The sequence below is a fragment of the Halodesulfovibrio aestuarii DSM 17919 = ATCC 29578 genome, from assembly GCF_000384815.1.
GTDB lineage: Bacteria > Desulfobacterota > Desulfovibrionia > Desulfovibrionales > Desulfovibrionaceae > Halodesulfovibrio > Halodesulfovibrio aestuarii.
On sequence record NZ_ARQF01000021.1, the window covers coordinates 403701 to 460374 of the forward strand.

A 56674-nucleotide genomic window follows, 5' to 3' on the forward strand; every position below is an offset into this window, starting at 1 on the left:
AGATTGCCACAGCCACAGTAAAAGCTGGTGCTGAAGAAGGAGTTCATACTCTGGATGTAAAGGAACTTGCATCTGCTGCTACAGTGACCTCTAATGATCTAGATGAAGTTGCATATACTGCAGCCGACACTACGATGACCTTTGATTATGATGGCAAGACTTATTCTGTTGGCGTGAAGTCAGGAATGACAACTAAGGAATTAGCTAACGCTATTTCACTTGCCTCTGATAATAAAGTTAAGGCTTCTGTTGTTGATCTTGGGTATGATTCTAAGTTCAAACTTCAGATGCGAGGTATGGATTTAGGTGCCGGGCATGATATTACACTGTCTCCTGAACTTCAGGCTGTTCTTGAGGGGCAACAAGATCCTGCAGTCGCTTTACCTGCTGGAACCCCCGCCGTAACAGCTGTTGCATCTAAGAACGCACGATTTGTGATTGACGGGATTGAACTACAACGTGATTCAAACTCCATTAGTGATGTAACAGAAGGCGTTACGTATAACCTGAATGCCATAGAAGATGGTGTGGTTATCAAAATCGATACTGATTACGACGCCATTGTGAGTAATGTTGAAAAATTTGTTGAGCTTACAAACCAACTGCGTACGGGTTTTGATTTAGTTAAGAACTATGAAAATGAAGAGTTAGATAAGAAGGGTGTACATTACAGTCTGAAAAGTAACTCACAGATTAAAGCCGTTGAGAACACCTTAAAAAATATTCTTACAACGCAGGGGGATGGTTTTATTCAAGGTAGTGGGGCAGGTGATGATCTATACGCTACACTTGGTACACTTGGGGTTAAAACTATTGCTCGTACAGATGATAAGAACTTTGGTAAACTAGAGTTCAATAAAGATGCTACTGTAATTAGCGATGGTAAGCAGACCTTTATGGATCTTCTTAAGGCTGACCCTGAAGCTGTTGCAAACGTGTTTGCTGCTGCTGGACAGGGTGGAAGCAGTGATGATTCTACGTTAGAATTTAACAATAGTATGTATGCCCTTGGATTAACTTCTGCTGGAACATATGCCATTGAATATGATGGTGTCGCGCTTCCAACTACTGGTGATTCCAACACTATTACGATGAAGGTCAATGGTGTTGATAAGCAGGTCGGCTATGATGCAACAACCCAACTTGCTACAATTAAAGAAGGTAATGCAAAGGGCTTGAGTTTTAAGGTTGTTGATACCTCTACAGGCACGCATTCAGCAACGATTGCGATAAAAGAAGGTAAAGTAAAAGAGACAATCAACGCGTTAAATGAGATTACTGCTGCGGGAACGGGTACTTTTAATGTAATGATTAAAGGTTATACGGATCAAATTGATCATCCTATCTATGGTCTTAAAAAGAAGATGGAGGATGAGCTAGCCCGTGTTGATGCTTTAGAGAAGCAACTCATTGCAAAATACGCGAAAACGGAAAAAACTTTGTCGCAATATCAGAATATTCAGTCAATGCTGGAGTTCCAACTGAAGAGCCAGTTGTCAGACAAGTAAGCATAATAGAAGTAGAAAAGGTGGTATCCAAAGGATGCCACCTTTTTTTTGTGATGTGTCCTGAATAAACGACTAGCAGTGGGCAATCATAACAAAGTGTAAGTGATTTTTAAGGGGTATCTTTCTGGTGTCATCGGCAGTGTAATAATGCGAAACAGTGGATGAGAGTGTCAGTTGTTTTGTACTGTTTTGTGCTGTACCTTAAGGATGTTAGAAGTAATCCGCGTGAATATACATATTGCTTTTGAGAAATACGGCTTTAATAACGTACCATGGTAATGACTATGTTTATTCGTCGGTACTAATTTGGTGTTTAACGTAATGATGGTTATCAACATTCATCTGTTTGTATTCAAACTACCAATTAAGTCGAAACTCTTATACATTAACACATTACTTCTTTTTTAAACTGCGAAATATTACACCTGTGAGATGTTATGGACAGTAGGTGACTTGCCAATGCTCAGCAAAAGAAAACCCCTGCCTCATATGAGGCAGGGGTAGTAACTAGCGAATAAGAGCTTATGTTCTTACTAGCCGAGGAGTTTCTGAGCCATCTGAGGCAGGTTGTTTGCCTGAGAAAGCATGGAAACTGCTGCGTTAGCAAGGATCTGCTGTTTGTTGAATTCAGTCATTTCAGTTGCTACGTCTACGTCAGAGATGCGGGACTCAGCAGCCTGAAGGTTTTCTTTCTGAACAGAGATGTTGTCAATAGTAGCAGAAAGACGGTTCTGTGTAGCACCAAGGCCTGCACGAGTAGCATCTTTCATTTTGATTGCTTCATTGATGTTTTCAAGAGCTTGTTTTGCTGAGCCAGCAGTGAGTACGTGGTCTCCTGCATTCGCTCCAATGCCAAGGTAGTCTGCATCAGATCTGCCAAGTTCTACATTGTAGCTATCTGTAGATGCGCTGCTTGAACCAAAATGAACATTAACGCTAGTAGTTTCAGAGCTTGATGCCGTAATTGTACCTGCAGATGCGTTAGACGCTGCAGATGTTGCCAGTCCGCCTGTAGCTGCAGTAAGTGTTAAAACGGCAGCAGAGTCATTGTTCGTAATTGTATCGACTCGTTTATTCACGCCGTCATCAATGGTGATGCGAATGCTCTGTCCAGCAGTACCGGCAGCGGTAGCCCCGATTGCTTGAGATGTCCAGTTAATGTCATCACTTGAAACTTCAAATGTAGCGTTATTGTTAGCAATTGCATTTGCATAAAACGCCATGAGCTCAGCGCTGGCGGTAATGTCAGTAGTGTTGTTGCCACCATAACCGTTATCAGAAACGACAACTTGACTGGAATCAACTTGGGTGTATGTCATCGTCTCAGATGCGGCACTAGAAGTGTAAGTGTCTACAACTGTAAAGCCAAATCTATCATTGTTGGTTGCTGTAAAAGTATCACCAGTATTAGCAGCAGTTAAGACGCTCGTTGAGTCTGTAGTAAGTACAGAACCAGCAGAAGCGACTGCAGTACCAGAAGCTTTTTTGACATCAAGACCTGTGCCATCAAGTAATTTTTTACCGTTGAAATCGGTATCGCTTGCGATACGATTGATTTCATCTGCCATTGCCTGATATTCTTGGTTGATAAGTACACGCTGGTCAGCTGTGTAGGTGTCAGTGGCTGCCTGTTCTGCAAGCTCTTTCATACGGATGAGCTTGGAGTCGATAACGCCAAGTGCGCCGTCAGCAGTCTGGATCATGGAGATACCGTCGTTAGCGTTACGAACACCTTGATTAAGGGCTGCAATGTCTGAACGCATAAGTTCGCGAATTGCGAGACCAGCTGCGTCATCTGCTGCTGAGCTAACGCGGAGACCGGAAGATAAACGCTGAGTGGAACTACTAAGTTTGCCGTAATGGTTAGAAAGGTTACGGGTAACGTTGTTTGCCATCAGGTTGTTGTTGATTGCTAATGCCATAATAACTTCCTCCGTGAAGATATTGAATAATGATTTGTAGTTGGCTCTCATCCATGAGTGCCGTGTTACATATCTAATCGTCTCCACGGGAAAAAGGTTTACAAAATAAATAGATTATTTTGCTTTTTTTATGTTTTATTTAGTTCTTAAAAATATAGTCTTTATAATCAGCTAGTTGTGCGATGTGTCTCAAAAGAGAAAAAGCTCCCATTTTGCTAAATGGGAGCTGATGAAGTCTAATTCTGTACTAACGATTAAAAAAAATCTTAATGGAACATTGCTGCGCGAAGCTTTTGCAAGGCTGTGTGATGGATACTGCGCACTGTCTGCGGATGGATATCAAGCTGCCTTGCTGCTTCTACTGCGGTGAGGTCTTCACCGTATAAGCATTGAAGCACGCTTTTTTGTCTGGTTGAAAGAACGTGCAATGGCAGTTCCGGCATGTCCAGAAGGTGAGCTGCTTCTGCTTTGATGTTTTCGTGTTCATCAATTGCATCATATAAATAGGTACGGTCTGTGCGAATAAAGTCGATTGCTGCACTGCGGGATACAACAGCCAGCCATGTTTTCAATGTTCCGCGAGAGCTGTCCCAAGCTTCAAGTAAACGATATTCGGATTTGATGAGGCGGAAGAAGATATCCTGTACGATATCATCTGATGCGACAGTTGCTACACCATGATGGTTGAGCGTCCATGAAACAGCATGACGGATAATAGCGCCGAAGTCAGAAACAAAGCGATTCCATGCGACCTGATTGCCTTCCAGACATAATGCAACAAGGTGTTTTTCGTCAGAGTTGATTTTTGTTGGTGCAGGGCACTGAGTAGAATCAATAGCTCTTTCAATAATGATAGTCGGTTCCATGTAAGCCTCCAAGTGTGTTCTTTCCTGAAGAAGGCGGACGGAAAAAATTGCCACACAGAGAGGTAAAACTTTTAGTTACTGTAACTGAAGCATAGACTGTGCCAATGGGGGTACTATCTTTCCCTTTCCTTGCTGTTAATATTTCTTTAGAACGTGCATGTGGCTAATGACGGTGTTTTTCAGCTATTATTAAGTAAGTGTTGAGCGAATCTTTAGAGTGTTTGTTGTTTGGCACTGATCTTGTAGTATCTATGCATAGAAGGCGGGCATCGGAAAAAAATGCCCACAAGGACATTATATATGAACTCCCTGTTGTTGGTTGATTCAGACAAAGAAGCGAGCCGTGCCTATGCAACGGCATTGAGAGAAGAACGTTTCTCGTGCACAGAGTGTAATAGCGCGGCAGAAGTTGCTGCGTTGGAACTGACTGGTGCCTATGATCTGCTGATAATGGAGATGAATTTGCCGGATATGAACGGGTTTGATTTTCTTGCTTCATTGCGGAGTCAGTCTCAAATACCCATTGTGGTGTTATCTTCCCGTCCGGATAGTATTGATAAGATTGTCGCGCTGGAGATGGGGGCGGATGATTATCTGTGTAAGCCGATACTCGAACGGGAATTAATTGCCCGTGTACGAAGTATCCTGCGACGAAGCCGCACAAATTATGTTGGCTCTGTTTCACGTAGCCGTACATATATGTTTGATGGTGTAGAGATTGATACCAGCGCCAGACTTGTGCGCCGCAATGGCGTTAGCCTTGGGTTAACTCAGGTGGAATATGCTATTCTTGAGATGCTGATTGACGCTGCTGGGCAAACTGTTCCGCGTGAATTAATTTCTCTGAAAGCACTGGGGAAAGAGCTTGCCCCCTATGATCGTAGTATTGATGTGCATATTAGCAAACTGCGTAAGAAGCTTGGGGACGTGAGCGACAGAATGGAACGCATTGTAACCGTTCGTGGAATTGGATATTTTTATAGTATGCCGTCGGAAGAGAAGAAGGCAGAATAGTATAGAGAAATAATAAGCACGTTATATCCAGAGTGATGCTCTTATATATAATGTTACAATAACGCTTGTACGCTGAGGATTTTTGTCCTCAGCTTTTTTTATTTGAACCGGCTGAAAATAATTGGTGTGAAACAAGTAGTAAGGAACATGTGTGGAAGACTTTTTTGATTATTTGTTACACGTTGGGTATGTTCAGTCTTTGATGGAAGACAAAGGATGATTGAATCGTTACCCACTAGAAAAAAGTGTTTTCTGTATAATGCCATATTATTACTGACAAAAAACCTAAATTGTCTTGCAGTAAGCGAAAGCAGCATGTAACAGCCTAGGTAAGTATTTTGTTCGGGTAGCTACAAGGTATTTTATCTGAGCTTAAGGTTCCTCTCTTCTTGCTTCGGTTAAGTGGGGAGTTTGATTTCATCGGTGGCTATGCCACCACAAGCTACAGGTGTCCGGTGCGGCAATGCCAAAGAAGAAAAAAGGCCAAACTCTTGTGTGTGTATACCCCGATTGGTGTAAAGGATGCGGTTTATGTGTTGCATTCTGTCCCGGGAAGGTTCTTCAACTCAATGCGTTAGGTAAGGCAGAGGTGGTTCAGCCGGAAGAGTGTATTAATTGTGGTTTTTGTGAACTTCATTGCCCTGATTTTGCGATTGCGGTCAGGCCGAAAGTTTCTGAAAACGGTATGCATATTAGAGCTAGTTGTGAACCGGGTGAAACTGGCGGAGCTGGAAAAACAAGCGGATCAGACGTAACTCCTCAAAAAGCAGTTGTAGAGGGCTAGATATGGCTCACAGAAGACGTAGGAAAAGAACGGAATTATTTGCTCAGGGCAACGAAGCTGTTGCTCAAGGAGCATTATTGGCAGGATGCTCGTTTTATTCGGGGTACCCAATTACACCGTCCACAGAGATTATGGAGATTATGGCGCAACGCCTGCCCCGTACTGAGGACGGTGTTTTTTTACAAATGGAAGATGAAATAGCCAGTATGGGGGCGGCAATCGGCGCTTCGTTAACTGGCCGTAAGGCCATGACAGCTACTTCCGGCCCGGGTTTCTCTTTGAAACAGGAACTTATCGGGTATGCGTGTATGGTTGAAGCACCACTTGTTATTGTAAACGTTATGCGTGGAGGGCCAAGTACCGGCTTACCAACGTCTCCAGCGCAGGGTGATGTGCAGATGGCCCGATGGGGAACGCATGGGGATCATCCTATTATTGTTCTTTCGGCGTCCACTGTTCCAGAATGTCTGGAGATGACTGTTGTGGCTTTTAACATGGCAGAAAAATATCGCACACCGGTCATCCTGTTGATTGATGAAGTTACAGCGCATACCAGAGAAAAAATTACTATTCCACATGCGGACGAACTGGAAGTGCTCTCCCGTATGCAGCCTGCTGTACCACCTGAATGGTTTAAGCCGTATGCGGAAGCTGCGCGCGGTGTACCGGCAATGGCTCCAATCGGACAGGGGTATCGGTGTCATGTAACAGGGCTTACCCATGACCAGATGGGATACCCTACTTCTCGGCCGGACGAGGTCAGCGAGTTTATGACCCGGCTATTTAGAAAAATAGACAATTATTACCATGATGTTGTGTTGGTAGATGAATATTGTCTTGAAGACGCCGACTATGCGATTGTTGCGTATGGTTGTGTTGCACGTTCTGCCCACCATGCAGTGGATCAGGCCCGGGAGCGTGGGCATAAGGTTGGCCTGCTTACTTTGAAAACATTGTTCCCGTTTGCCCGGCCTGCAGTAGAAAGGCTGTGTATGCAATGTGAGCATGTTCTTGTGCCGGAAATGAATATGGGACAAATTTCCCGTGAGGTAAAACGAGTTAACAACGGGCGTTCCCGTATTCGTACATTGAACCGTGTGGATGGGCAGATTATTACTCCGTCTGAAATTCTTAAAGCTATATTGTAGGTGTGACATGTCTGACGTTACAAAACTTATCCATGAATATCTGCGGCATAATAAAAAGTTTCCGCATGTGTTCTGCGCTGGGTGCGGGCATGGCATCGTTCTGGGCTCTCTTGTGCGTAGTGTGCATGCCTTACAGCTTCCCAAAGACAACGTAGTGATTGTTGCAGGTATTGGCTGCTCCGGCCGTATGGCTGTGTATGTCGATTTTAATACAGTACACACTGCACATGGACGGGCTTTGACATTCGCCACCGGCATAAAAATGGCGAATCCTGAACTTCATGTAATCTGTGTCATGGGTGACGGTGATGCCCTGTCTATTGGCGGTAACCATCTTATTCATGCTGCGCGTAGAAACATCGGCGTTACCGCTCTTATTTTGAATAACCAGATTTACGGAATGACAGGTGGGCAATGTTCTCCAGCAACTCCGCAAGGTGATTTGTCTATGACATCGCCATACGGTTCACTGGAACAGCCCTTTGATACTGTAGAATTGGCAAAAGCAGCCGGAGCGAACTTTGTGGCGCGAAGTACTTCTTTTCATGCTAATCAGCTTGATTCTTTGATGCAGCAGGCGATTATGCATCCTGGATTTTCTGTTCTGGAAGCTCTAACTCCATGTCCTACGCAATATGGTCGTAAGAATAAATTCCGTAATGTTGTTGATATGTATACCTGGTTGAAGAAAAACACTGTTAAAGTTGAAAAGCTAAAGGAAGGTGATACCAGAATTCCTACAGGCGTTTTCCAGATGCTTGATCGACCGGGGCTTGAAGAGCGTTATAGTGAACTGCGTCGTTCCTTGCGGCCAGAGGAGTAAGTCACATGAAAGAGCTACAGCAGATAGAGCGTTTTGAGATTCGTCTGTCTGGCACTGGTGGGCAGGGGCTTATCACGCTTGGCCGTGTGCTTGGTCATTCTTTGGCGCTTGGACATGGGTATAATGTTACGCAAACGCAAAGTTACGGGCCGGAAGCCCGTGGTGGTTCGAGTAGAGCGGATGTTGTTGTAAGCAGTTCCGAAATTAGTTTTCCTAAAACTGAGAATCTTGATTTGCTTGTGGCATTGTCACAGCCTGCGTGTAATGCATATTACCGTTTCCTGAAACGTGGTGGTGTGTTGTTGGTTGATTCGGAGCTCGTGCAGCATGCACCGACAAACCAGTTTGTCGGTTTGCCTTTTACAAAACTTGCCAAAGAGAAAATTGGTAACGAACTGACATTAAACACAATAGTTCTCGGTACTGTAACACACTTGCTTTCGTTTGCAGAACCGAGGATTGTTCGAAAGTCTTTGGAGGAAACGTTACCTCCAAAAATTTTAGGACTAAATTTAAAGGCATTTAACCTTGGACTACGTGAGGCAAAACGTCAGTTGGGGGAAGCGCCTCAGATATGGCAGACGGCGGCAGAAAAGAGTGCAGAGGAAGAGATGGAAGGGTTTGAGGATTAGATCCGTTGTATTTCCTTGCACCGGATCCGATAGCGTAGTACCCAAGCTCAATATTTCTAGATTACGAGGAGTAGCATGAGCAGTACAATTGAAGAACTCACGATTAACTATGAAGAGGGTGACCTCCTTGTTGTAAAAGAACTGGATAAAGAGGTTCTTACAAAAGGTGCATGGACTACCATCATTTTCCGTTATCAGCAGTGGGACAATAAGAAAGAGGACTATGGACCAGAGAAATATACAATTCGTCGTTACCGTAAAATGAACGGTGAATATCGCGCTCAGTCCAAGTTTAATATTTCCAGCCCGGATCAGGCTAGAAAGATTATCGCGGCATTGACAAAATGGGTTGACGACGTTGAATAGTCCCGAGTCGTTCAATGTAAATAAAAAGTCCCTGTAGATTATTAAATCTACAGGGACTTTTTATTTACATTGAAGTTCCTGAAGATTTATGAAAAAAAAGAGTTGTTTTAAAAAATGAATACTAATTCATAGAATGAATGAGGAATATATGAGTACGAGTTCCCCCCCGTTGTCCCGTAAAGAACGTGAGAAAGAGCGACATAGAAAAGAAATTATGAATGCGGCCATGCGTCTGTTTGCAGAACAGGGGTATCATTCTGTTTCTATGCAGGAAATAGCGTCAGAGGCAGAGTTCGCAATAGGTACTCTCTATAAGTTTTTTTCGAGTAAGCGGGAATTATTCAGGGAAATTATGATCGGTGTAATTGACGATATTACAAGCGAGTTACGTCCGATTTTTCAAAGTGACGCGGAACCGTTGACTGTTATTGGAAGTTTTTTACAGGCACGGCGCGCAGCTTTTAAGAAGCGGTACGAGTATATCAGGCTGTACAATATTGTCGGAAATGGATTTGGCTCATCAGGCGATGAGGTTGTAGACGCTATGATTGCTGAGCGTAGCAAAGAGGTTGAGGAAAATTTAAAAATTCAGTTCAGTAGAGGGATAGAATCGGGACTATTTAAGCCGGTAAATGTGGAAGTGCTTGCGCGACTGTTTGAAGATTTTTGTCAGACTATCGTCCGTAGTGAAGCTAGAAGGGGAGAGCTTGACGACGAGACGATTGCTTCTATCAAGGATCTATTTCTTAATGGTATATTAGCTTAGTAGGGTGTTCTTATGGTTCGAAAAATTGTGCTTATTGCTTTGTGTCTGCTGCCGCTTCTGGTGGGATGTAAGGAAGAGAAGGTTGCCAACGTTATTCGCCCCGTAAAAGCAATGAAGGTTGAACCTGCAGGTCAAGTTGCAACTCGAGTTTTTCCGGGCAAAGTGGAGGCGACTTCAGAAGTTGCCTTGGCATTTCGCGTGGGCGGTCAACTCATAAATTACCCTGTAGCTATGGGGCAGTATGTAAAAAAAGGTGATTTAATTGCTGCTCTTGATACGGTAGATTTCAAAATTCAGGTTCGCGGACTCGAGGCTCAGCTGTTTGGTGCGAAAGCAGCACTTAAAGAAGCGCAGCTTGGTTACCAGCGTTATCATACTCTTTTTGCAGAAGATAACGCCGCGAAGGCCTCTTTTGATCAGGCAGAGGCGGCGTTCAAGACTGCACAAGCTAAGGTGAAATCTCTTAAGGAACAGTTGAATAAGGCAAAGACAGACCTTGGCTATGCTTCGCTTAAAGCCCCGTTTAGCGGATACATTTCAGCGAAATACATGGATAATTATCAAACCATAACAGCTGGACAACCTGTCGTAAAATTACAGGATATTGAAAAACTTGAGGTTACCGTAGGGCTTCCGGACAACCTTATTATTCGTCAGAAAGATTTACAGAACATAACTGTGGAACTTGAAGCGTTTCCTGGTAAGCAGATAAAAGCCAATGTGAAAGAACTTGGATTTGATGTAGAACCGGAGACTCGAACTTATCCGTTGACTGTTCAATTCAGCCGCCCGAAAGACATAAGCTTTTACCCTGGAATGGCTGCAAATGTAACGTTGCATTTTGCTGGGACTAAAGTCACCGCTCATTACATTCTTCCAGAAACTGCAGTTGTGGCAAATGCAGAAGGACAGTCTGCAGTATGGGTGTATGATGACGTGTCCTCATCAGTTGAACGCCGTTCAGTCGCAATCGGTCAGATGTTTTCTAACGGTGTGGAAGTTGTTGACGGACTTAAGCAAGGTGAATGGGTTGTTATTGCCGGTGCCCATTACTTGTCCGCTGGTCAGAAAGTTCGTTTGCTTAACTCCGGTAAGTAGGTAAGAAGCAATGAACTTAGCAGAATTATCTATCAAAAAGCGTGCAATAACTCAGTTTATTGTTTTGCTTCTTTTTGCTGCCGGTGCGTTTTCCTATTTTAAAATGGGAAAACTTGAAGATCCGGAATTTACGCTTAAAACAGCCATTGTTGTCACCCAGTATGCCGGTGCCAGTACTATTCAGGTTGAAGAAGAAGTTACTGATGTGCTTGAAACCGCAATCCAGCAGATGGAAAGTTTGAAGCATGTCCGCTCTATGTCGCGTCCGGGACTATCCGTTGTATGGGTGGATATTCAGGAGAGTAAGCACGCTCAAGAGCTGCCCCAAATTTGGGACGACTTGCGTAAAAAAATGCGTGATGTCGCTCCGTCGCTTCCTCCAGGGGTAAACCCTTCTATTATCCGTGATGATTTTGGCGATGTGTATGGTGTCTTTCTTACTGTTACCAGTGACGGTTTTTCGTACGCAGAACTGAAAGATCAGGTCGATGAGCTTCGTAAAGAACTTTTGTTGGTAAAGAATGTCGCAAAAGTTGAAATTTGGGGAGCGCAGCAGGAATGCATTTATGTTGATATTTCAAACAGTTCTCTTTCAGAACGTGGCATACCTCCCGCAGCAGTGTTTAATGCTCTGGACAAGCAGAACATTGTTGTTGATTCGGGTAATATAAACCTAGGACGAGAGCGGGTACGCCTTGCTGTAAACGGTGAGTTTAATAGCGTAGAGGCTGTTGGAAACTTGATCGTCAGTCACGGTGCTTCAGATAAGATGGTGTTTCTGCGTGACATCGCAAATATACGCAAGGGATACGTGGAACCTGTTTCCAAGCAGATGCGCTTTAACGGGAAACCTTCTTTAGGCATTGCTGCTTCAACAGTTTCAGGCGGTAATGTTATTGAAATGGGTGAGGCTGTTAAGGCGCGCATCGAAGAGCTTAAAGAGTTCTTGCCAATCGGTATGGAAATTTCTGTCGTAGCAATGCAGTCAGACCTTGTGCAAAAATCCATTGATGAGTTCATGCTTAATCTCGGTGCTGCACTGCTTATTGTTGTCGCGTTATTGTTCGCCTTCATGGGGATGCGAAGTGGTCTGCTTATCGGGCTGGGATTGTTGCTGACCATTGCAACAACTTTTCTCATTATGCGGGGGCTTCATGTTGACTTGCAGCGTATTTCGTTAGGTGCGTTGATTATTGCACTGGGGATGCTTGTCGATAACGCGATTGTTGTGACTGAGAGTATGTTGATTAAGTTACAGCTTGGTAAAGACAGAATGCAGGCTGCAAAAGAGACGTATTCAGAAACTGCATGGCCTTTGCTTGGTGCAACAATAGTTGCTGCGCTGGCGTTTTTGCCGGTTTATCTTGCAGACAATAATACGGGTGAGTTCTGTGAATCTCTGTTCGTTGTAGTTGGAGTTTCATTGCTGGTAAGCTGGGTGCTTGCCATGACTGTATCTGTATTGTGGTGCTATATTGGTCTTAAAGTACCTGCAAACATGCAAGGAAAAGATCCGTATGCCGGTGTTTTCTTTACTATTTATAAGAAGATTCTTGATTTTTGTATTCGTTTTCGATGGGTTACGCTTGCGGTTATGGGAATCTTGCTTGTCACCGCAATTGTTAACTTTAAGTACGTGGATAAAACATTTTTTCCAGAATCTCGTCGTCCTCAGCTTATTGTAGACTACTGGTTGCCGGAAGGGACAAATGTTGAAGTGGTTTCCGATGACTTGCGAAAGTTGGAGAAAACACTTTTGGATTATCCGACAATTAACGATGTGGCTTCCTTTATTGGTGGAGGTGGAACACGTTTCTATCTTTCACTGGAACCGGAATTCATGAACTCGTCCTATGGTCAGTTGATTCTCAACGTAAACCATGCAGAAAATCTTGATGAAACTATAGATTTTGTTCAAAAACAACTTGATGAAAAATTCTTGTATGCCGAGCCGCGAGTGCGCAGGTTTCCACTCGGTGCTGCCGCTAAGTTTAAAGTTGAAGCACGGTTCAGAGGCCCGGATAGAACAGTGTTGCACACGCTTGCAGAGCAGGCAAAATCTATTATGCGGGCTGAACCTACAGCGAAATATGTGCGGGATGATTGGCGCCAGCCTGTAAAAGTTATTGAGGCTGAATACTCGCAGGCTCGTGGGTTGCGTGTCGGTGTTACCCGGGAAGATGTTGCGTTGGCTATGAAGCGTGGCTATGACGGTGTGCCGATGGGCGTCTTTCGTGAAGGAAACAAGTTACTTCCGATTATTTTACGTCCACCGGAAAATGAACGTCACCGTGTGGAAGATATGCGCATGCTTCAGGTGTACAATATGAATTCCACGCAAGGGGTTCCTATGGGACAGCTTGTGTCTGACGTGACGACGAAGTGGGAAGAATCCACCATCCGCAGAAGGGATCATCAACGCACAATTACTGTGCAATGTGATCCGCGGGTTGGAACTGCGGAAACCTTACGGCGTAAAATAAAACCGGCGATCGAATCCCTTACCTTGCCTGCAGGCTATACGCTTGAATGGGGCGGCGACTGGGACAAATCGAATGAGTCTCGTTTCTATGTTGCAAAGGGACTGCCTGTTACGTTTCTTGCCATGGCTCTTGTGGTTGTTATGCTGTTTAATGCATACCGTCAGCCGCTGATTATCGCGCTTACTGTTCCGCTTTCTATTATCGGTGTAACAAGCGGCTTGTTGCTCACACGGCAGCCTTTTGGTTTTCTTGCCTTGCTCGGTTTTCTGTCGTTGTCCGGCATGTTAATTAAAAACGCAGTTATTCTGATTGATCAGATTGATGTTGAGATTGCAGACGGAAAAGAGCCATATATGGCTGTGCTGGAGTCATCTGTAAGTCGTATTAGACCGGTGTTAATGGCAGCTATGTCTACGGTGCTTGGAATGCTTCCACTTGTTATTGATAGATTCTGGGCCTCGATGGCTGTGACGATATGCTTCGGATTGACCTTCGCAACAGTGCTTACATTAATTATTGTGCCAGTACTGTATACTATCTTTTTTAGGATCAAGCGAATTTCACAGCCTTAGAAGTGCTTCCCCCGTCGGTTATACCTAATAGAACGAAAAAAAAAGCCGCTCATATTTATGAGCGGCTTTTTTGGAGTGTGTTTTATCTAAATTTTGCAACTAGTAATCGCATAATACTGATACGGCACATGCTCCCGGACCACTGTAGCAGCCGAGGACTGGAGCTGCCTGAAGCTCAAACTCAATATTAGAGTGAAATTCTTTTTTGATCATGTCAGCAAGCCGTTTTGCTTTTTCCGGTGCTTCAACATGAGTGATGGCAAAACGTAAATTTGTTTTGCCCATAACGCGCTTTTTAAGCAGATTTATCAGACGTGCTTCAGAATGGCGAACACCAAAACATTTTGCGACGATACCACATCGGCCTTCGTTTTTTGGTGCAAATTCGAGTATGGGTTTAATATTTAGCAGCTTGGCGACAGTGCCTATATTTTTATTCAGGCGACCGCCTCTAACCGCGAAGTCTACTGTGTCCATTGCAACCAGTACGAAAACATTGTTACGCATGTCTTCTACACGCTGAGCAATTTCTTTTGCGCCCTTGCCTTGTTGGGCAAGTTTTGCGGCTTCAAGAGTAATAAGGCCGAGGCCACCGGTCAGTGTGTATGTGTCAACAGCCTGTGGGTTATCAAGGATTGAAGCACCCATGTTTTTCGAAGACTGGAAAGTGCCGCTGTGAGCAGCCATTACGTGCAGTGCAACAACTTCTTCGTAATTTGCTTTAAGGTCTTCATAGAGTGCTTTGTAATGTCCCGGAGACGGCTGAGATGTTTTTACGGACTTGGAATCCGGAAGCATTTTATTAAATACTTCAGTAGAGATATCTACTTTGTCGAGCAGTTCGTTACCATCAATGAACAATTTAAGCGGTGCAACATGGATATCATATTTTTTTAACAGCTCATCCGGCAGATCACATGTGGAGTCTGTGAGGATGCCGGTGCGTTGTTCTTTGGATGTAAGAAGATTTTTATGCTGCTCTAGCATGTCATCTTTCTTTTTGTGAGACACAACACCATATTTTTCAGCGATCTGAAAAACGGTTTCAGGTTCATTAGTATGAACGTGTACGCGTACATTAGAAGGGGTGCCCGCGACGACAAGAGAGTCTCCTAGCACACCAATTTCTTCACGCAGTGCCTCGCGGTCAATATTGTCACCGGAAATCATGCATTCAGTACAGAAAGAGAACGTGAGGCTGTCAACAGCAACACGGTCATGCACCCCTTTTGAAGGCTCAGGGATGATGCTTTGTTCTTCCTGTCTGTTCAGGCTGCCGCGTTCGGTAAATTCAACAATACCTTCAAGCAGGTATACAAAGCCCAGAGCACCAGCATCAACTACATCAGCAGCTTTTAAGGAAGCAAGCATCTCTTTTGTTGAAAGAACAGAACGTTTTGCATGTTCAAGGGAATCATACAACAAGTCATGAAAGTTATTGTACTTGTGATGATTCGCGGAAAGATGTTCAGACCAGTCGCGAATAACCGTAAGGATAGTACCTTCTTTAGGTTCAGATATCGCTTCAAGTGCACGCTGTGAGGCATTGGAGGCTGCATGAGAAAAATCTTTAAGCGTGACTCGCTGCAAGTCTTTTACACTTTCAGAAAAACCGCAAAGGAATTGGGCAAGAATAACACCGGAGTTACCACGAGCGCCAAGCAGGGCACTTTCCGCAATAATTTCACTCATTTTTCCTATGGACTGGTCAAGAGCGTTTGCAGACTTTTTAATAACATTGTCCATTGTCCCAGCCATATTGCTGCCGGTGTCTCCGTCTGGTACGGGGAAGACATTAATGTCATTGAGATGACCATGTTTTTCAATGAGACGCTTCGCTGCAGCGTTAACAACTCGTTTGAAGCGAATACCGTCTAAATATTGAATTCTTGTAGTTGATGACTTCAAGCTTATCTCCTTAAGCGGCTTTATAAAAAGCGCATTAGCCAAACCCCTATAATTGAGAAACGCTGTTTAAGCAAGGTGAACAGTGTTCGCGGGTTTGAAAAATGGTTTTTATTGTTCCGAATTGTCTTGAGATATGGGGGGAGTCATGGCTGGACATTATATGGCCAATTGCATACATATAGGCGGTACTAGTCGAGGAGTGTTTTCTACTGTTTTTCAGACTAGCTTATTGTTCTGTAAAACATTTTTACGCTGTCTTATATTTTTGAGAGTTAGACTAGTATTAATGTGAGACTGCACGGTAGACAATACTATTTGTGCCGTCAGTCGGCAAAGGGTAAAGCTCTTTGCGGTGGTTTTGTTTATTGATAATTGTTTAGTGATACATGATGTCTGGAGGTTTTTTTGCAGACTCAAGTACTTATTATCGGTGCAGGTGCAACAGGTACCGGTATTTTTAGGGACTTAGCCCTCAGGGGCGTAGAATGTATGCTTATTGAGCAGCGTGACGTGAATGCCGGTGCTTCCGGCGGTAACCACGGTTTGCTTCACAGTGGTGCCCGTTATGTAGCCACTGACCCTCATTCTGCAAATGAGTGTAAGGTTGAAGGGGACATCATCAAAGAATTTGCCCCTCACTGCGTTGAAAATACAGGCGGTTTGTTTGTAGCAGTGAAAGGCGATGATGATGAGTATATCAAACAGTTCCCGATTAATTGTAAGAACGCTGGAGTACCATGCAGGGAAGTTAGCCCTGAAGAAGCGTTGGAACTCGAGCCTAACCTTAACCCTGATGTGATTGCAGCTTATGAAGTTGAAGACGCATCAATCGATCCGTTTAAGCTTTCTTTGGAAAACGTTGCAGACGCTGAAACACACGGGGGTGTGTACAAGCGTTACATGAAATTGCTTGGTTTTAACAAAGAGGGTGGAAAAATTACCGGTGCCCGCGTGGTGAATACCCGTACCGGTGAAGAGTCTGTCATCGAAGCAGAGCAATATGTAAACGCAACCGGAGCATGGGCTTCTCACGTCGCTGAAATGGCAGGTGCAAACATTCGCATGACATTTGCGAAAGGCAGCCTGCTTGTAACCCTTTCTCGACTGAACCATCGTGTAATTAACCGACTGCGTCCTCCGGGAGACGGCGACATTCTCGTTCCTGGCGGCACTGTTTCTGTATTAGGTACCACTTCTGTTCGTGTTGAAGATCTTGATAACGTGGCTCCGTCCATTGAAGAGATTAATCGCAACATCGATCAGGGCGCCCAGATGGTACCTGCTTTAGATACCTGCCGTTACGTTCGTGCATATGCTGGTGTCCGCCCGCTTGTGCAGCTTGGTGAAGCTTCCAGTGACCGCGCTGCAAGCCGTGGCTTCGCACTGATTGGTCATGAAGATGAACAGCTCGATAACTTTATCACCATTACCGGTGGTAAGCTTACTACCTACCGCCTTATGGCAGAACGCTGTGCTGATCTTGTCTGTAAACGACTTAAGGTTGATGCACCGTGTCTTACCCGAGGCAGTGTCCTTTCTGATTATGTTCAGACTGAATGGGCGGAGCCTTCCATTCTCACAAAGCGTGAGTGGATGCGTCGCCACAATTCAGATGACTATCTCCTTTGTGAATGTGAAATTGTACCTAAGAGCGCCGTTGACGCTATCCTTGATTCCTTTGGGCCAGACGAGAAGCCGCGTATTCAGGCGGTTGGTCTGCGTAGCCGCGTGGGTAAAGGGTCTTGTCAGGGAGCATTCTGTGGTGCCCGTATTGCTGCTCATATGTATGACCGCGGTCTTTTTGAAGGCAGCGAAGGCGTAGACAGCATGCGTGATTTCCTTTCCAAACGCTGGAAAGGGCAACGTCCTATTCTTTGGGATGCGCAGTTCAATCAGGCAGAACTTAAAGAAGCACTGTATTTCGGTCTTCTGAATCTGGAAATGGATTAGAGGGTGATATGAGCAACTTGCCAGTCACTGAACGTGATCTTTTTGTAGTAGGTACCGGTATTGCTGGAATGTCCGCTGCTGTTTACGCAGCAAAGCGCGGACTGTCTGTTTCGCAGGCAGGCAGCACCGGTGAAATCGTGTTTTCCAGCGGCTTATTTGATGTGATGGCCGTTCATCCTGTGGCGGAAAAAAAGCTTTGGGAAAATCCTTGGGAAGCAATGGCGGCAGTTTCTGCTGATATGCCTAATCATCCTTACGCGCATGTGTCCCGTGAAGATGTGGAAAAAGCATATGGCGAACTGTTCGACTTTCTTTCTGAATTCGGTCTTGAGTACCGTATGGAGAAAGACGCTAATAGCAAGGTTCTTACCCCAATCGGCACAGAAAAAACCACATGGGCTGTTCCAGCTACTATGTGGGCAGGTGTAGAAGCTTTCAAAAACAATGCTCCGGCTTTGTTGATTGACTTTGAAGGCCTTCGTGAATTCAGCGCAAAACAGGTTGCCACCACTATTGGTGAGAAGTGGTCTAACCTGAAAACAATGCGTCTTGAGTTCCCGGACTCTGCATCTATGAAGCCTATTCTTACCGGTATCATGGCACAGTCCATGGAACTTAAAGAAACCCGCGAAAAACTGTACGCTCTTATTAAGCCTCACCTTAACGGTGTAGAGGCTGTTGGTGTACCTGCTATTCTGGGTATCTATACTACAGGTGAGATTCTGGAAGAAATGGAAAAAGAGCTTGGCGTAAAAGTTTTCGAACTCCCGACGTTACCGGCTTCGGTTCCGGGTATGCGCTTAAAGAGCCTTTTTGAAGGAAGAATTAGTACCTTAGGTGTTGATTTAAAGTTACAACATAAGGTATTTTCCATAACCCCACTCGACGATGGTCGCTATGAAGTGACCTTCGGTGTACAAGCGCCAACGGAAAAAGTAGTTGCCAAAGGCGTTGTGCTTGCCACCGGTCGTTTCCTCGGCGGCGGACTGTACGCTGACAGACATCACATTGTGGAGACTGTGATGGGGCTGCCAGTATCTCAGCCAGCTGATCGTGAAGAGTGGCATCGTACAGACCTTCTTGATCCTCGCGGACATAAAGTTAGTTCCGCAGGAGTTGAGGTCGATTCTTCATTCCGCCCAGTTGATGAAAACGGAAAAGTTGTACATGAGCGTGTATACGCTGTCGGCTCTCTGTTAGCTCATCAGGATTGGATGCGAATGAAGTGTGGAACTGGCATTGCGGTTGCTAGTTCGCTTCGTGCTGTTGAAGCATTTGTAGCTCAGCAGTAGGCTTACTGTTTAAGTATTAATCAGTATTATTGTTAGCCTTACCCTAAAAGTGGAGGATCACTATGTCTAAGTACATTGGCGCTGTTGACCAGGGAACTACTAGCTCACGTTTCATTATTTTTGATAAAAAAGGCCGTATTGTCGGCATGGATCAGAAAGAACATGAGCAGATTTTCCCTAAACCAGGCTGGGTAGAGCATAACCCGATGGAAATTTGGGCAAATACTCAGGAAGTTATTAAAGGCGCTTTAAAGAAATCCGGCATTAGCGGTTCTGATATCGCTGCGATTGGTATTACTAACCAGCGTGAAACTACTGTTATCTGGGATCGACAAACTGGTAAGCCATACTACAACGCAATCGTTTGGCAGTGCACCCGTACTGACAAGATTTGCAAAGAATTGATGGCTGAAGGTGGACAGGATCGTTTCCGTGAAAAAACCGGTCTCCCGATTGCTACTTACTTCTCTGGTCCTAAAATGAAATGGATCATGGATAATGTACCGGGCGTGAGAGCTGCTGCACGTAAAGGCGATGCTCTTATCGGCACCATGGAAACCTGGATTATCTGGAACCTTACTGGCGGCGCAAAAGGCGGCGCACATGTAACTGACGTATCCAACGCTTCCCGTACTATGCTTATGGACCTTGCTAGTCTCGAATGGGATAAAGAAATCCTTGAGATCATGGATGTTCCTGAGGCAGCTCTTCCTCGTATCGTATCTTCTTCTGACGATGATACTTGGGGTACTACTGAAGAACATGGTCCTCTCGGCGCACGCGTTCCTGTGTGTGGCGCGTTAGGTGACCAGCAGGCAGCGCTTGTTGGACAGGCTTGCTTTGATACTGGTGAAGCGAAAAATACCTACGGTACTGGTTGCTTTATGCTTCTTAATACCGGCACAAAGCCTATCCAATCCAAACAGGGTCTTCTTACTACCGTTGGCTACAAATTCGGTAAGGAAGAAACCGTGTATTGTCTGGAAGGCTCCATTGCAATCGCAGGTGCTCTTATTCAGTGGCTGCGTGATAACCTTAACCTCATTAATTCAGCACCTGAAGTTGAAGAACTTGCTAAGTCTGTGGAAGACAATGGCGACGTTTATGTTGTCCCTGCATTCCAGGGCTTGTTTGCTCCGTACTGGCGCTCCGACGCTCGCGGCGTAATCGCAGGTCTTACCCGTTTCGCGAACAAAGGTCATATTGCACGTGCTTGTCTTGAGTCTGTTGCATATCAGACCCGTGACGTTCTCGAAGCAATGAACAAAGATTCCGGTGTTGATCTTACTACCCTCAAAGTTGATGGTGGTATGGTAATGAACGAACTGCTTATGCAGTTCCAGTCTGATTGTCTGTGCGTACCTGTTATCCGTCCTCAGGTTACAGAAACAACTTGCCTTGGTGCTGCATACGCTGCAGGCCTTGCAGTAGGTTACTGGTCCGGTATTGAAGACCTTCGCTCTAACTGGGCTGTCGACAAAACATGGGAACCACAATTCAGCAAAGAAGAACGTGAAAAAGGTTATGCTGGTTGGAAGAAAGCGATTACGCGTACTTTTGACTGGGTTGAATAGTCCTTATTCACCATTCGTAATTTTAAGCGCACAGGGCACAGCCCTGTGCGCTTTTTTATGTTCTGCAAGAGAGGTAATAACAGAATTAATCCTTCTGCGTGGTAGAGTAAGTAGTAAAGCAGGAGGCGCAAAATGGGCTTATTGGATGGAAAAAAAGTATTAATGTTTGTAGGAAATCTTTTCGAAGACCTTGAGCTCATGTATCCTAAGTTGCGTCTTATAGAAGAAGGCGCAGCAGTGGTTCTTGCTGGGGTAGATACAAACACGGTATACAAGGGGTATCATGGATACCCAGCAAAGGCAGATATTTTACTTTCAGATGTGAATCCAGATAATTTTGATATTCTGGTTATTGCGGGTGGCTTTGCCCCGGATAAATTACGCCGTAATATGGATGTAAAAAATATTACCCGGGCAATGCATCAGCAAGGAAAAACCATTGCGTTTATTTGCCATGCAGGTTGGATTCCAATCTCTGCCGGTATTGTAAAGGGATACACGTGCACCTCTACACGCGGTATTACGGATGACCTTGAAAATGCCGGAGCTAAGTGGGTAAATGAACCTGTTGTTGTGGATCGAAATCTCATCAGCAGTAGAGTACCGGATGATCTTCCAGCTTTTTGCAGAGCGATTATTCAGCTTGAAAGCAATAAGAGTTAGCGAAATAAAAAAGCCCCTGTGACACATGTTCACAGGGGCTTTTTTTATTGTGGTGTTTTGTCGCTACGGCAAAGCACAGGTTCATACCGTAGTATTAGTTTTCTGTTTGATCGTCTGAAGGACAGTTCAATGCCAGAACAAACATTGCTACCCCAATAGATATTGCTGTGTAAAAGACGGCAGATATTCCGCCTAAAAGAAGAGGGATAGAAAATAGTGGTGGCCCTATGGTTTGTGCAATTCGGAGTACGGTGCCGTTTACAGCCATTACCGCGGCGCGTTTTTCAATAGTTGCGATGCCGGTAAGCTTTGCAGCGAGGTTCGGGAAAGATAAGCCTTGTCCCATGCCGAAGAAGCTAATTGGAATGGCTAGGAGCCAGAATGTATGAGGAATAGGCATTGTTACCATTGCTGCGCAGAAAAAAATTGCAGCGAAGCACAACATAGTGCGTACAGATACAGTCTTACGTAAGCGTCCCAACTGTGATGCTGCAGCCCCTGTGAATAGTGAAGAAATTCCGAACAGGAAACCGATGCGGGATGGGCTTGCATGAAATACCGTATCCGAAAGTATCGGTACATATGTGATGATAGGGCCGTAGAGGATTGTGAAGGTGCAAAGCGTCATTCCAAAGAGGATTAGCGCTTCTTTTGAAGAAACAATCAGTGCAGTCTTTTTTAAATAGCTGGCGACAGTCTCGTTTGATTTTGGATTCGGGATATCTAAATATATGGCGCACAAGGCCGCAAGCGGGAGGGCTAATATTGGGAGCATGAAAGGGTATTGCCAGCCGATTTCACCAAGCAGTCCACCAATGAAAGGAAAAATTGCAGTGCCGAGACTGAGCACCGTAGCGCTGTAGCCCATTACTTCGAGGCGTTTTTTCCCGGAGTACAGATCACCTACAATGGTTCCGTAGAGCAGGCTGATCGGCGCCACCCCTATGCCCTGCAACACTCGAAGGAAAAGAATGGTCTTGAAGTTTGTAGTTAATGAACAAGAAAAACCTGCAAGTCCAAAGATAATGAGTGCCGGAATGAGTACCGGTTTTCTGCCATATCTGTCTGCGATAATTCCGGCGAATGGTGTAAGAAAAATACCGGGAAGAGTGAAACTTGTGAGGATTAATCCAATTTTTTCTGCCGGTATGTGTAAGGAACGGCCAGCACTAGGTAATACGGGAAGGATGCTTGAAACACCCATAACAACAAAGAGGGTGATGCCGAAGATTAAGAGTAAGTTTTTGTCTTTAAGGGGGAAGTTCATGCAGTGCTCGTGGGTGAAAAATAATTAATGCAGGACTTGTTTAGTTCTTGGCATGCATAAGGTCAAGGAACACTGCCGGGGAGGGGGGATCCTTTTGTTATCAACGCTGGTTCATATCTATGGTTTTCGTTTTAGAGTTGCATCCAAGATTGTTCCTATATACTGTAGGATATGGGAGGGGGGACAGAGGAGTTATTTTTATGGAAAAAAAGGTTCGATGCCCCTATTGTAATAAGGTATTTCGATGCAGGATCCGAGCTATTAGCGGAGAGGGACGTGTTATCGATATAACCTGCCCTTATTGCAAAGAAAAGTTGATATTGAAATCGGATATGGTCTTAAGTGAAAAATAGTTCATTTTATTATTTAGTTTTTGTGTAAACAAAACGCCTCTGGAAGCGCTTCCAGAGGCGTTTTGTTTGGTATCCCCAGTGCGTTCAATTTGGGCGTGTGAACGTGGGGTGGGTCGTGCGTCTGCATATATCTTCGGTAGCAAGAAGAACACTTTTGTGAGGAGGATGGTAGAGTTGTGTGTAAGTTTCTTCTGGTACTGGTGTAGGTGCGAGTAAGTAGGCTTCAAGATTTCTTCTGCCAAAGGTGAGTGCCTTTGTTGTTTCAGGAATGAACACGTCTAGTTGGTTCTTTTTACGCTTTGCCATAAGATCCTCAATGGTAAAGATTCCTAAGGACTTAATGTATACTTTTTTACCAAAGGTCCAGCCCTTGGCAAAAAGATCACGTGAAACCGCGATGATGCCTGGACGAACTTTGGTGTTGTACGCAGTAATGAACGGAGTGGAATCAGTCTCTGCGCTGCGAGGGCTGTATGCAGTTACTTTCACAATTCGTTTGGCGCGTGAGTCATGTAATGACTGGCGTGTACTACGCCCGAGCTCAAGGGCAAGCTCTGCCTGAATGGAGTTGTTGCGCAGCACAACTTGCATGGCATGAATTGATTGATTCTGAGTTTCAATCAATTGCCTAAGCTGGCGAATCTCATGCTGGTGCTGCATGATGAATGTCATAGCAGCGAGCGAAAGGATTAAGTATGCACAGTTTTTCATTATTGCCCGTATAGGTAAAAAGTGTAGTGTGCGAGTGTTCTACTATACAGTAGAAACAATATTGGGCAATACTCTTTTGTATTAAACTGTGTATACTAACCGATAGTAGTGTATCTAATGAACCTTCTTGATAAGAATAAATGTGTTTATAGCGAGAAAGCCCCAGTTGACTTGGGTTTTGCATGCCTTTTAGTTGTATTAAATAAAAACACCATGCAGTATAAGTTGCATGGTGTTAGTTTTTGCAGGCTGTATGTTGCGTATAATTCTAGAAAATTGATAGAAAAATAGTGTGTCGTTGATAGTAACGGCAACATACTCTGTAATAAGTCTATCTGGTAGCAGCAAGCCCTGCATTGACAGCGACGTCGGTTAGCGCAAACATTTCTTCTCCATGATCGTAACCTGCCAAGTGCAGCATCCCGTGGGCAATAAGGCGCAGTGCATGTTCTGTCCTGTCTTGTCCATACAAAAAACATTCTCGCTCCAGCGTATCCATAGACAGGGCAAGCCACCCTATGTTTTGTGCGCTGCCATCTTCTGTTGAAGGGAATGACAGAATGTTAGTCGGGCCATCACATTGGAGGAAGGATGAGTTTAAATCTGCAACGGTGGCGTCATCCACCAAGTTGATTTCAACATCTTTTCCTTCATGTCCGATGGCGGAAAGCATAGCATTCATTACACGAGTAAGTTCAGTGCATGAAAAGGGAAGAAGCCAGTCAACAGACTGGCTTTTTTTTACTGTAATCATATATTCTACGCTGCTTCTGGAGCAGGTCCTTTTTTAAGTTTCTCAGACCTTTCGTGGTACCCTTTTTTTTCTTCATTATTTTTTATGCATCCCGCACGTTGCTCCTCCGGGTATTCAATCCTCCGATGGAAAATTCCGGTAAGAACTCGATGGAAGCTTTCACCGACTTTAGTCAGATCGGAAAATGTTAACTCGGAGTCATCCAATTGCCCCTCAGAGAAAATTCCCTTGGTGATAGACTCGATATGTCCGCGTAAGCGACTTGGAGTAGGGTCAGCAAGCACGCGGCTTGAGGCCTCAACGGCGTCAGCCAGCATAACGATAGCAGCTTCTCTGCTTTTAGGTTTAGGACCGGGGTAACGGAAGTCATCTTTGCACAGACTTTCATCCTGCTCTGCCGCTTTTGTGTAAAAATAACGGATAACAGAAGTGCCGTGATGCTGTTGAATAATATCCTCAATTTCGTGGCCAAGGCGGTACTTACGGGCAAGTCCAACCCCTTTTTTAACGTGAGAAACAAGAATGAGGGTACTCATGGCAGGAGTAAGTTTGTCGTGTGGGTTTTTTGCCCGTCCCTGATTTTCAATGAAGTATTGCGGTTTAACCAGCTTGCCGATGTCATGATATAATGCAGCCACTTTACAGAGCAGACTGTTCGCACCAATAGATTTAGCACCGGCCTCTACAAGGTTAGAGAGGATGAGAGAGTGATGATATGTACCCGGGGCATTCATCATAAGTTCCTGAAGCAAGGGCTGCTCAAGGTTCATCAATTCCATCAGCTTAAATCTTGTCGTGTAATTAAAAATCAGTTCAATAATTGGGCTGAAGGCAAAGACAACCAGTAGGGAAATTAATCCGTTTGCAGCGGCAAAGGCAGACCCGACAGCGACAGTTTTCATGTCCAGCTGCTGGTAGAGGGCTAGACCAACCCATGTAACGAGTAATCCAACCATGAGTGGAAGTCCGCTGGCGGCGATATCCTTGCGGCTTTCTGCGTGTTGTACCAGCCAGACGTTTAGCATTCCGCCAATAAAGTAGAACAGGAAGAGCTCAATAGTTCCCCCCATCATAACAGTACAGAGGAAACTGGTAATAAGCGCGATAACGCTGCATCGTCTGATTCCGAAAATGAGTCCGACCAACCCCAGTGCTCCGGGGACAGGATAGAGGATCGGCAGAATATCAACGGCGTGTTGAGCTCCGTCAAGATTTCCTTGCAGGAGAGTGAAAGCCTTAGCTCCGCCAGCAAATAAAATAATAAGCAGTGTCGTGAGCAGGAGGTCTTCGTCACGTAATGAACAAAACCTACGGCCTCTGCGTTCGAAGGCCAGTCCTCCACCGAGCAGGAGAGTGGTTATAAATACACCCAGCATCTGGTATGGGAAGAAACGTTGGTTCTTATGTGCCAAAAGTGCCTGTAGTTTTATTTGGATAGGTAAGGTGACGCGTTCACCTTTACGGACAATGCTCTCCCCTTTTTTAATGCTGTAATAGACAGGATCAACTGCATCCACGGCTAATTGCTCTCGCAACTGTGTTTCTACCCTGTTAGGAGTGATTGTTGGAGTGAGCACCGGGGATACAAGAGTGAGAACCGCATTGCGTGTGCGCAGCGGTGCTTTGCCCTTTTTGCGCAGCTCTTTTAGCAATCCTTTTTTGGTGGTTGAAATATCATCAACCCGAAAAGCAACTGAGTGGAGAGTTTCGTTGTTTTGCGCAAGATCGCGGACAAGGTATCCGTTTCTGTTTTGTAGTAAGAGTGTGCGGTCTGCCACAATACCTTTGTTAAGTTTGTCTACAATGTAGGGCAGGGCCTGTGTATAGAAAATAGTTTGGAAGCTCTCTTCTTTCCAGTGGTGGTACGTCTTGCGGGATACTTCAACATTGAGAAGCTCCTCAATTTGCCAGCGGATAGAGTCTTCCTCACTTGTAGAAGCCATCGGGGAGTTAATCAGATCAAAAATCACTCGGAATTTGTCTTGGATCTTTGAGATAGGAGATCGATCGAGGTCATAAATTGGCGGTTGTAGTGCCGCAACTTCTCTGCGTTTGGCGAGTGTGGAACTGGTATCTTCAAAGAGTAGGTTTTGGGTCGCGAGCACATCTTGTGCTGCAACGTCCCCTGCAACGTACAAGGGCAGAGGAGGGCGTAGGTTTGTTCCGCTAAGAATTGCAAGGCTGATCAGGGCAATAAGGAATACAAAAATGCCAAGGCTCGGGAATGACGAAATGGCATTACGCATCTTGGAAGATGCTTTTTGTCCTGAACCGCGCGCTTTACTTTTAGAAGTCATAGCCTGCTCGGTTAATCTTTGTTTGTCAGTTCTGTTGTATAACGCTCATAGGCATTTACAACTTTAGCAACCAGAGGATGACGGACAACGTCATCTTGGTGAAAATGTAAAAAACGGATTCCGCTGATATTTGTCAAGACCCTTTGCGCCTCAATAAGACCGGAGCGGTGTATGTGCGGTTGGCCACATACCGGTAAGTCAATTTGTGTTACATCTCCAGTAACTACCATGCGGGAACCGTATCCCATACGTGTTAAAAACATTTTCATTTGTTCAGGGGTAGTATTTTGCGCTTCATCCAATATAACGAATGCGTTATTAAGCGTACGGCCTCGCATGAATGCTAATGGAGCTATTTCGATTACTCCGGTCTCAATCATTTGGGCAACTTTCTCTGAATCCAGCATGTCATGCAGGGCATCGTAGAGAGGGCGTAAATACGGGTCGACTTTTTCCACAAGGTCCCCGGGCAAAAATCCTAATTTCTCACCCGCCTCAACCGCTGGTCTCGTGAGGATGATTTTTTGCACTTTTTTGGTGAGAAGCATTGATAATGCCATTGCAACAGCCAGATATGTTTTACCTGTTCCGGCAGGACCTATTGCAAACACCATTTCGTTCTCACGTAATGCAGCCAGATAATCACGTTGGCTTAATGTTTTGGGAGCGATAGTTTTTTTAGGAGAAACAACAAAAACAGATTCTTTAAACAGTTTTGCTAAATTTATGTTTGGTTCGCGCTGCAGCATACCGTAGGCATATGTAATATCTTTAGAGTATACTGTGTTACCTGCCTTGAGCAGGCCGTATAGCTGTGTGATGAGGTTAAGAACCGTTTGCAGTGCATCTGGATTGGATGATACGGCAGAAAGAGTCGTGCCTTTAGTATCCAACTGAACACCACTTTGCTTGGTAATAAGCCTGAGGTGTTTGTTTTGCGGCCCAAAGAGGGCGTTCGCAAGTTGAATGTCATCAAAGTCCAATGTTTTCGTCACGGATGTGTTTGTCATATACGTTCTAGCCGCATGCTTGCGGGAAAGTTAATGTGCATAATCTGCCCGTGTGGTAGCCTGTTTTTGGGAATGAGTCTACTCGGGTAATTTTGCCGGCAGGATTTTATAATTTTCCGCAGTGTGGCTGCGCTAACAATATCTTTAGGGACCTGTTGACGGAGCAGTGCGCAAGGTGTCATTGGTCTGAGCAGCCTTAATAATTATGAAAAAAACAGTACACTTGCTTTCTGGGCGTGTTGCTGTCATGAGTCCACACATGAAAACGATACAGATCATTAATGTCCGTTGGTTTAATGCTACGGCCTGGTACGGACTATACCTTGCCCGCTTGCTGCGCGAGGCAGGCCACGAGACACTGGTCATTACAGAACCGGATACAGAGGCTGACGCTAAAGCTAAAGAATGGGGATTTACTCCCTTGCATTTTGATTTGAATTCTTCAAATCCGTTTAAACTGGTGCGTGCCTATGTACAACTGTACAAGCTTATTAAACAATTTACTCCGGATATAGTTAATTGTCATCGGGGTGAAGGTTTTATTCTTTGGGGATTATTACGCAAGAGTCTTGGATCATTTAAACTTGTACGTACAAGGGGAGATCAGCGTCTTCCTAAAAATAATCTTCCGAATCGCTGGTTGCACACCAACGTTGCCGATGCTGTTGTTGCCACAAATAGCGTGATGGCAAATCATTTTATTTCCAAATTGCATGTGCCGGAACATAAACTATCCACTATTTTAGGTGGGGTTGATACAGAAAAGTTTGTGTTTAATCACATAGGGCGTACTGCATTTCGTGAAAAGCTTGGCTATGATGAATCACATTTTGTGGTTTCTATGCTCGGTCGTTTTGATGAAGTGAAGGGGCAGAAAGAGCTTATTGAAGCCGTCGGAAAGCTTTATAATGAGAAAGGAATGAAGCAGCTTCGCCTTATGTTGCTCGGGTTTGAGACAGCGACGTCTCAGGACGAAGTTGAGTCATGGATTACTGCCAATAATATAGGAGAGATTACCTGCATTACGGGTAAAGTCCCTGATGTTTCTGCTGCTATTTCTGCAATGGATTTAGGTGTTGTTGCTTCCAAATGGTCTGAGACGATAGCACGGGCAGCCTTTGAAATCATGGCGTGTAAGCGTCCGCTTATTTCAACAGGCGTGGGCGTGATGCCGGACTTTATGGATGAAGAAGCTATGTTTGAAGCAGGAAGCGTTGATGCGTTAGCAGACAAACTTGAGCGAGCTGCTAACGATAATACGTATCTTCAGCGTATTTTTGATTTGCAGCAGAAAGAAATCGCAAAGCTTTCCGGACAGCATTTCCTTGAAAAAACGTTAAGCTTATACTTAAATTTGTAGCGATGATTGCTTTTCAGTAGCGAATGAGTCGGTAACAAAATTTTACTAAGCCGCTTCTAAGAGGAGGCGGCTGTTCTTCGTGTCATATAGCGCTAAAGGAGCTAGGTCGTGATTAACTTTGCCAGTGATAATTATTCCGGAGTGCATCCGCGTATTATGCAGGCTCTTGCCGCCGCAAACGAAGGCTGTGCCTGTGCATACGGTGACGATACATATACTGCGGATGCAGATGCCGCATTCAAGGCATTATTTGGCGACAATGTTGCTTCATATATAATGGTTAACGGCACGGGTGCTAATGTACTTGGACTGGCTGCACTTATGAGACCGTATCATGCCGTTGTGTGTTCAGCTATGGCGCATATTAATGTTGATGAGACAGGTGCTCCTGAGAATGTACTTGGTAGTAAGCTTCTTACTGTGGAGTCAAATGATGGTAAACTGACTCCGAGTGATGTGGAACAGTTGCTTTTTGCAAAGGGGGTTGTGCATCATAGTCAGCCTAAAGTTATTTCCATTACGCAGTCCACAGAGTATGGTGCTGTATATACTCCCGAGGAAGTAAAAGCATTGGGTGAATTTGCCCGTGAACACGACATGTTCTTGCACATGGACGGCGCACGAATTGCAAACGCAGCCGCTGCGCTTAATGTGGATGTTGCTTCATTTACTCGCGATGCCGGTGTTCATGTACTTTCTTTTGGTGGTACAAAAAATGGTATGATGTTCGGCGAAGCCGTTGTCTTTTTTGATCCAGCGCTTGCAGAGGGCTTTGAGTATCTGCGTAAGCAGAATCTTCAGCTGCTTTCTAAAATGCGCTTTGCTTCCTGCCAATTTAAAGAATTGTTACGTGACGGTTTGTGGCTCGAAACAGCACGACACTCTAATGCGATGGCAAAACGTCTTGCAGAAGGTCTTGCTGATGTTCCCGGTGTGAAAGTGTGCAATAAGGTTGATGTAAACTCTGTGTTTGCGATTATCAGCCCGGGGCATCAGAAGGCATTGCATAAACAATTCGCATTTTATGAGTGGGATGAATCAACACACGAAGTTCGTCTTGTTTGTTCATTTAATACGACAGAGCAGGAAGTGGATAGCTTTATTGCCGCTGCAAAAACTATCTGTGCATAGTGTTTTGTTCGAAAAATAAATAAGTTATTATGAAACAGCACGTTTCCTGAGATGCTTTTCAGGACAATGTGCTGTTTTTTATTGCCAATATTGCAGAGGTATGGGGTTGACTCGAACAATCTTGAACCTATTGTAGTGTTGTATCTATTTGTTCAACATATAGAAAATGGCTGTTGTTTTCAGGACGCTGGGTAACGGTAGCTTTATATATGTACCTGTTGCGCCGTGGGGAAAATATAAGAGTCCCCGTACCGGGTTTGAGTAATACTAAACCGGTGTGCACGGCGCCCATATCGAATTTGATATCCATAAAAAATACGTATTTTTATATAGATAGGGGTGATCATGTCTGTTGAGTATAAAGATTATTATAAAATTTTAGGTGTTTCAAAGACCGCAGGGAAAGATGAGATTTCTCGTGCGTTTAAAAAGCTTGCGCGCAAGTACCACCCTGACCTGAACCCTAATGATAGTGAAGCTGAGAAGAAATTTAAAGAAGTCAACGAAGCGAATGAGGTGCTGAAAGATCCTGAAAAACGTCGCATGTATGATCAACTTGGCCCTAATTGGCAGCAGGGACAGCAGTTTGGCGGTGGAGGCTACCAGAATATGAATTTTGGTGGTTTCCAGGGCGGCGGTGACTTTAGTGACTTCTTTGAAACTATCTTTGGCGGAGGCGGGGGCTTTCAAGGAGCAGGAGGTTTTCAGGGCTTCGGCGGGCATGGTGGCGGATATGCCAACCGTCCGCAGCGTGGGCGTGATGTAGAGGCCTCTTTATCCTTAACATTAGAAGAAGCATATCATGGCGGTCGTAAATCTATTACACTTTCAGATGCTGGCGGCGGCACAAAATCACTGGAAGTGAATATTCCGGCCGGTGTAAAAGATGGCGCACGGATTCGTCTATCCGGTCAGGGTGACCATGGATATGCTGGCGGTGGCGCAGGAGACTTGTATCTTAAAGTTACTATTGCTCCGCATCATCGGTTCACTCTTGATGGTCTGAATATTCTTCTCGATTTGCCTCTTTCTCCTTGGGAAGCAGCTCTGGGCGCAGAGGTTACCGTGCCTACGTTAGATGGCAATGTGAGCTTGCGTATTGCGCCGGGTACCGGCAGCGGTCGTAAGTTGCGCCTGCGTGGAAAGGGGCTGGGTAACACCTCAAACAAAGGTGACCAGTTTGTACGGATTAAGATTGTTGTTCCGGAATCTACTACAGATAAACAGAAAGAAATGTGGGAAGAGCTTGCAAAAGAGTTTGAAAGCTTCAGCCCGCGTGATTTTTAGTATGACATAATATCTTCGCAAATACGGGAGGCTTGCAATGTCACGTACTATTCTAGAGTTACAAGCGATATCTGAAGAATTGCCCGTTCAGTCGGATCGTATTGCGTGGGCTCAATTTTTAGAGCTTACCGGAATTCATCCATCTAAATTGGGTGAGTTGCTTGAGATGGAATGGATTATTCCTGTGAAGGCTGCGAATGAATATTACTTATTTACTCGCAAAGATGTGTTCCGTGTCCGCAAGCTTCTTCGTATTTGTAAAGATTTCAGCTTAACCGCAACTGGCGGCTCAATAATTATTGATTTACTTGAACGAGTTGAAGAGTTGGAACGCAAGGTTCATGAGCTTGAGTCTGGCGTGGAATAATACCGCAACTACGATTAGATATTTCACAATGTTCAATGATTCGGAGAGTGCAATATGGATTTAAATCAGTTTACTGAAAAATCTCAGGCAGCCATTAGCGAGGCACAAAACATTGCAATTCGTTTCGGACACCAGCAGGTAGATGTTGATCACCTCGTGCTTGCATTGGTGGATCAGGAACAGGGGCTTGTTAGGCGTATTTTAGAGCGCGTGAATGTAGACCCTTCCCGTTTTGGGTCTGCGTTGGAAAAAGAAGTTCGTAAAAGACCTTCCGTAAGCGGGCCCGGTGCCAGTCATGACACTATTCTGGTGACACAGCAGTTAAACCAGTTGCTGGTGCGTGCGCAGGATTTTGCAAAGCGTATGAAAGATGAATTTGTCAGCGTTGAGCATTTATTTTGTGTCGCGTTAGAACCGCCTATGGCTCCTGCGGTTGCGGCGGTTGTTAAGGCTATGAACGTTTCTTACGAAGAGGTTTTGAAGTCTCTTAACGAAGTTCGTGGTGCACAGCGTGTTACATCACAGAATCCGGAAGATACCTATGAAGCCTTGATCAAGTATGGTCGTGACCTCGTGGATGAAGCACGCAGAGGAAAACTTGATCCCGTGATCGGACGCGATTCTGAAATCCGTCGTACCATCCGTATTCTTTCCCGTCGTACAAAAAATAACCCGGTACTCATTGGTGAGGCTGGTGTTGGTAAGACAGCTATTGTTGAAGGGTTGGCTCATCGCATCCTTAATGGTGATGTGCCTGAAAGTCTGAAGGACAAAAGTCTGTTTGCTCTTGATATGGGTGCGCTGATTGCCGGTGCCAAGTATCGTGGTGAATTTGAAGAACGTCTTAAAGCGGTTTTAGCAGAAGTTGAAAAATCTCAAGGCCGTATTTTAATGTTCATCGATGAACTGCATACCATTGTAGGCGCCGGCAAAACAGAAGGCGCGATGGATGCGGGCAACCTGCTCAAACCTATGCTTGCCCGTGGTGAACTGCACTGCATTGGTGCCACCACTCTTGATGAATATCGCAAGTATATTGAAAAAGATCCTGCGCTTGAGCGCCGGTTCCAGCCTCTTGTTGTAGACCAACCGTCATTAGAAGATACTATTTCTATTCTGCGTGGTTTGAAGGAACGTTTTGAGGTGCACCACGGTGTGCGTATTAGTGACTCCGCCATTGTGGAAGCTGTAACGTTGTCCGACAGATATATTGCAGACCGCCAGCTGCCGGATAAGGCTATTGACCTTATTGATGAAGCAGCGGCAATGATCCGGACAGAAATAGACTCAATGCCTGCGGAACTGGATGAAGCTAACCGTAAGATTATGCAGCTTGAAATTGAGCGTGAGGCACTTCGAAAAGAAACAGACGAAGCCTCACGGGAGCGTTTGGAAAAGCTTGAAAATGAACTTTCCGAGTTGCGCGGCAGCCATGCAGATCTCATGTCAAAATGGGAAAAAGAGAAGGGCGCAATCGATTCGCAACGGGAATTGAAAGAGAAAATTGAAGAGACAAAACGCAAAATTGAAGAAGCTGAACGTAATTATGATTTAAATACGGCAGCACAGCTTAAATATTCTGTGTTGAATGATCTTGAAAACCGTCTGAAACCAGAACAGGACGAAGAGAGCGTTGAAGAGCGGCTGCTTAAAGAAGAAGTTCGTCCGGAAGATGTTGCCGGTATCGTGGCACGCTGGACAGGTATTCCCGTAACGCGCCTTGTTGAAGCCGAACGTGACAAACTCTTGCGTCTGCCTGTTGAACTGCATGAGCGCGTTGTTGGGCAGGATGAAGCTGTAGAAGCTGTTTCTGAAGCCGTTCTTCGTTCGCGCGCAGGGCTTTCAGATCCCAACCGTCCAATTGGTTCTTTTATTTTCTTAGGGCCGACCGGCGTTGGTAAAACAGAGTTGTGTAAGACTCTGGCAGAAGCATTGTTCGATTCTGAAGATAACATTGTACGGCTCGATATGAGCGAGTACATGGAAAAACATACGGTTGCACGCCTTATCGGTGCGCCTCCGGGCTATGTTGGTTATGATCAAGGTGGACAGCTTACTGAGGCTGTGCGTCGTAAGCCGTATAGTGTTGTGCTTTTTGATGAAGTTGAGAAGGCACATCCAGATGTATTCAATACGTTGTTACAGATTCTGGATGATGGCCGCTTGACGGACAGTCAGGGGCGTACTGTTAACTTTAAGAACACTATTATTATTATGACCTCCAACATTGGTGCGCCACTGTTGCTTGAGGGTATTTCTCCTGACGGATATCTTGCAGAAGGTGTGCGTGATATGGTTATGCAGGAATTGCGTAAGCACTTCAGGCCGGAGTTCTTGAACCGTGTAGATGAAACTGTACTCTTTAAGCCGCTGTTGCGTGAGCAGATTAAAGAAATTATTGAACTTCTTCTTGGAAGGTTGCGTGGACGGCTGGAAGGTCGTAAGATCACGCTGGAACTTACCGAGGCTGCACGCAATTTTATTGCAGACAATGCGTACGACCCTGTGTACGGTGCTCGTCCTCTGCGGCGGTATTTGCAGCAGAGGATAGAGACTACGCTTGCGCGCAAGCTTATTGGTGGTGAGTTACGAGAAGGGCAGCATGTCGTCATCGATGTTGTAACGACTGACGGCGATTTTGATGATCTGCAATTTTCGATTTCGTAATAGGAATATTGCGGATAAAAGCTGCTTTTGATAATGCACCAGCAATTAATGTAAAGAATATGGAGAGAGTGCACATGCGACTTTTACATTTACTTGGCGCAGTAGCGCTTCTTTTAGCAACATTCACCTCCAGCGTTGCGCTGGCTAAAGGGGAACCTGTTTTGATTAAATTTGAAACCACAATGGGCAACTTTGTTGTTGAACTAGATACAGAAAAAGCTCCTGAAAGCTCTAAAAACTTCGAGCAGTACGTTCGCGACGGTTTTTACGATGGTACTATTTTCCACCGTGTAATCGATAACTTCATGGTACAGGGCGGCGGTTTTGACGCTGACATGAACCAGAAGCCAACCCGTGAGCCAATCAAAAACGAAGCAGACAATGGCCTTGCTAATGATAAATACACCCTTGCAATGGCACGTACTCAGGATCCTGATTCTGCTACTGCACAGTTCTTTATCAACGTTAAAGATAACGCATTCCTTAACCACTCCGGTAAAACTGTGAGCGGATGGGGCTACGCAGTATTCGGTAAAGTTGTAGAAGGTACTGAAGTTATCGACGCAATGAAAGGCGTAAAAACTGGCAGCTTCGGTTTCCATCAGGACGTTCCTGTTGAACAGATTGCAGTCATTAAAGCATACGTTGTAGAATAGTACACTTCGTTGCACGAGTTGCGGCGGGGAGATACTTCCTAAAATGAAAAGGAGCTTCAGAGAAATCTGAAGCTCCTTTTTTTATGCTCACCATTTATGGCGGAAATATAAGAATGTATTATGGTCCGTTGGTGCTGCTGTCATCGGAAGGCTGTGTGATGGTTGTGGAAGAGCACACAAAAAAAGCTCACAGTATTTACTGTGAGCTTAAAATTCGTGGTCGGAGAGACAGGATTCGAACCTGCGACCCTCTGGTCCCAAACCAGATGCGCTACCAACCTGCGCCACTCTCCGTCGCGAAAGTTGTGATAGGGAAATCTGGAGTTAGATGCAAGTAAAAAATGCAAAAAATATCTTTTTTTCATGATATTGTGCATGATGTAGCGGCCAGCATTCATAGGTTGTAGCATTACTGTATTTGCTGGAGGTAACTATGCTTGCGGTTTGTTGTGTGAAAAATAGGTGGGTATGGCGAGTTGACTTTGTTCATTTAATCAATACATAACCGCTCGTGTGTGCAGAGGCATCGTCAGGAGTAGTCTCGCCTTTTGCCAAAGGCTGTTCTCCATCGTTGCTTCTTTACTCTACATTTACACGGGTTGCGTCTGCTCAGGTGTAGCAACCCTAAAGGGAATATGATGGAATTACTTAATTTTGTTTTTGGCTTTGTGGATGCAATGAGCTGGCCTGAACGTATTTCAATTGCAACAGGGCTTATTTATATTGTGTTGAGTGTGCGACAGAAGCCCTTGTGCTGGCCGATTGGTATTGTCAGTGTAGGTATCTGGATGGTTGTCGTTTTTAACGGCAGACTTTACATGGATGCGTTTCTTCAGCTTGTGTATGTTGTACTCGGCTTTTATGGCTGGTGGCAGTGGTTGCGTGGTGGTGAAAATGACACTCCGCTACCGGTGCGCACTGTTGACCGTTCACTTGCGTTGAAGCTTACCTGTGTCGGTATCGTCGGGATCGGAATTTTCGGATATATATCACAGAATGTGCTGCATGCGGCATTTCCGTGGCTGGACACAGTCACAACTGTTATTAGCCTGATTGCTCAGTATCTGCTGGCGCGAAAATATTTGGAAAACTGGATACTGTGGATCGTTGCCGATGCAATGTATATCTACATCTACTTTGCAAAAGGCTGGACTGGATACAGCGGGCTTATGGCTGTATACACCCTTATGGCTATTGCTGGTCTTTATAGCTGGTATAAGTCTATGCGGGCAGATAGCATCAGTGCTGAGGCAAAATGTCAGACTGCATAGATACCAATATAACGGCTCCGATAATTCGGATTGTGCTTACCGGTTCGGAATGTACGGGTAAGTCGACATTGGTCAGCATGTTGGGAAAATATTATGGCGTGCCGCATGTTGAAGAGTATCTGCGTGAGTATTTTATCGCGAATAGGGGAGTGCTTACGCTTGAAGATGCTGTTCCTATTGCTAAAGGGCAGCTTGAGGCTGAATTGGCAGTAGAAGCCAAACGACCCCCTTTTTTGCTGTGCGATACGAATATGCTTTCGTCGGCTGTGTACAATAAGCATTATTATGGAACGAATCCGGAGTGGATTGAATCTGTCTTGGCTGATCGGATGTATTCGTTATATATTTTTTGCGGCATAGATATTCCGTGGGAAGATGACGGACAACGAGATAGGCCGGAAGAGCGCGGATACATGCAGAGCTTATTCCGTAAAGAGCTTAAAGCACGTTGTGCCTCTTTTGTTGAAGTGCAAGGAACGCGACAGGAACGTCTTGCGAGTGCTGTAAAAGCAATCGATGCGGTACTGTTCGGGAGTTGTTAACTACTGAAATTAAAAAAACAAAGCGTCTCTGTGAAAACACAGGGACGCTTTGTTTTTTTGCAGAAGGTATAAAAAAAGCTCACAGTGTTTACTGTGAGCTTAAAAATCGTGGTCGGAGAGACAGGATTCGAACCTGCGACCCTCTGGTCCCAAACCAGATGCGCTACCAACCTGCGCCACTCTCCGTCGCGAAGAATGTAACTAAGGAAAACTGGCGAGACTTGCAAGTAAAAAATGCAGTATTTTTAAAAAATCATCACATCTTGGGATGGGTGTAGGGGGACACCCGACTTGAGAAATACCGGATAGGCTAGATTTAATAGTACGGATATAGGCTGAATGTAGGACTGATGCGGGCTTTCGCTGATACGTTGGGCTTGTTTTTGGGCTGAAATCCTAAATGAGAAAAATGCGCTTTTTCGTGTGATTTTGACTTTCGAAATGAGAAAGTTTTTGCACGAAAAAGCGCATTTTGTCGTCCAAAATCAAATGATAATCGACGAGACTAAAGAGGGGTGTCAGTGTTATAAATCATCATACCGCCATTATTGACAAAAATAACATGAGGCGGCATTTAGTAAGTAGCTACAAACTAAAAAGCGAGGGAAGTGGTACCACATTCCCTCGCTTTCTCTTTAAGCAGTCTTGCGCGCGCTGGCGGTGCTTTCTGTGCTATCTGTAGTAGCCTTATCTGTAGGCGCGGCGCGGGCTTTCAGCTCACCTTTCAGTAAGCCTATCTCTTCTTTTAGCTTTCCATTCTCTTTCAAAATTGTCCTGTTTTCAGCATTTAATTCACGCAGCTCTTTTGAGAGTTCGCGCACTTCTTCTCGTTCTTTATCTAAACGCGCTTCCAGCTCAGTGCACCGGGGGCAGTTTTCTTGATGTGTAGGTTGAGAGCTTTCTTGTCGTCTCTCGCTTTCTATGCCGAGGAGTAACCAGCTCGGAGATGCGTCAAAATTTAAGCATATGTTCTCGAGCACTTCAGAAGGCGGAAGGCTCCTACCTTTCTCGTAAGCCCTTAGCGTATTCATGTTTATTCCGATCCGGTCAGCAAATTCTCTTTGAGAGAGGTTGCCGCGAATTTTACGAATCCTGTCTGCTATTTTCATACGCAAAAGTTCCAAGTGCTAACTTTTGCATAAACTTTTGCGCACACTGTTAAGTATAATCTTTATGGATATCAATAGGTTAGGTTGAAATCGCATAAAAATAAACTTTTGCGTCAAATATTGTTGACTTATCGTCAAAATTTAAGCAAAAAAGAAAGCACGGGCGGTTAAAAAATTAATTCAATTCTTAATTCAATTTTTAACCTGCTCATAACAAGAGGTCAACAAGTCAGTTTGGACGGAATACGTTGTTAGATTGGACGGTAAAATGATGAGACAGGCAAAATTATTTCAGTACTCGACGCGGGATGAACAAGTGGCGCAGCTTGCGGGAATTCTTCCGCAGATGCGCGCTGTTATGAACCGCGTCATGAAAGAACAGCCCAACTTGTCCCGTGATCAGCTTGCTGATGAACTGACAGAAATTTCCCACGCTGCTGGTATCCAGTTGAGCACCAGGAACGCCAAGAGCGTATCGAGAGCCGCACTGGATAAATGGTTGCAACCAGCGGCGAAGGAACACCCCCCACCTATTCTCGCAGTCGTAGCGTTCTGCATGGCTACGGGAGATGTCTCGCCCCTACAGCCAATTCTACAGGCCGTAGGGTGCGAGATTATGAGTGAGGATGATAAGAAGCTGCGCGACTATGCAAGGGCGATTTTGTCAGAGAAGGAAGCGAAGAAGCGTAAGAAACAGTTGGAGGCACAGCTATAATGGCAACAATTGCAGGGAGAAACCGTAAGCCTTGGGCGATTCGAGAGTTTTTATATGAACAGGGGCATACAATGTCGTCGCTAGCGAAGGAGGTAGGGGTCTCCGCGGTGCAGGTTAGGAAAACAATTATTGGTGATGATGATAGTCAGCGAGTTTTAACAGCCCTAGTCGAAATGGGGTGTCCTTTAAAGCCGCTGAGTTTGCCGGATACTATGAAACTGAGAGAGGTGGTGTGATGTGTAAAGAGCATGACGAAAAAATCTATCTGTTGGCAGAAAAACTGCGTCAGGCGATTGAGGAAGCGAAGGCGGATAAAGGTACGGCTGCCAAAGCAGCAGCCGTAGCTTTAAACGGGTTATCAAGAGATACGCATGTGCTTGTGACTATTCAGCTGTCTCCAGCAGTTTTTTATGAAGGGTTGAAACAAAAGTAGCGAATACTTTAGCTTGCCTTTCCGCCTCATTAACTTGGCCCTCGTGAGTTACGGTAACATTTTCGCTTGTTTCCCCATACGGGTTTTGGGCAAGCCAAAGCTCTTTAGCCACTGTAAGCAATACATCATCAGTTACTTTCATTTTCCGGTTCCTTTTGAGTTTAATGATTAAAGATACACGTTGGTTAAGGCATACCAAAAGGAGCCGGAACTCACAAATTTCTGATTAGGCGACGGGGACACACATAACGGCGCGGGATAGCCTCCTGCGCCACTTAAAGAACTTTTGAACACAGGTAGTTATTTCATGTTGAAAGAAGCATACACAACCAAAGAGCTTATGGTCGCGCTTACGATTAAGGCTGAATCGTCGATTACTCGCCGTGCCAAGCGTGAGTCATGGCAAGCCCGCCCGCGTGTAGGGCGTGGCGGCGGTAGCGAATGGCTTGTGGCTTCTATGCCGGATGTGACCCGTACAGCGCTTGTGTCTGCGGAAGCCCGCCTTGCGGAGCAACGGACAGTGAAGCCGACTGTACCGACCCTTGCTACTGCTGGCGTAAGTGATGTGAAGCGTAAGAAAGCCTTAGCTCGTGCGGATATGGTTGCACTATATACAGATTGGCTTGCAAAGGCCGGACACGGAACAAAGGCAACGGCGCGTGATTCTTTTATACAAGCGTATAAGGGCGGTGCGTGGCCTCAGCTCCTTGAAGCATTGGGTTCTAAAGTTTCGTGGAAATCAATTGAGCGCTGGAAGGTCGGGCTTCGTAAAAATAAGACAGTTGTGGCTCTCGTAGACAGACGTGGAGCAGGAAATGAGCAGCGTGCAAAAATGACTGAGGCACATGCAAAACTCCTTCTTAACGCGGTGCTTCAGCCAAACCATCCAACTGTTAGCTCTGCTATTCGGATGGCTACTTCAGCTATGAATGCTCAGCAGCTTGAAATACCCGCAGAGCGTACTATGCGTCGCTTCATTGCAATGTGGAAGGAAACCAACTTTGGCACTTGGGTTTATACCCGTGAAGGTAAAAAGGCGTGGAACGACAAAGCGGCTTTTTATATTGAACGCGATTACAGCTTGATTGAGGTAGGTGACATAGTGGTCGCTGACGGGCATGTCCTCAACTTTGAGACACTTAACCCGTGGACAGGTAAAGCGCAGCGCATGGAACTCATTATGTGGTATGACATGAAATCAAACTGCCCGCTCGGGTGGGAAATCATGCCTACAGAAAACACCCAGTCTATTGCGGCAGCGTTCAGACGTGCGGTTATGACACTGGGTAAATATCCTCTTATTGCCTATCTTGATAACGGTAAGGCGTTTCGCTCTAAATATTTCAACGGCGTAGACTTTCGCCAGACCGGAATAGCTGGGTTATTCCAAGATCTTGGTATTCACACAATTTTCGCATGGCCTTACCACGGGCAATCCAAAACAGTTGAACGTTTTTTCGGCACATTGCATGAGCTGGAACAATGGGTGCCTTCTTATGTCGGTAACTCAATTGATGCAAAGCCCGCCCGCCTTAACAGGGGGGAACCTTTGCACCGTAAGGCATATGAGGCAGCCGGAGGACGCCCGCTTACCTTGGAAGAAACGCACTACATAGTTGCCAAATGGATAGACGATTACATTTCGCGTCCACAGCGCGGTCATCTTAATGGCAAGACTCCCGCAGAAGTTTTTATGCAAGGCAAAGGGGCAGGAGTTGATGAAACTAAGCTTCGTCATTTGATGATGGCAAAGGCGGTTCGGCAAGTTAGGCGTGAAGGAATCCGCTTCCTTAACGAGCGCTATTACGACGGGATGCTGCATGGCAGAACCCATCCGGTACAAATTAAGTATGATTTGCAAGACCCCTCATACATTCTTGTCTACAGCGAGGATGGCGGTGAGTTTCTTTGTAAAGCGCAGCGTCAGAATGCGTTGCACCCTGCCGCAAGCCTGCTCGGTACGGATCAGCACCGAGAGGAGCTGAAACAGGCAATCGACTTGAAGAAGCAACAAGAAAAAGACGCTTCTAGTATTGCCCGTCAAGTTCTTGCGGACTCGCTTGCGGATCAACGTAACCGTATGATTGTCGCTCAAAATGAGAAAATTGAGCCGAAGGCGCAAGAGGCTGCTCCTCTTTCACAGGCCAAGGTTCTCAGCATTGAGTCCGCCAAAAAGAAAGCGCAAGCCAAGCGCGAACAAGCACCAAGTTATGTCCCGCCTGCTGAGAAGCCTGAGATTGTTACCGAACTGGATAAGTACGATTACCTGTTCATGCTGTCAGTGAAAGAAGGGATTGTCCTGCGTGAAGCTGATCGGGAGTGGATGGAATATTACGAGAGCACCGAAGAGTACAAGCAGGTTGCTGCACCGCGTTACGAGCGGCTCCGTAAGCTTTATGAGAAGAACCGCCCGTGCGTGGCGCAAGCAAACTAAAGGATGAGTTATGAGACGTGATGTTTTTATTGAAACCCGCAATGTGCTTGAATTCCGCCAGAAGGTGGGCTTCTTGGAAGACAACCTTAACGGTGAGCCGGGCTTTGCGCTTGTTTTCGGTCAGGCCGGACGAGGTAAAACAGAAACAACCCGCAACTATCACGCAATGTCAGGAGGGGTGTTTCTGCGGGTGATGCAGGGATGGACTCAGAATTCGTTCCTGCAGGAGCTTTGTTATCAGGTTTGCGGCTTGCGCCCTCGTAACTCAGCAGCATGTAAGACGAGAATTATTGAGGCGTTGGACGCGTCCCCACAGACAATATTTGTGGATGAGGCTGACCGTCTGCACGTGGATCGTATTGAAGACTTGCGCGATATCTTTGACACAACCGGAGTGCCAGTTGTGCTTATTGGTGAGGAAGAGTTACGGGGCTTGCTTGGAACTCGTCGCCGTATTTGGAGCCGCGTAAAGCAGGTTGTTGAGTTCGGTGCTGTTGCTGAAGAGGACGTAGCTTTCTTAGCGGATGAGGCAGCAGGGTTGAACATTTCACCTGAGGCGTGTGCTCAAATAGTGCGGTATGCCGACGGGGATTTCCGCCTCGTTTGGAGCTTTGTAGGGCACTTGGAAAAAGCGGCAAGAGCGCATGAAGTACATGACGTGAACGTTGCCCTTGTAGCTAAAGTTGCAAAACAAGTGGCTAGCTGGAGGCGGTAATGAGTAACCGTAAAATGCCATTGCTGCGCGAGGCGGCAAGAAACCTAGGGAAAACTGAAGAAGTTTTTTCAAACAAGATGCTCTACGCGGCTCTTGGCGCGGATAGCGAAGCGGATAAAGACCGCATTCGTACACAGGCTTCTGCCCTTGTTCGTTCCGGTGAGTTGGTGCGGGTAACACGTGGGCAGTATCGCTACAATGCACAGGCTGCACCTTCAAGAGAAGCGGAAAAGATCACTCGCATGTGGCGAACTCTTAAAACCTCTAAGCCCGGATTTTCAATTCAAGAACTGGCGAGGGTATCGGGCGCCGGCTATCATCACGCTGCTGGTTATATGCGCGCGCTTGAAAAGACGGAATATGTGCGGCGTGCCGGAAAGCAGGGAAACACCATTTTGTACCGGGCAACTGCAAAAGTGCGCCAGCAGCAACACGCCTTTCAGCCCCCAAAAGGTTTGTCAGACCCATTTGAAGTTGAAAAAGCCTGTTTGCATGAGTTGCTCGGTCTATTCATGCAGCGTGATCTGCATCAGCCAAAAGTAAAACAGCGTGTGGCAGAATTGAGCAAAACTATCCTGAATCGGTTTGAAGAGCAGGAAGAACATGTTTGATGGCCTTGAACTGTGTGCTCTAAAACGTCCTGATTTGCCCACAATTAAAGTAAATAAAAAGTATATGCTGTGGGTGAAAATCGGCGGGGAATATCAACTTAAGGACGTACAGGTTAAGGCTATGCGGCAGACAAGCCGCAACGCGTATGAAGTGGATGTGTTTGGATACGGCTTTCGTAAGACAGTAAGCACAAAAAAGCTACGGGAGAGAGTATGAGCGAAACAGCAAGACGTACAGGAAATGTTGGTTGTTGTATTTCAGTTCCTAAAGGTCCCATTTCTGGAGCACTGCATACAAATTTGATTGAGATGGCAGTTCATATGCAGAGCCTCCCGCCGAAGTCTTTTGAAGTAGCAAACATCGCGTACAAGAACGCGCTGGCAGAAGTAGAGCGGGTTGCCGAACTGGAACAACAATTTAACGGCGAATTGCCGCAAACAGCATAGGGGAAATTATGACACCAGAAGGATACATGGAAAACGCGCAAGGGCATCTTGTGCCAGTTGAGCAGGTGAAGCAGATAGACTTAGCTCGTCATGAGCTTGTGATGGAAAAGGTCGCTAAGGTTAAGGCTATGCAGGAGCAACTTGCCGCTCTTAAAGGCGAGATCATGAACGATGTGGAAGCGTTTGTGTCGCTCTCAGCAGAGCAATATGGCGTAAAACTTGGCGGTCAGAAGGGGAACGTATCCCTTATTTCATATGACGGACGCTACCAGATCAAGCGGCAGATCAGTGAGCACTTGGATTTTGATGAGCGTCTTCAGGCCGCGAAGTCCCTCATTGATGAATGCCTGAAGGACTGGACTGAGGGCAGCCCCGGCGAACTGCGTGCGGTGGTGAATGATGCGTTTCAGGTGGACAAAGAAGGCAAGATAAATGTCGGTCGTATCCTCGGCCTGCGCCGTCTTCAGATTTCAGATGAGCGTTGGAAAAAGGCAATGGAAGCTATTTCTGATTCTATCCGTGTGACCGGAACAAAAGCCTACTTTCGTGTGGGTGAGCGTAATGCAAGCGGTAAGATGGTGACAATTCCGCTGGATATTGCAGCGTTGTAGGAGGGGCCATGTCGCAATCTTTTTATATGTCAGACGCTCTTGCAGCTATTGCGGTCTCCTTAGCTCAACTACCTCAAAAAGGAACAACACTTGTCTTTTCTGCCGTGGTTGTTGACGAAGATGGAAAGGCTCATTCAAAAATTAACATTAAAAAACAATCAGACGCTCAGATGTTAGAAGCAATGGAGTTTATGCAGGCGTCATTGGATAAAGCGAAGCAGGATTTAGAGTTGGCAAATAGCAACTCCGCCCCTGCAATATCCTACCAGTAAAATATGCGAAACTGTCCGCCCAGTGCTAAATGGGGTGCAACCACGGGCAGTCACCGGAATGTGGCGGTTCCGGTCTGATGAGCAGCCAGAGGAAAGATTTATGATTTGGTCAGGGTTAAAAAAGTGTTGTGAAATTGCATATTGGTCATGGGTCGCTTTTTCGGCAATTATGATGCTGAGAAGTTACGAGTCCCCCCTTTCTTTATTCGAGCTTGCTGTTGGAACTCTATATACTTCGCTTTTGCTGTTTGCGACATTCTGTCTGTTCGAAGAATTTCGGGCTATGTGGGAACGCTAGTATGAGTATGTCAGAACAGGATTGGAAACGCGCTGAAGAAGCCCTCAGTATGTTTTCCCCAATTTATTTGAAGTGCGACGGGTATACGTTAGCGGTTCAAGAAGTACGTTTGGGAAATCGAGTTGTTATAACTTGGTTTGTAGAAGGCTTTTTCAAAGGGGCATGGCTGCTTAATGATTGTGAGGAGCGCAGGCGCTTCGCCCGATGTTTGAAACGTTATGCTTACCCAACAAAAATTCGGACTGCATTTAAAAAATTAAGCAAGAAGATGCAAAAGGAGATGGATATTGATCCAGATAAAAGGATCAATGTTTATGAGCCAAACTGGACTTCTTTTGCAGCCTTTAAACGTCATTTGAAAGCTAATAACAAAGAAATTTCTATCATCAGCCTGACTGGCTACCTTCCGGATCAGGAGGCCGTATGAGCCGAAAAGCAGAATTAGCAAAAATTCATATGGGCAAAAAACAGCTTGGGCTTGATGATGAAACGTACCGTAATATGCTGAGTGACATGTTTGGTGTGACCAGCGCGGGAAAGTTGGATTTCAGGCAGCGTTATCGTTTGCTACGCCATATGGAAGAACGTGGTGTTGAGTTTACCAGCAAGAATAAATCGTCTGCAAAGCCGAAAGAAGACTTTTATGTCATCCCGGACAATGTTCCGCACGTGCAGCAGAAACGCTACATTCTCGCGCTATGGAAAAAGCTCGGTTGGAAGATGAGCGGTATTGATACCCGAATGAAAAAGCAGTTCGGCGTGGATAGCCTCATATGGCTCAACGATCAAGCCGCGTTACAGACAATTGCAAAGGATCTTGTGAATCGCTGTAACGCGCGCGGAATTGATGTTGAGTAGATGCAGATTAGTCCTCAATTTGAAGAGCTGGCAGGGCAGATTAGAGAGCAGTTCGGCACCATTCACAACTTTTGTAAGCAACACGATACTACGCTGAACCGCTCAACTGTTTATATGGTGTTGCGTGGCGTGTATGCTGGAAATGTGGAGCGTCAGCAGGAGCGAATAGAAGCCGCCTTACATAGCCGCCAGCGTGATGAACAAATTTTTGCGGCAATAAAGCAGGTTGCTTGTAGCCGCTGCTCAGTAATCAGAACACAATGCAACAAATGCGATAAGCTCTTTATGGCACAGGCTCAAGCCGTGCTGGAGGTGGTATGAATAGCACATTATGCCGAGTCATGGCAAAGATGATGATTGATGGATTTCGCCCGTATGGTGGAGAAATTGATGCCGGGGTGTACGCGAAGCTAGGCTGCAAGGATAGCTCCCGCGCATATTGGCTTCACCGTTGGCCTATCCTGCATTGTCTTGGTTGTAAGAAGCGCTGCACCCCTAAGAGTACAAACGGCTTTCAGGTGCCCATGAAGTTTCCGGCGGTGCAGGAGCGAGGTAAATTTTCGTTGTTGCCTGAAGAGATGCTCAGGACAAAGAAGCTCCTGCGCGTTGATGAGGCCGCGTATTGCTTGAGCCTTTCTGAAGCCACTGTACGTAGGCTTGTAGATGAGGGGGTGCTTGTGCGGCATGTGCGGCTGCCAATTCGCATTACAGCTGAGAGCGTCCAAGAGGAAATGGAAAGGGTAGATTGGTAACTATCTCGTATTTTAATATCATCTCCCTACAAAATTTCATTTTCCTGATTAGCCTAGTTTCCCGACATACCATACAAAACACATTACGCTGCATACCATCACTTTAATAAAGGAAGGACGGTATGCAGCGTTTTTTATTGTCCCCTAATTTCTATTTGGACGAGTTTTGTCGCAGTCAGACGGCAGAACGAATGGGGCGCCCTATCATTGTAGAGCCGGGGGCTGAGATTCAGGAGAATCTTCAGCACCTGTGCGTCACACTTGTGCAGCCCTTGCGCGATGAGCTTGGTGTACCCATCATTGTCACCAGCGGTTATCGCCCTGAGTGGCTGAATGAGTATATCGGGGGTAGCCCAACCAGCGACCATATTAAAGGGCTTGCTGGTGATCTTATTGTGCCGGGTCTCCCTCCATTGCAGGTGGCGCAGACTATTGTGCGTCTCAACCTACCTTTTAAGCAGGTAATCCATGAGTACGGTTCATGGGTACACGCCTCTGTTCCGTGCATTGGTGATGCCCCATTACGGCAACAGCTGACTATAACTCGTGGGTGCAACCGGCAACTCGTCCGCGCTGGCCTCCTTCCCGTTACTTAAGAGAGGAATCTTATGTCTCGTTTTCTTGATTTTTTCCGAGCAAACCATTTTGAATTACTGATTGTTGTTGTGGCATTCGCGCTGTGCGTTGTTCTTAGCTGGATTGCTAAAGTGGAGTTTGCGTGGTCGTGGTGGTGCTATCCGTTTGTCGCTGTTTATGCCGTTACGTTGGCAGCGTTAGTGTTTCTTTGTGCTCTGGGGAAGAAAGAAGTCTTGAAGAACCTGAAATCCATGTGGTGCTATTTCCCGTGGCGCACGGTAATAGTTGCCTGCCTTATTGCGGCGGGATGCTATTGGTGCATGGTGGTATGGTTTGGGCTTGGGGCTGCTGAGGCGGCAACCTTAATCACTGCTGGCGTGGTTTGGTTCTTCACCTTTTGGCAGGCTCTCTGTCTCATTATACGGGTGCAGTAGGCATGGTTGTGCTTTCTATCATTTCCGGTCTCTGTGCTATCGCCCCGACCATTGCCAAATGGATCGGCGGTGACCACGCAGAGAAAGTCACAAAAGATGTTATGGGGATGGCGAAGTCCGTTACCGGGACTGATTCTGAGGAGGCCGCTTTGGCGGCCTTACAACAGAATCCAGAAATGGCGCTGGCTTTTGAAAAAGCATGGCAGAGTTATGAGCTCGGTTTGGAAAAAGAGTTAACCAAACGTCATCAGGCGGATATGCAGTCTGATTCGTGGCTCTCAAAGAACGTTAGGCCATTGGTATTGCTGAGCGTAACCGTGGCGGTTTTTGTCGCGACGTTTGTGTCAGAAGCTTATCTTCCCGCTGATAAGTATAAATTCTTAACAGAGCTGTGCAGGTGGACATTTGGCTACTACTTCATCAGCCGTTCCGCACTGGATAAGAAGGGCGTGCAACTGCCTAACCCGCTTAGCCTTTTAGGGAGGAAGTAGTGGAGCACTGGGACACTATCTTGCGTTTGATCCCGTTGGCGCTATGTATCGTGCAGGGCTTGTTTGGATGGGGGCTTTGGTCGCTCTCAAAGCGATTTGTGAGCACTGACGATTGCGAAAAGTGCCGCAAGAAGCTGGGGGAAGATGTGGCCGCCATGAAGAGCCGCCAGACAGCCATAGAATCATCTATCAGAGAGCTGCCAAGTAAAACAGAATTGCATGAACTCGCCCTGACAATGAAAGACTTGCAGGGTGAGCTTAAAGCAATGCAGGCATCTGTTGAGACTCTGAAAACAATGACTGATCGTCAGGAAGAATATTTGCTTAACGGAGCCGCCAAATGAGCTACGCCGATTTTGTAACTGAACATTTGAGAATTACAATCCTCCGTTTACTTGATGAGTCCCCAAGCATGAAATCAAATGAAAGCGTGTTGGCAGATGCCGTGAACGAATTTGGCTTTGCACCTAGTCGGGATAAGGTTCGAACTGAGTTGTACTGGCTAAAAGAGCAGGGCTTGGTGGAACTTTCCGGCGAAAGCTGCCTTGTGGCTGGCCTAACTGCCCGTGGTGAAGATGTCGCCAAGTGCCGCGTAACTGTTCCGGGCGTAAAGCGTCCAACTTTACGATAGGTGAAATTATGAAACGCAAGGGCAGAGAACACGCACCGGAAACCGTTTGGAAAGCGCAGGAACTTTACTGTGTAGCGCGGCTTACGTTCCGTGACGTTGCTAATCAGGCGGGCGTTGCAGAATCTACGGTGAAGCGTTGGGCGGATAAACACGGATGGCGTGAAAAGCGTGAGCGCATCGCGCGGGCTGAATGTGACATTCGCGCTGATCTGGTGCTTGCACGGTCGGAGATGATCAAATCCTTGATGAAAAAAAAGGACCCGCAGACTGGTTTTGCAGTGGCCTCCCTTGAGAATTTGGCAATTAAGCAGGCTGAGTTTCAGCGTGAAGGGCTTGCCGCAGAAATTGCCACCCATAATGAGAAGCGAACCATTTCATCAGCAAAAGATGCCGTGTTGGTACTCCGTGAAGCAATTGAAAACAAACTGAGTGTGTTGTTAGCCAGTCCCGAGGACGTAAACTTTAAGTCTGTGGCAGACATCCAGAAGGCGTTGAAGCTCCTTACAGAGATGGAGGCCGCACACAATGTCGATCAGCAGGAGGCACCAAATAAGGGCATGTCTGCTGACCTTGCCGCCAAGATTAGAGAGGTCCTCTAATGGCTTTGCTCATGTATCAAAAGAAGTGGATTGACGATCGCTCCCCGGTAAAGTTTTGGGAAAAGTCTCGTCGTATCGGTGCCTCGTGGGCAGACGCAGCGGACAGCGCGCTTGTTGCCGCAATGAGCAAGGAAGATGGCGGCATGTCCACATACTATCTGTCCTACAACAAAGATATGACGAAACAGTATGTTGCGGATACAGCGGACTGGGCAAAGAAATACGACCTTGTCGCGGGCGAGATGGAGGAGATTGTTCTCAAAGACGCGGACAAGGATGTAACAATCTACCAGGTACGTTTTGCCTCCGGTTTTGTGGTGCAGGGGCTTTCCTCTAACCCTTCCAACCTTCGCTCTAAGCAGGGGCGTGTTCGCATAGACGAGGCCGCTTTTGTAGAGGATTTGGGCGAACTTTTGAAAGCCGCTCTGGCCCTCACCATGTGGGGCGGTGATGTAGCTGTTATCTCTACACATAATGGTGAGGAGTCTGAATTTAACCAGTACATACAAGATATTCGCGCGGGTAAGCTTGATTATACCTTGCACCGTACTGATTTTGATGAAGCTCTACAAGCAGGGCTATTCAAAGCAATTTGTGGAGTGAAAGGCGACACTTGGACGCAGGCGAATGAAGATGCGTGGCGAGAGAAAACGATTACTCGTTATGGTGACGGTGCAAATGAAGAACTCTTTTGTGTGCCGTCTAAGTCAGGAGGTTCATGGCTTACACGTAATTTGATTGAGTCGTGTATGTCGCCAGAATTTCTCGTCATCACATGGGAGCCGCCAGCGGATGACTTTGTAGATTGGCCTTTGGATATTGCCCATGCGGAAGTTGAGGACTGGTGCGAGGAAATTCTTTTACCGCTTCTGCAGGAGCTACCGCAGGATTGTAAGCATTACTTTGGTGAGGACTTCGGTCGCTCTGGTGACTTAACCGTGCTCGCTCCTATGACGGAGTATGACGATTTATCACTATATATTCCGTTCCTTGTGGAACTACGTAACGCGCCATTCAGAACACAAGAGCAGATACTTTTTTATATGGTGGATAGACTCCCGCAGTTTTCAGGCGGAGCGCTGGATGCGCGTGGTAACGGGCAGTCATTGGCGGAGTTCGCACGGCAGGAATACGGAGCGGACTTTATCGCTGAGGTGATGCTTTCCCAAACTTGGTACCGGGAACAAATGCCGCCGCTAAAAGCTCAGTTTGAAGACAGGACGCTGCTGATCCCGAAGAGCGCTGTGGTGTTGGATGACTTACGCGGCATTAAATTACAGAAGGGAATTCCCAAGCCACCGGAGAGCAGCACGCAAGGCAAGGAAGGACAACGACACTGTGACAGTGCTGTTTCTATCGCACTTGCCTTGTTCGCCCGCAACACCATTGAGGTGGATACAGAGTGGCAGTGTGCAAGCGCGGGCGGTGGGATGAGTCAACGAATTATTAGTGGGTACTAGCAGTTATGAACGGACTATATACATCTACGGGCGAGTTTATAGAGTTTTCGCAAAGTGAAGAACGCGAGTTGCTCACAACAGAATTAGCCTCACGCCAATCAGCAGGTGGTTTTTCTCCTGCAATGGCGCTTGGCCAGCTTCCTGATCCTGACCCAGTTCTACGAAAGCGCGGTGACGGTGTAGCGGTTTTGGATGACTTATTAGCAGACGATGAAGTTACTCAGGCCGTGCAAGGCCGTAAGCTTATGACTTTGAATAAACGGCATTATCAGTTTGTTCCCGGTGCTCCTGCCGGTGATGAGCCGGAACCGGAAGCAAAGGGGCTATGCGACGCACTTATTCGTGACCTTGAAGATATCGACATGGACGTGCTTATAAGTGGAATTCTAGACGCTCCATATTACGGAATGACTCCCATTGAGCTTACCTTTGCGCCAGACGGCGGGCGTTTGAAATTAGTACAGGCCGAGCCGAAGCCAGTTGAATGGTTTGTCTTCAATGACGAAAACAAGCTCATGTTCCGTGGTGAATATTTTTCTAACCCACAGCCTGTGCACCCATATAAGTTTGTGCTGGTTCGGCATTTCCCAACGTATAAGAACCCATATGGGTTGCGCTTGCTTTCTAGGTGCCTTTGGCCAGTTGCATTTAAGCGTGGGGGCATAGAGTTCTGGACTCGATTCTGTGAAAAGTTTGGGCAGCCTTGGATGCTTGGAACCGCAAAAGCTAATGCAACCCGTGCCGAGATGAACGCCATGGCGGCGGACTTAGCCTCGATGGTGCAGGACGCCGTGGCAGTAGTTCCGGGTGGCGCAAAAGTGGAGGCGTTACAGTTCTCCGGCAAAGGGGAAGCCCATAGCAGTTATGTTCAGTACTGGGATAAGGCCATTAATAAGGTAATCAAAGGCCAGACACTCACCAGCGATATGGGCAGCGGGCATTCCAACGCGGCGGCGCAGACCCATTATAACGTGCTGGAAGGGTACGGCGCGGCGGATATGCAGCTTGTTGTTACGGCAATGAACAATATTGCTTGGACATATACCAAGGTGAACATGCCTCAAACCGAAGGCCGAAGAAGCCGCTCAACCTTTAGCCCTGTGTTTGGCTACGTAGAGCCGAAAGATTACAAGGCACAGATTGAACTTGATAAGGGGTTAAAAGGCGTCGGGGTAAAATTTAAGAAGCCTCATTTCGTTCAGACATATTCTCTTGCCGAGGATGAGTTTGAGCTGGAGGGCGAGGAGTCGAAGGACGAACCAAAGAAACATTCGGGTAGTGAGAGTTTCGCCGCAAAGCCTGACGCGGATCAGCCAGCAGAACCAGACGCCTATCAACAACAGATTGACGCATTTTTAGAGGAAGTTTTGCCCGAAGCCGTCAGCCAAAATGAGAAATTTATGGCGGCTGTACAGCAGGCCGTTGAAAAGGCTGAGTCTTGGGAAGATATGCAGCTCTTGTTGGAGGAGTACGCTCCGCAGGGCATGACAGAAGATGAACAAACCGAGTTTATGACAAATGTCTTAAGCGGCGTAGCAATGTTCGGTCAGTACGCAGCAGGTGAAACAAATGATTAAGCCTGTAGCGCTGCCGCCGGAAGTAGCTATTGCGTACTGGAAAGATAAGGTTCCGGTTTCTGCCAGCGAATATAAGGCGTTGAATGAGTCAGCTCGGTCTCGCGCTTTTGCTGTCAGCAGTCTTGCCCGAGTGGATCAGGTTGCCGCAATGCAGGACGCAATAGGTAGAGCCATAAAGGACGGCGAAACTTTCGAAGATTTCAAAAAGCGTATTGTTGAGATAGCTAAAAATGCCGAGCTTCGCCCGTGGCAATTAGCGAATATTTATCGCACCAATATTCAGAGTGCCTACATGGCAGGCCGTTATACACAGATGAAGCGGACAACGAAAAGCCGCCCGTACTGGCGATATGTTGCGGTGGGTGACCAGCAGACCCGTCTTGATCATCTGGCATTACACGGAAAGGTGTATCCGCACGATCATGAATTTTGGGATTCTTTTTTCCCGCCTAACGGGTTTGGCTGCCGCTGCTCTGTGCAAAGCCTTTCTGATTTTCAGATGCGCAAGCGCGGGTTGAAGGCAGAAAAGGATATGCCGGGTATTGTTCATGCAAAACACCCTGCAACAGGAGAGCCGTTGCCGCCAGTACGCCCAAAACCGGATGCAGGTTTTGCGGCGAATGTTGGCAAAAATTGGCATTCGGGGCTTACGCCGTCTGAGTTGCCCGATGAGACGCAGCTTGTCTCTAAAACACATGGTGCAGTTTGCCGGGCTTCCATAGCGTTTGCCGGGCATCAAAAGGGCGCAGGCTGTACGCCTCCGCTGGCGGAGCTTGAGGAGCGGCATATCCTACCCGTAACTGCCGCTGATCTGCTTCCCGAGGGGCTTTCATCTGAACAGTATGTAAAGGCTTTTCTTAGTGAATTTGGACTGCCCAGTGTAAAAGCTTCTACCTTGCACACATTACCTTCAGGGCACCCGGTAGTTATCAGCAAGAGCTTGTTTATCGATAAGAAAACTGGGCTTTGGAAGGTTAAAAAATCAGGTCGAGAACAACACCTTAGGCTTTTGGCCAGAACCATCAAGAATCCATTTGAAGTTTGGCAGGTGCCGTCTGAGTTGACAGGGAAGCCCGTACATGTACTGCGGACGCTTCGGGTGTTCACTGGCGAAAATGGCAGGATAGGCGGCTTTGGTGTGTTTAACTTGGTCAATGGTCGCAAGTGGGTGGGAGCTACTACCTTTACGCCTAAGCTTGGTAACGAAAAAGGCATGCTCAAGTATTTGGAAAAACAGCGCCAAGGTGTTTTGTTGTACCGTGAACCTTAATCCATAAAAAAAGCGCGTTTGCAGCTAGTGCTAACGCGCTTGTCTTCATGCCCTGATAGCCCGGACCTCAGAGCCAGACAGCACCCTTCTTGTTACCCCCGTCCGAGCGAGGTTCAGGGTACACCGTCTTTTTTTATCTACATTAAAGATACCCCCTCCATACACACAAGTCAACGCTCCATTTTACAAGGAGAATACCATGAAAACATGGGACAAAATTGCACGTACAGGCACGTTTACCGCTATGTCAGGCAAGCAGGTAACTATCACCGAATCAAAGCTTGATGAGCTGGTGAATTCTTTTGCCCCGGACAAGTACACACCGCCGATCGTTAAGGGGCATCCCAAAGTGGAAGACCCCGCTTTTGGGCACGTCGTAGCACTCAAAAGGGACGGTGAAATTTTATTTGCACAATACGCACAGATTCCGGACGACCTGCGAAAAGAAGTAGATAGTGGTCGTTACTTGAGTAAGAGCATTTCTGTTTTTCCTCCTAAAGAGGGAGAGCCTTGGAAGCTTAAGCACGTCGGCCTGCTTGGGGCAGCGCCCCCGGCAATAGATGGCCTTGGTGGCATTCAGCTTTCAGAAGGTGAAGACGGGGCGCTCATGTTTGCAAATTTTCAAACTGAGGAACAGGCAACTATGGACGTAAAAGATAAAGAAATTGCTGACCTGAAAGCAAAGCTCAAAACGGAACAGGACGCAAAAACGGCGGCTGAATCCGCACGGGAAAAGGAAAGTAAAGCTCGTGAGGAGGCAGAAGGGAAGCTTGCAAAGACTGCTGAAGAACAGGCTACTGCATCCCGTACCGCCAAAGTTGAAAAGTTGATCACCGAAGGCAAAGTGCTGCCCGCAGAAAAAGAGCAGGTAGCTGAGTTCGCCAAGGCTTTGGAAGGCGGTGAGGAAATCAGTTTTAGCGCAGGCGAAGGTAAAAAGCCGTTGGCTGATCATTTCTGGTCATGGATTGAAGGCCGCAAAGAGCACGGCTTGTTTGAGTTCTCTGCAGCAGACACAAACCCACAACAGGGTGGCGAAACCGTAGACCTAAGTGGTCTTGCCGGAAAGTTTTAGGAGGCTGTTATGGGAGACCATAATGCATCAGTACAGCATTCGTACACTGTAGAAACTGTAATTACTGGTAGTGGTCCGCATATTGTGCGCACGTATCCGAAAAAAGCAGGGGTTGAAATTCCCCATGGCTGTGTTGCCGCAATGGATACGGGCGAAGCCGTAGGTTTTGACCCTGCGGGCACTTTGACCGTGGTGAAGGGGGTGTCAACTAAGGACGCCGCCGCGGAAGATCCCAGCGTGACACTATGCGTTTTCGGTGGTGTTCGCCGAGATTTGGTAACTGTCACAGGCGGCGCAAAACCTGATGATGCGGTCTTTGAAAAACTCGAAGAGCGTCACATCTACGCAATGTAAAGCGAGGCATCATGTTTGATTTGAAACCATATTTCACAGCGGCGAAGATCGCCAAGCGATTCCAGAACGCGCCTGTCATCAAAGACGTGGTCATGGATACGCTTTTTCCTCCGGCAGTTCGTCAAACTGTCGAATCTCCGGTTATCCCGGTGTCAGATATTAAGCAGATAGTAGGTGCGGTTCCTGTTGTGCATCGCGGCGCGGCCTCTATTCCGTTGCGTGCTGACAATACGATGAACACCTACGTTGAGCCGCTCCCGGTACGTATTCATGACGATATTGACGCGGTTACTCTAAACAACCTGAAAATGGCTACTTCTACCACATTGGAACAGTGGGCAAACCGTAAGCAGCTTGCATTACGACAGACCGCAAGGCTTACAGCCGCTGTCCTTTGCTCCCAAGCTGTATTTAACGGCAAAATCAGCTACCCGCTTCTTGAATCCAACAATAGCTACGCGACGTATACAGTGACATACGGGGATGTGCTGGAGCATTCGGTTGCCACTGTTGATAAGTGGGATGATGCCAACGCAAGCTTAATGGGCGTTTATAAAACGCTCGAAGCCATAAGCACTAAGCTTGATGACGCTGGCCACGGTGGTGAAAAGGTTACCTTCGCTGGCTCAATTGCCTATGCAACATTACTCGTTCTCATTGACGCCACTGACAAGCCGAAGATTCCGGTCAGGATTATGGATGACGGGACTATTAATATCGGTGGGCACAAAATCAAGAAGATGGCGGAAACTTATCCAGACCCAGAGAACAAGACCGTAAAGCCTAAGCTTCCACCAAAAGAAATCCGTATGGTGGCAACAGGTAATACCGCGTTGTTCTATGGTCCGATTGATGATTTGGACGCCAACCTTCAAGCCATGCCGATGTTCATTAAGCCACACAAGGTGGCAGACCCAAGCAAATACACTCTTATCGGCGAATCTAAACCCCTTCCTGCCGTCGCTCCTGAAGCTACCTGTAAAGCAACAGTTCTGAAGTAAAGCCCATATCGCTTTTCGGCAGGCAAAACTACGCCTGCCGAAGCGTTGGGCGCGGCAGTGTATAAACACTAGTTTAAAACTAGTTCAAAACGCGAGTAACCGTGATGTCATACTGCGAATTAGTGGACTTATACGACGTTATCCCGAAGGGCTACCTTGATGCGGCAGACAAAGTTACGCCGGGAATCGTTGGACGAAAGATTGAAAGCGTGAGCCGTGTAATTGATGACGGGCTACGTCAGCACCATGAGCTACCGCTCCAAGAAGTGCCAGAAACTATTAAGCAGATGGCGGTTGTCATGGCGGCGTATGAGGCTGTTGGCGGTATCACCGCAGTCAAAAAAGAGGGCGGAAACGACAACAAGCTTCTTGTGTTGCAAGACCTCTACAAGCAGGCACGGATAGACTTGGCAGCAATTCGATCAGGAAAATTGAAGTTGTCACAGCCTAGTGAGGCCGTGGTGGAAAGTTCCACTGGAATGGCGGTTGTAAGCCGTAAAAGCCGTTTTGATTTTACGGGTTGGTAAGTATGGCTGGTGCCTCTTTCAAAATGGACATGGGCAAGGTGCTGGACTGGGCCGACAGAGGAATAACTGGAGAGCAGCAGCAAAGGCAGCTTGCAATGGATATAGGCGAAATGCTGGTCAGCAATACGCAGCAGCGTTTTGAAGATCAGCAGGCACCGGACGGTTCGAGTTGGGAGCCTTCCATGCGCGCCAAAGAGATGGGCGGTGTAACACTCACTAAAACGAGTGAGCTGAAGAACTCCATAGGCTACGTGGCAAGTTCAAAGGGCATCAGTGTCGGCTCAAATAAAGTGTATGCCGCAATTCACCAGTTAGGCGGGGAAATCAAAGGCAAAAAGGGAAAGCTTAAGCTCAAGCTACCTAACGGCCAGTTTGTACAGGTGGA

58 protein-coding genes, 2 tRNA genes, 1 other RNA gene and 1 pseudogene (2 of these 62 only partly in view) are annotated in these 56674 nt (G+C 46.3%); 50 read left to right on the plus strand and 12 right to left on the minus strand.

Translation table 11 applies throughout. The annotated features are described in order from the left end of the window. Positions 1-1508: the 3' portion of a flagellar filament capping protein FliD gene (gene fliD, locus F461_RS0112580; RefSeq protein WP_020001518.1), read on the plus strand. Its footprint begins 256 nt before the window's first position; only the last 1508 of its 1764 coding nucleotides appear in the window; the start codon falls outside the window, past its left edge; its stop codon occupies positions 1506-1508. Between the two features lie 533 nt (positions 1509-2041). On the opposite strand, the gene F461_RS19590 is transcribed toward fliD, so the two are convergent. From F461_RS19590 to F461_RS17860, 3 genes and pseudogenes are all read right to left on the minus strand, one after another. Further along, positions 2042-2827 (minus strand): flagellin, encoded by a 786-nt coding sequence (locus tag F461_RS19590; protein ID WP_143154761.1) that lies wholly within the window; start codon positions 2825-2827, stop codon positions 2042-2044. A 126-nt stretch (positions 2828-2953) separates the two neighbouring features. Beyond that, positions 2954-3430: pseudogene (locus tag F461_RS19525) on the minus strand (flagellin N-terminal helical domain-containing protein); the annotation flags it as partial. A gap of 266 nt (positions 3431-3696) precedes the next feature. Then, positions 3697-4296 (minus strand): RNA polymerase sigma factor, encoded by a 600-nt coding sequence (locus F461_RS17860; protein ID WP_020001520.1) that lies wholly within the window; start codon positions 4294-4296, stop codon positions 3697-3699. 300 nt (positions 4297-4596) lie between these two features. On the opposite strand from F461_RS17860, the gene F461_RS0112595 reads away from it, so the two are divergent. The 9 genes from F461_RS0112595 (at position 4597) to F461_RS0112635 (ending at position 13982) form a co-directional block, all read left to right on the plus strand. Continuing rightward, on the plus strand, positions 4597-5310 hold the full coding sequence (locus F461_RS0112595; protein ID WP_020001521.1) for a response regulator transcription factor: 714 nt from the start codon (positions 4597-4599) through the stop codon (positions 5308-5310). A gap of 463 nt (positions 5311-5773) precedes the next feature. After that, entirely contained in the window at positions 5774-6094 is a 321-nt protein-coding gene (locus F461_RS19530; RefSeq protein WP_020001522.1) for a 4Fe-4S dicluster domain-containing protein, read from the plus strand. Positions 6095-6096: 2 nt separating this feature from the next. Next, complete coding sequence (locus F461_RS0112605) at positions 6097-7242, plus strand: 2-oxoacid:acceptor oxidoreductase subunit alpha (RefSeq protein WP_020001523.1); 1146 nt, start codon at positions 6097-6099, stop codon at positions 7240-7242. A gap of 7 nt (positions 7243-7249) precedes the next feature. Beyond that, complete coding sequence (locus F461_RS0112610) at positions 7250-8065, plus strand: 2-oxoacid:ferredoxin oxidoreductase subunit beta (RefSeq protein WP_020001524.1); 816 nt, start codon at positions 7250-7252, stop codon at positions 8063-8065. A 5-nt stretch (positions 8066-8070) separates the two neighbouring features. Beyond that, positions 8071-8697 carry a 2-oxoacid:acceptor oxidoreductase family protein gene (locus tag F461_RS0112615; RefSeq protein ID WP_020001525.1) on the plus strand — a complete coding sequence of 209 codons (627 nt, stop codon included), beginning with the start codon at positions 8071-8073 and terminating at the stop codon, positions 8695-8697. 75 nt (positions 8698-8772) lie between these two features. Then, a complete protein-coding gene (locus F461_RS0112620; RefSeq protein WP_020001526.1) occupies positions 8773-9063 on the plus strand; it encodes a hypothetical protein in 291 nt (96 codons plus the stop codon). Between the two features lie 148 nt (positions 9064-9211). Then, complete coding sequence (locus tag F461_RS18745) at positions 9212-9829, plus strand: TetR/AcrR family transcriptional regulator (RefSeq protein WP_051089211.1); 618 nt, start codon at positions 9212-9214, stop codon at positions 9827-9829. Positions 9830-9841: 12 nt separating this feature from the next. Next, entirely contained in the window at positions 9842-10927 is a 1086-nt protein-coding gene (locus tag F461_RS0112630) for an efflux RND transporter periplasmic adaptor subunit (protein WP_020001528.1), read from the plus strand. A 10-nt stretch (positions 10928-10937) separates the two neighbouring features. Beyond that, positions 10938-13982: an efflux RND transporter permease subunit gene (locus F461_RS0112635; protein WP_020001529.1), complete on the plus strand. Its 3045-nt coding sequence runs from the start codon at positions 10938-10940 to the stop codon at positions 13980-13982. A gap of 99 nt (positions 13983-14081) precedes the next feature. Here the strand turns inward: F461_RS0112635 and F461_RS0112640 are convergent, their stop codons facing one another. Then, positions 14082-15890 carry a DegV family protein gene (locus F461_RS0112640; protein WP_020001530.1) on the minus strand — a complete coding sequence of 603 codons (1809 nt, stop codon included), beginning with the start codon at positions 15888-15890 and terminating at the stop codon, positions 14082-14084. A gap of 405 nt (positions 15891-16295) precedes the next feature. Between F461_RS0112640 and glpA the strand changes: the two genes are divergently transcribed. The 4 genes from glpA to F461_RS0112660 all read left to right on the plus strand — a co-directional run bounded on the left by glpA (position 16296) and on the right by F461_RS0112660 (position 21369). Beyond that, complete coding sequence (glpA, locus tag F461_RS0112645; RefSeq protein WP_020001531.1) at positions 16296-17840, plus strand: anaerobic glycerol-3-phosphate dehydrogenase subunit GlpA; 1545 nt, start codon at positions 16296-16298, stop codon at positions 17838-17840. A gap of 8 nt (positions 17841-17848) precedes the next feature. Beyond that, the gene (glpB, locus tag F461_RS0112650; RefSeq protein WP_020001532.1) at positions 17849-19132 is read left to right on the plus strand and encodes a glycerol-3-phosphate dehydrogenase subunit GlpB; all 1284 of its coding nucleotides are present in this window, start codon (positions 17849-17851) and stop codon (positions 19130-19132) included. Positions 19133-19194: 62 nt separating this feature from the next. Continuing rightward, positions 19195-20706, plus strand: a complete 1512-nt coding sequence (gene glpK / locus F461_RS0112655) for a glycerol kinase GlpK (protein WP_020001533.1) — start codon at positions 19195-19197, stop codon at positions 20704-20706. Between the two features lie 132 nt (positions 20707-20838). Then, positions 20839-21369, plus strand: coding sequence for a type 1 glutamine amidotransferase domain-containing protein (locus F461_RS0112660; RefSeq protein WP_020001534.1), 531 nt, complete (start codon positions 20839-20841; stop codon positions 21367-21369). 94 nt (positions 21370-21463) lie between these two features. Here F461_RS0112660 and F461_RS0112665 read toward each other — a convergent pair whose 3' ends face one another. From F461_RS0112665 to F461_RS0112685, 5 genes are all read right to left on the minus strand, one after another. Continuing rightward, complete coding sequence (locus F461_RS0112665; protein WP_020001535.1) at positions 21464-22636, minus strand: MFS transporter; 1173 nt, start codon at positions 22634-22636, stop codon at positions 21464-21466. A gap of 437 nt (positions 22637-23073) precedes the next feature. Beyond that, on the minus strand, positions 23074-23700 hold the full coding sequence (locus tag F461_RS18750) for a 3D domain-containing protein (protein WP_020001536.1): 627 nt from the start codon (positions 23698-23700) through the stop codon (positions 23074-23076). A 331-nt stretch (positions 23701-24031) separates the two neighbouring features. Next, positions 24032-24454, minus strand: coding sequence for an rRNA maturation RNase YbeY (gene ybeY / locus F461_RS0112675; protein ID WP_020001537.1), 423 nt, complete (start codon positions 24452-24454; stop codon positions 24032-24034). A gap of 5 nt (positions 24455-24459) precedes the next feature. Next, positions 24460-26751 carry an HD family phosphohydrolase gene (locus F461_RS0112680; protein WP_020001538.1) on the minus strand — a complete coding sequence of 764 codons (2292 nt, stop codon included), beginning with the start codon at positions 26749-26751 and terminating at the stop codon, positions 24460-24462. Positions 26752-26762: 11 nt separating this feature from the next. After that, positions 26763-27761: a PhoH family protein gene (locus tag F461_RS0112685; protein ID WP_020001539.1), complete on the minus strand. Its 999-nt coding sequence runs from the start codon at positions 27759-27761 to the stop codon at positions 26763-26765. A gap of 259 nt (positions 27762-28020) precedes the next feature. Between F461_RS0112685 and F461_RS0112690 the strand changes: the two genes are divergently transcribed. The 6 genes from F461_RS0112690 (at position 28021) to F461_RS0112715 (ending at position 35229) form a co-directional block, all read left to right on the plus strand. Then, positions 28021-29121: a glycosyltransferase gene (locus tag F461_RS0112690; protein WP_026364758.1), complete on the plus strand. Its 1101-nt coding sequence runs from the start codon at positions 28021-28023 to the stop codon at positions 29119-29121. A 108-nt stretch (positions 29122-29229) separates the two neighbouring features. Beyond that, positions 29230-30252: a threonine aldolase family protein gene (locus F461_RS0112695; protein WP_020001541.1), complete on the plus strand. Its 1023-nt coding sequence runs from the start codon at positions 29230-29232 to the stop codon at positions 30250-30252. A 345-nt stretch (positions 30253-30597) separates the two neighbouring features. After that, entirely contained in the window at positions 30598-31539 is a 942-nt protein-coding gene (locus F461_RS0112700; protein ID WP_020001542.1) for a DnaJ C-terminal domain-containing protein, read from the plus strand. A gap of 37 nt (positions 31540-31576) precedes the next feature. Continuing rightward, positions 31577-31906, plus strand: a complete 330-nt coding sequence (locus F461_RS0112705) for a chaperone modulator CbpM (protein ID WP_020001543.1) — start codon at positions 31577-31579, stop codon at positions 31904-31906. Between the two features lie 54 nt (positions 31907-31960). Continuing rightward, positions 31961-34573, plus strand: a complete 2613-nt coding sequence (gene clpB / locus F461_RS0112710) for an ATP-dependent chaperone ClpB (protein WP_020001544.1) — start codon at positions 31961-31963, stop codon at positions 34571-34573. A 74-nt stretch (positions 34574-34647) separates the two neighbouring features. Further along, positions 34648-35229: a peptidylprolyl isomerase gene (locus F461_RS0112715; RefSeq protein WP_020001545.1), complete on the plus strand. Its 582-nt coding sequence runs from the start codon at positions 34648-34650 to the stop codon at positions 35227-35229. A 217-nt stretch (positions 35230-35446) separates the two neighbouring features. On the opposite strand, the gene F461_RS0112720 is transcribed toward F461_RS0112715, so the two are convergent. Continuing rightward, positions 35447-35523: transfer RNA gene (locus F461_RS0112720), tRNA-Pro, on the minus strand. Between the two features lie 344 nt (positions 35524-35867). Between F461_RS0112720 and pnuC the strand changes: the two genes are divergently transcribed. Both pnuC and F461_RS0112730 read left to right on the plus strand, forming a co-directional pair. Continuing rightward, complete coding sequence (pnuC, locus tag F461_RS0112725) at positions 35868-36500, plus strand: nicotinamide riboside transporter PnuC (RefSeq protein WP_020001546.1); 633 nt, start codon at positions 35868-35870, stop codon at positions 36498-36500. Beyond that, complete coding sequence (locus F461_RS0112730; protein ID WP_082208216.1) at positions 36485-37042, plus strand: AAA family ATPase; 558 nt, start codon at positions 36485-36487, stop codon at positions 37040-37042. The genes pnuC and F461_RS0112730 overlap by 16 nt, the downstream gene beginning before the upstream one ends. A gap of 109 nt (positions 37043-37151) precedes the next feature. Here the strand turns inward: F461_RS0112730 and F461_RS0112735 are convergent. Continuing rightward, positions 37152-37228: transfer RNA gene (locus F461_RS0112735), tRNA-Pro, on the minus strand. 449 nt (positions 37229-37677) lie between these two features. Further along, complete coding sequence (locus tag F461_RS17880; RefSeq protein WP_020001548.1) at positions 37678-38151, minus strand: helix-turn-helix domain-containing protein; 474 nt, start codon at positions 38149-38151, stop codon at positions 37678-37680. Between the two features lie 268 nt (positions 38152-38419). On the opposite strand from F461_RS17880, the gene F461_RS0112750 reads away from it, so the two are divergent. From F461_RS0112750 to F461_RS0112890, 28 genes are all read left to right on the plus strand, one after another. Continuing rightward, positions 38420-38866, plus strand: a complete 447-nt coding sequence (locus F461_RS0112750; RefSeq protein ID WP_020001549.1) for a hypothetical protein — start codon at positions 38420-38422, stop codon at positions 38864-38866. A 178-nt stretch (positions 38867-39044) separates the two neighbouring features. Further along, complete coding sequence (locus F461_RS0112760; protein WP_155881394.1) at positions 39045-39299, plus strand: hypothetical protein; 255 nt, start codon at positions 39045-39047, stop codon at positions 39297-39299. A 307-nt stretch (positions 39300-39606) separates the two neighbouring features. Further along, entirely contained in the window at positions 39607-41733 is a 2127-nt protein-coding gene (locus F461_RS0112765) for a Mu transposase C-terminal domain-containing protein (RefSeq protein WP_020001552.1), read from the plus strand. Positions 41734-41743: 10 nt separating this feature from the next. After that, entirely contained in the window at positions 41744-42448 is a 705-nt protein-coding gene (locus tag F461_RS0112770; RefSeq protein WP_020001553.1) for an AAA family ATPase, read from the plus strand. Beyond that, complete coding sequence (locus F461_RS0112775; protein WP_020001554.1) at positions 42448-43059, plus strand: hypothetical protein; 612 nt, start codon at positions 42448-42450, stop codon at positions 43057-43059. The genes F461_RS0112770 and F461_RS0112775 overlap by 1 nt, the downstream gene beginning before the upstream one ends. Beyond that, positions 43052-43276, plus strand: a complete 225-nt coding sequence (locus F461_RS0112780; RefSeq protein WP_020001555.1) for a hypothetical protein — start codon at positions 43052-43054, stop codon at positions 43274-43276. Before F461_RS0112775 ends, F461_RS0112780 begins: the two co-directional genes overlap by 8 nt. After that, positions 43273-43506 (plus strand): hypothetical protein, encoded by a 234-nt coding sequence (locus F461_RS0112785; RefSeq protein ID WP_020001556.1) that lies wholly within the window; start codon positions 43273-43275, stop codon positions 43504-43506. The genes F461_RS0112780 and F461_RS0112785 overlap by 4 nt, the downstream gene beginning before the upstream one ends. A gap of 8 nt (positions 43507-43514) precedes the next feature. Continuing rightward, positions 43515-44117: a DUF3164 family protein gene (locus F461_RS0112790; RefSeq protein ID WP_020001557.1), complete on the plus strand. Its 603-nt coding sequence runs from the start codon at positions 43515-43517 to the stop codon at positions 44115-44117. A gap of 8 nt (positions 44118-44125) precedes the next feature. After that, positions 44126-44389: a hypothetical protein gene (locus F461_RS0112795; protein ID WP_020001558.1), complete on the plus strand. Its 264-nt coding sequence runs from the start codon at positions 44126-44128 to the stop codon at positions 44387-44389. Positions 44390-44392: 3 nt separating this feature from the next. Further along, positions 44393-44480, plus strand: an RNA gene (locus tag F461_RS18940) — hammerhead ribozyme type II. Positions 44481-44688: 208 nt separating this feature from the next. Further along, positions 44689-45114 carry a hypothetical protein gene (locus F461_RS17885; protein ID WP_020001560.1) on the plus strand — a complete coding sequence of 142 codons (426 nt, stop codon included), beginning with the start codon at positions 44689-44691 and terminating at the stop codon, positions 45112-45114. Next, complete coding sequence (locus tag F461_RS0112810) at positions 45111-45545, plus strand: regulatory protein GemA (protein ID WP_020001561.1); 435 nt, start codon at positions 45111-45113, stop codon at positions 45543-45545. Before F461_RS17885 ends, F461_RS0112810 begins: the two co-directional genes overlap by 4 nt. Then, complete coding sequence (locus F461_RS17890; protein ID WP_020001562.1) at positions 45546-45866, plus strand: hypothetical protein; 321 nt, start codon at positions 45546-45548, stop codon at positions 45864-45866. Further along, positions 45863-46297: a helix-turn-helix domain-containing protein gene (locus F461_RS0112820; RefSeq protein ID WP_020001563.1), complete on the plus strand. Its 435-nt coding sequence runs from the start codon at positions 45863-45865 to the stop codon at positions 46295-46297. The genes F461_RS17890 and F461_RS0112820 overlap by 4 nt, the downstream gene beginning before the upstream one ends. A 122-nt stretch (positions 46298-46419) precedes the next feature. Then, complete coding sequence (locus tag F461_RS0112825; protein ID WP_020001564.1) at positions 46420-46893, plus strand: D-Ala-D-Ala carboxypeptidase family metallohydrolase; 474 nt, start codon at positions 46420-46422, stop codon at positions 46891-46893. Between the two features lie 12 nt (positions 46894-46905). Next, positions 46906-47307 (plus strand): hypothetical protein, encoded by a 402-nt coding sequence (locus tag F461_RS0112830; RefSeq protein WP_020001565.1) that lies wholly within the window; start codon positions 46906-46908, stop codon positions 47305-47307. A 2-nt stretch (positions 47308-47309) separates the two neighbouring features. Next, the gene (locus F461_RS0112835; protein WP_020001566.1) at positions 47310-47798 is read left to right on the plus strand and encodes a hypothetical protein; all 489 of its coding nucleotides are present in this window, start codon (positions 47310-47312) and stop codon (positions 47796-47798) included. Next, positions 47798-48142 carry a DUF2730 family protein gene (locus F461_RS0112840; protein ID WP_020001567.1) on the plus strand — a complete coding sequence of 115 codons (345 nt, stop codon included), beginning with the start codon at positions 47798-47800 and terminating at the stop codon, positions 48140-48142. The genes F461_RS0112835 and F461_RS0112840 overlap by 1 nt, the downstream gene beginning before the upstream one ends. Next, positions 48139-48429 (plus strand): VpaChn25_0724 family phage protein, encoded by a 291-nt coding sequence (locus tag F461_RS0112845; RefSeq protein WP_020001568.1) that lies wholly within the window; start codon positions 48139-48141, stop codon positions 48427-48429. Before F461_RS0112840 ends, F461_RS0112845 begins: the two co-directional genes overlap by 4 nt. An 8-nt stretch (positions 48430-48437) precedes the next feature. Further along, positions 48438-49028: a hypothetical protein gene (locus tag F461_RS0112850; RefSeq protein ID WP_020001569.1), complete on the plus strand. Its 591-nt coding sequence runs from the start codon at positions 48438-48440 to the stop codon at positions 49026-49028. Next, on the plus strand, positions 49028-50488 hold the full coding sequence (locus F461_RS17895) for a terminase large subunit domain-containing protein (RefSeq protein WP_020001570.1): 1461 nt from the start codon (positions 49028-49030) through the stop codon (positions 50486-50488). Before F461_RS0112850 ends, F461_RS17895 begins: the two co-directional genes overlap by 1 nt. Before the next feature lie 5 nt (positions 50489-50493). Continuing rightward, positions 50494-52065: a phage portal protein family protein gene (locus tag F461_RS0112860; RefSeq protein WP_020001571.1), complete on the plus strand. Its 1572-nt coding sequence runs from the start codon at positions 50494-50496 to the stop codon at positions 52063-52065. Beyond that, entirely contained in the window at positions 52058-53335 is a 1278-nt protein-coding gene (locus tag F461_RS0112865) for a PBECR2 nuclease fold domain-containing protein (protein ID WP_020001572.1), read from the plus strand. Before F461_RS0112860 ends, F461_RS0112865 begins: the two co-directional genes overlap by 8 nt. Before the next feature lie 199 nt (positions 53336-53534). Next, the gene (locus F461_RS0112870) at positions 53535-54407 is read left to right on the plus strand and encodes a cell envelope integrity TolA family protein (protein WP_020001573.1); all 873 of its coding nucleotides are present in this window, start codon (positions 53535-53537) and stop codon (positions 54405-54407) included. Positions 54408-54416: 9 nt separating this feature from the next. Next, positions 54417-54761, plus strand: coding sequence for a hypothetical protein (locus tag F461_RS0112875; protein WP_020001574.1), 345 nt, complete (start codon positions 54417-54419; stop codon positions 54759-54761). 11 nt (positions 54762-54772) lie between these two features. Beyond that, positions 54773-55762, plus strand: coding sequence for a major capsid protein (locus tag F461_RS0112880; RefSeq protein ID WP_020001575.1), 990 nt, complete (start codon positions 54773-54775; stop codon positions 55760-55762). A gap of 104 nt (positions 55763-55866) precedes the next feature. Beyond that, positions 55867-56289: a phage protein Gp36 family protein gene (locus tag F461_RS0112885; protein ID WP_020001576.1), complete on the plus strand. Its 423-nt coding sequence runs from the start codon at positions 55867-55869 to the stop codon at positions 56287-56289. A gap of 2 nt (positions 56290-56291) precedes the next feature. Further along, positions 56292-56674: the 5' portion of a phage virion morphogenesis protein gene (locus tag F461_RS0112890; RefSeq protein WP_020001577.1), read on the plus strand. It continues 112 nt past the right edge of the window; 383 of the gene's 495 nt are visible here — the first part of the coding sequence; the start codon lies at positions 56292-56294; its stop codon lies off the right edge, out of view.

Coding starts and splice junctions, on each gene's coding strand:
- F461_RS0112715 (WP_020001545.1), top strand. CDS start 34,648: ATGCGACTTTTACATTTACTTGGCGCAGTAGCGCTTCTTTTAGCAACA.
- F461_RS0112660 (WP_020001534.1), top strand. CDS start 20,839: ATGGGCTTATTGGATGGAAAAAAAGTATTAATGTTTGTAGGAAATCTT.
- F461_RS0112835 (WP_020001566.1), top strand. CDS start 47,310: ATGGTTGTGCTTTCTATCATTTCCGGTCTCTGTGCTATCGCCCCGACC.
- F461_RS0112790 (WP_020001557.1), top strand. CDS start 43,515: ATGACACCAGAAGGATACATGGAAAACGCGCAAGGGCATCTTGTGCCA.
- F461_RS17880 (WP_020001548.1), bottom strand. CDS start 38,151: ATGAAAATAGCAGACAGGATTCGTAAAATTCGCGGCAACCTCTCTCAA.
- F461_RS18750 (WP_020001536.1), bottom strand. CDS start 23,700: ATGAAAAACTGTGCATACTTAATCCTTTCGCTCGCTGCTATGACATTC.
- F461_RS0112610 (WP_020001524.1), top strand. CDS start 7,250: ATGTCTGACGTTACAAAACTTATCCATGAATATCTGCGGCATAATAAA.
- F461_RS0112865 (WP_020001572.1), top strand. CDS start 52,058: ATGATTAAGCCTGTAGCGCTGCCGCCGGAAGTAGCTATTGCGTACTGG.
- F461_RS0112615 (WP_020001525.1), top strand. CDS start 8,071: ATGAAAGAGCTACAGCAGATAGAGCGTTTTGAGATTCGTCTGTCTGGC.
- glpB (WP_020001532.1), top strand. CDS start 17,849: ATGAGCAACTTGCCAGTCACTGAACGTGATCTTTTTGTAGTAGGTACC.
- F461_RS0112810 (WP_020001561.1), top strand. CDS start 45,111: ATGAGCCGAAAAGCAGAATTAGCAAAAATTCATATGGGCAAAAAACAG.
- F461_RS0112765 (WP_020001552.1), top strand. CDS start 39,607: ATGTTGAAAGAAGCATACACAACCAAAGAGCTTATGGTCGCGCTTACG.
- F461_RS0112780 (WP_020001555.1), top strand. CDS start 43,052: ATGTTTGATGGCCTTGAACTGTGTGCTCTAAAACGTCCTGATTTGCCC.
- F461_RS0112680 (WP_020001538.1), bottom strand. CDS start 26,751: ATGACTTCTAAAAGTAAAGCGCGCGGTTCAGGACAAAAAGCATCTTCC.
- F461_RS0112845 (WP_020001568.1), top strand. CDS start 48,139: ATGAGCTACGCCGATTTTGTAACTGAACATTTGAGAATTACAATCCTC.
- F461_RS0112880 (WP_020001575.1), top strand. CDS start 54,773: ATGTTTGATTTGAAACCATATTTCACAGCGGCGAAGATCGCCAAGCGA.
- F461_RS0112870 (WP_020001573.1), top strand. CDS start 53,535: ATGAAAACATGGGACAAAATTGCACGTACAGGCACGTTTACCGCTATG.
- F461_RS0112705 (WP_020001543.1), top strand. CDS start 31,577: ATGTCACGTACTATTCTAGAGTTACAAGCGATATCTGAAGAATTGCCC.
- F461_RS0112875 (WP_020001574.1), top strand. CDS start 54,417: ATGGGAGACCATAATGCATCAGTACAGCATTCGTACACTGTAGAAACT.
- F461_RS0112795 (WP_020001558.1), top strand. CDS start 44,126: ATGTCGCAATCTTTTTATATGTCAGACGCTCTTGCAGCTATTGCGGTC.
- F461_RS0112630 (WP_020001528.1), top strand. CDS start 9,842: ATGGTTCGAAAAATTGTGCTTATTGCTTTGTGTCTGCTGCCGCTTCTG.
- F461_RS0112830 (WP_020001565.1), top strand. CDS start 46,906: ATGTCTCGTTTTCTTGATTTTTTCCGAGCAAACCATTTTGAATTACTG.
- F461_RS0112750 (WP_020001549.1), top strand. CDS start 38,420: ATGATGAGACAGGCAAAATTATTTCAGTACTCGACGCGGGATGAACAA.
- F461_RS0112685 (WP_020001539.1), bottom strand. CDS start 27,761: ATGACAAACACATCCGTGACGAAAACATTGGACTTTGATGACATTCAA.
- F461_RS0112825 (WP_020001564.1), top strand. CDS start 46,420: ATGCAGCGTTTTTTATTGTCCCCTAATTTCTATTTGGACGAGTTTTGT.
- F461_RS0112885 (WP_020001576.1), top strand. CDS start 55,867: ATGTCATACTGCGAATTAGTGGACTTATACGACGTTATCCCGAAGGGC.
- F461_RS19530 (WP_020001522.1), top strand. CDS start 5,774: ATGCCAAAGAAGAAAAAAGGCCAAACTCTTGTGTGTGTATACCCCGAT.
- F461_RS0112770 (WP_020001553.1), top strand. CDS start 41,744: ATGAGACGTGATGTTTTTATTGAAACCCGCAATGTGCTTGAATTCCGC.
- F461_RS0112785 (WP_020001556.1), top strand. CDS start 43,273: ATGAGCGAAACAGCAAGACGTACAGGAAATGTTGGTTGTTGTATTTCA.
- pnuC (WP_020001546.1), top strand. CDS start 35,868: ATGGAATTACTTAATTTTGTTTTTGGCTTTGTGGATGCAATGAGCTGG.
- F461_RS0112730 (WP_082208216.1), top strand. CDS start 36,485: ATGTCAGACTGCATAGATACCAATATAACGGCTCCGATAATTCGGATT.
- F461_RS17895 (WP_020001570.1), top strand. CDS start 49,028: ATGGCTTTGCTCATGTATCAAAAGAAGTGGATTGACGATCGCTCCCCG.
- F461_RS0112665 (WP_020001535.1), bottom strand. CDS start 22,636: ATGAACTTCCCCCTTAAAGACAAAAACTTACTCTTAATCTTCGGCATC.
- F461_RS0112850 (WP_020001569.1), top strand. CDS start 48,438: ATGAAACGCAAGGGCAGAGAACACGCACCGGAAACCGTTTGGAAAGCG.
- F461_RS0112690 (WP_026364758.1), top strand. CDS start 28,021: ATGAAAACGATACAGATCATTAATGTCCGTTGGTTTAATGCTACGGCC.
- F461_RS0112595 (WP_020001521.1), top strand. CDS start 4,597: ATGAACTCCCTGTTGTTGGTTGATTCAGACAAAGAAGCGAGCCGTGCC.
- F461_RS17860 (WP_020001520.1), bottom strand. CDS start 4,296: ATGGAACCGACTATCATTATTGAAAGAGCTATTGATTCTACTCAGTGC.
- F461_RS0112775 (WP_020001554.1), top strand. CDS start 42,448: ATGAGTAACCGTAAAATGCCATTGCTGCGCGAGGCGGCAAGAAACCTA.
- F461_RS17885 (WP_020001560.1), top strand. CDS start 44,689: ATGAGTATGTCAGAACAGGATTGGAAACGCGCTGAAGAAGCCCTCAGT.
- clpB (WP_020001544.1), top strand. CDS start 31,961: ATGGATTTAAATCAGTTTACTGAAAAATCTCAGGCAGCCATTAGCGAG.
- glpK (WP_020001533.1), top strand. CDS start 19,195: ATGTCTAAGTACATTGGCGCTGTTGACCAGGGAACTACTAGCTCACGT.
- F461_RS17890 (WP_020001562.1), top strand. CDS start 45,546: ATGCAGATTAGTCCTCAATTTGAAGAGCTGGCAGGGCAGATTAGAGAG.
- ybeY (WP_020001537.1), bottom strand. CDS start 24,454: ATGATTACAGTAAAAAAAAGCCAGTCTGTTGACTGGCTTCTTCCCTTT.
- F461_RS0112820 (WP_020001563.1), top strand. CDS start 45,863: ATGAATAGCACATTATGCCGAGTCATGGCAAAGATGATGATTGATGGA.
- F461_RS0112620 (WP_020001526.1), top strand. CDS start 8,773: ATGAGCAGTACAATTGAAGAACTCACGATTAACTATGAAGAGGGTGAC.
- F461_RS0112700 (WP_020001542.1), top strand. CDS start 30,598: ATGTCTGTTGAGTATAAAGATTATTATAAAATTTTAGGTGTTTCAAAG.
- F461_RS0112635 (WP_020001529.1), top strand. CDS start 10,938: ATGAACTTAGCAGAATTATCTATCAAAAAGCGTGCAATAACTCAGTTT.
- F461_RS0112605 (WP_020001523.1), top strand. CDS start 6,097: ATGGCTCACAGAAGACGTAGGAAAAGAACGGAATTATTTGCTCAGGGC.
- F461_RS19590 (WP_143154761.1), bottom strand. CDS start 2,827: ATGACATACACCCAAGTTGATTCCAGTCAAGTTGTCGTTTCTGATAAC.
- F461_RS18745 (WP_051089211.1), top strand. CDS start 9,212: ATGAGTACGAGTTCCCCCCCGTTGTCCCGTAAAGAACGTGAGAAAGAG.
- F461_RS0112860 (WP_020001571.1), top strand. CDS start 50,494: ATGAACGGACTATATACATCTACGGGCGAGTTTATAGAGTTTTCGCAA.